53 protein-coding genes and 1 tRNA gene (1 of these 54 running past the window's edge) are annotated in these 51,701 nt (G+C 69.1%); 42 read left to right on the top strand and 12 right to left on the bottom strand.

The window, feature by feature from the left end; all coding sequences use genetic code 11:
- Positions 1-359 precede the first annotated feature (359 nt).
- The 6 genes from HNR73_RS26095 (at position 360) to paaE (ending at position 4,306) form a co-directional block, all read left to right on the top strand.
- A complete protein-coding gene (locus HNR73_RS26095) occupies positions 360-590 on the top strand; it encodes a hypothetical protein (RefSeq protein WP_184790265.1) in 231 nt (76 codons plus the stop codon).
- A gap of 129 nt (positions 591-719) precedes the next feature.
- Positions 720-1,745 (top strand): 1,2-phenylacetyl-CoA epoxidase subunit PaaA, encoded by a 1,026-nt coding sequence (gene paaA / locus HNR73_RS26090; protein WP_184790264.1) that lies wholly within the window; start codon positions 720-722, stop codon positions 1,743-1,745.
- Complete coding sequence (gene paaB, locus HNR73_RS26085) at positions 1,742-2,023, top strand: 1,2-phenylacetyl-CoA epoxidase subunit PaaB (RefSeq protein ID WP_184790263.1); 282 nt, start codon at positions 1,742-1,744, stop codon at positions 2,021-2,023. The genes paaA and paaB overlap by 4 nt, the downstream gene beginning before the upstream one ends.
- On the top strand, positions 2,020-2,727 hold the full coding sequence (gene paaC / locus HNR73_RS26080; RefSeq protein WP_184790262.1) for a 1,2-phenylacetyl-CoA epoxidase subunit PaaC: 708 nt from the start codon (positions 2,020-2,022) through the stop codon (positions 2,725-2,727). The genes paaB and paaC overlap by 4 nt, the downstream gene beginning before the upstream one ends.
- Positions 2,724-3,188: a 1,2-phenylacetyl-CoA epoxidase subunit PaaD gene (paaD, locus tag HNR73_RS26075; protein ID WP_184790261.1), complete on the top strand. Its 465-nt coding sequence runs from the start codon at positions 2,724-2,726 to the stop codon at positions 3,186-3,188. Before paaC ends, paaD begins: the two co-directional genes overlap by 4 nt.
- The gene (gene paaE, locus HNR73_RS26070) at positions 3,188-4,306 is read left to right on the top strand and encodes a 1,2-phenylacetyl-CoA epoxidase subunit PaaE (RefSeq protein ID WP_184790260.1); all 1,119 of its coding nucleotides are present in this window, start codon (positions 3,188-3,190) and stop codon (positions 4,304-4,306) included. Before paaD ends, paaE begins: the two co-directional genes overlap by 1 nt.
- Here paaE and HNR73_RS26065 read toward each other — a convergent pair.
- The 4 genes from HNR73_RS26065 to HNR73_RS26050 are packed head-to-tail and all read right to left on the bottom strand — an operon-like array spanning position 4,294 to position 6,985.
- Complete coding sequence (locus HNR73_RS26065) at positions 4,294-5,277, bottom strand: hypothetical protein (protein WP_184790259.1); 984 nt, start codon at positions 5,275-5,277, stop codon at positions 4,294-4,296. The genes paaE and HNR73_RS26065 overlap by 13 nt on opposite strands.
- Entirely contained in the window at positions 5,274-6,188 is a 915-nt protein-coding gene (locus HNR73_RS26060) for a hypothetical protein (RefSeq protein WP_184790258.1), read from the bottom strand. Before HNR73_RS26060 ends, HNR73_RS26065 begins: the two co-directional genes overlap by 4 nt.
- Positions 6,185-6,532: a PadR family transcriptional regulator gene (locus HNR73_RS26055; protein WP_184790257.1), complete on the bottom strand. Its 348-nt coding sequence runs from the start codon at positions 6,530-6,532 to the stop codon at positions 6,185-6,187. Before HNR73_RS26055 ends, HNR73_RS26060 begins: the two co-directional genes overlap by 4 nt.
- A gap of 39 nt (positions 6,533-6,571) precedes the next feature.
- Positions 6,572-6,985 (bottom strand): winged helix-turn-helix transcriptional regulator, encoded by a 414-nt coding sequence (locus HNR73_RS26050; RefSeq protein ID WP_184790256.1) that lies wholly within the window; start codon positions 6,983-6,985, stop codon positions 6,572-6,574.
- Positions 6,986-7,066: 81 nt separating this feature from the next.
- Here HNR73_RS26050 and HNR73_RS26045 point away from each other — a divergent pair, with 81 nt between their 5' ends.
- On the top strand, positions 7,067-7,939 hold the full coding sequence (locus HNR73_RS26045) for an NmrA family NAD(P)-binding protein (RefSeq protein ID WP_184790255.1): 873 nt from the start codon (positions 7,067-7,069) through the stop codon (positions 7,937-7,939).
- A 50-nt stretch (positions 7,940-7,989) separates the two neighbouring features.
- Here HNR73_RS26045 and HNR73_RS26040 read toward each other — a convergent pair whose 3' ends face one another.
- Positions 7,990-8,661, bottom strand: a complete 672-nt coding sequence (locus tag HNR73_RS26040; RefSeq protein WP_184790254.1) for a peptidoglycan recognition protein family protein — start codon at positions 8,659-8,661, stop codon at positions 7,990-7,992.
- A gap of 100 nt (positions 8,662-8,761) precedes the next feature.
- Positions 8,762-11,164, bottom strand: a complete 2,403-nt coding sequence (locus HNR73_RS26035) for an NACHT domain-containing protein (protein WP_184790253.1) — start codon at positions 11,162-11,164, stop codon at positions 8,762-8,764.
- Between the two features lie 140 nt (positions 11,165-11,304).
- Here HNR73_RS26035 and HNR73_RS26030 point away from each other — a divergent pair, with 140 nt between their 5' ends.
- From HNR73_RS26030 to HNR73_RS25980, 11 genes are all read left to right on the top strand, one after another.
- A complete protein-coding gene (locus HNR73_RS26030) occupies positions 11,305-11,646 on the top strand; it encodes a holin (protein WP_184790252.1) in 342 nt (113 codons plus the stop codon).
- A gap of 564 nt (positions 11,647-12,210) precedes the next feature.
- Positions 12,211-12,283 (top strand) — tRNA-Trp (locus HNR73_RS26025).
- A gap of 52 nt (positions 12,284-12,335) precedes the next feature.
- A complete protein-coding gene (gene secE, locus HNR73_RS40890) occupies positions 12,336-12,728 on the top strand; it encodes a preprotein translocase subunit SecE (RefSeq protein WP_203686905.1) in 393 nt (130 codons plus the stop codon).
- A gap of 21 nt (positions 12,729-12,749) precedes the next feature.
- Positions 12,750-13,454 carry a transcription termination/antitermination protein NusG gene (gene nusG / locus HNR73_RS26015; protein ID WP_184790251.1) on the top strand — a complete coding sequence of 235 codons (705 nt, stop codon included), beginning with the start codon at positions 12,750-12,752 and terminating at the stop codon, positions 13,452-13,454.
- A gap of 110 nt (positions 13,455-13,564) precedes the next feature.
- Positions 13,565-13,996 (top strand): 50S ribosomal protein L11, encoded by a 432-nt coding sequence (gene rplK / locus HNR73_RS26010; RefSeq protein ID WP_184790250.1) that lies wholly within the window; start codon positions 13,565-13,567, stop codon positions 13,994-13,996.
- A gap of 70 nt (positions 13,997-14,066) precedes the next feature.
- Positions 14,067-14,771, top strand: coding sequence for a 50S ribosomal protein L1 (rplA, locus tag HNR73_RS26005; RefSeq protein ID WP_184790249.1), 705 nt, complete (start codon positions 14,067-14,069; stop codon positions 14,769-14,771).
- 122 nt (positions 14,772-14,893) lie between these two features.
- Complete coding sequence (locus HNR73_RS26000; protein WP_184790248.1) at positions 14,894-16,021, top strand: S8 family serine peptidase; 1,128 nt, start codon at positions 14,894-14,896, stop codon at positions 16,019-16,021.
- 229 nt (positions 16,022-16,250) lie between these two features.
- Positions 16,251-16,790 (top strand): 50S ribosomal protein L10, encoded by a 540-nt coding sequence (rplJ, locus tag HNR73_RS25995; RefSeq protein ID WP_184790247.1) that lies wholly within the window; start codon positions 16,251-16,253, stop codon positions 16,788-16,790.
- Between the two features lie 57 nt (positions 16,791-16,847).
- Positions 16,848-17,231: a 50S ribosomal protein L7/L12 gene (rplL, locus tag HNR73_RS25990; RefSeq protein WP_184790246.1), complete on the top strand. Its 384-nt coding sequence runs from the start codon at positions 16,848-16,850 to the stop codon at positions 17,229-17,231.
- Between the two features lie 104 nt (positions 17,232-17,335).
- Positions 17,336-18,076 (top strand): SDR family NAD(P)-dependent oxidoreductase, encoded by a 741-nt coding sequence (locus HNR73_RS25985; protein ID WP_184790245.1) that lies wholly within the window; start codon positions 17,336-17,338, stop codon positions 18,074-18,076.
- A 57-nt stretch (positions 18,077-18,133) separates the two neighbouring features.
- Positions 18,134-18,919, top strand: a complete 786-nt coding sequence (locus HNR73_RS25980) for a methyltransferase domain-containing protein (RefSeq protein ID WP_184790244.1) — start codon at positions 18,134-18,136, stop codon at positions 18,917-18,919.
- Between the two features lie 15 nt (positions 18,920-18,934).
- On the opposite strand, the gene helR is transcribed toward HNR73_RS25980, so the two are convergent.
- Positions 18,935-21,115 carry an RNA polymerase recycling motor ATPase HelR gene (gene helR, locus HNR73_RS25975; protein WP_184790243.1) on the bottom strand — a complete coding sequence of 727 codons (2,181 nt, stop codon included), beginning with the start codon at positions 21,113-21,115 and terminating at the stop codon, positions 18,935-18,937.
- Positions 21,102-21,242 (bottom strand): hypothetical protein, encoded by a 141-nt coding sequence (locus HNR73_RS25970; RefSeq protein WP_184790242.1) that lies wholly within the window; start codon positions 21,240-21,242, stop codon positions 21,102-21,104. The genes helR and HNR73_RS25970 overlap by 14 nt, the downstream gene beginning before the upstream one ends.
- Before the next feature lie 1,470 nt (positions 21,243-22,712).
- Here HNR73_RS25970 and HNR73_RS25965 point away from each other — a divergent pair.
- The 12 genes from HNR73_RS25965 (at position 22,713) to HNR73_RS25910 (ending at position 33,893) form a co-directional block, all read left to right on the top strand.
- Positions 22,713-23,555, top strand: coding sequence for an ABC transporter ATP-binding protein (locus HNR73_RS25965; protein ID WP_184790241.1), 843 nt, complete (start codon positions 22,713-22,715; stop codon positions 23,553-23,555).
- Positions 23,552-24,310, top strand: coding sequence for an MlaE family ABC transporter permease (locus HNR73_RS25960; protein ID WP_184790240.1), 759 nt, complete (start codon positions 23,552-23,554; stop codon positions 24,308-24,310). Before HNR73_RS25965 ends, HNR73_RS25960 begins: the two co-directional genes overlap by 4 nt.
- Positions 24,310-25,104: an MlaE family ABC transporter permease gene (locus HNR73_RS25955; protein ID WP_184790239.1), complete on the top strand. Its 795-nt coding sequence runs from the start codon at positions 24,310-24,312 to the stop codon at positions 25,102-25,104. The genes HNR73_RS25960 and HNR73_RS25955 overlap by 1 nt, the downstream gene beginning before the upstream one ends.
- A 5-nt stretch (positions 25,105-25,109) precedes the next feature.
- A complete protein-coding gene (locus HNR73_RS25950) occupies positions 25,110-26,465 on the top strand; it encodes an MCE family protein (RefSeq protein WP_184790238.1) in 1,356 nt (451 codons plus the stop codon).
- Positions 26,466-26,618: 153 nt separating this feature from the next.
- Positions 26,619-27,656: an MCE family protein gene (locus tag HNR73_RS25945; protein ID WP_184790237.1), complete on the top strand. Its 1,038-nt coding sequence runs from the start codon at positions 26,619-26,621 to the stop codon at positions 27,654-27,656.
- Positions 27,653-28,660, top strand: a complete 1,008-nt coding sequence (locus HNR73_RS25940) for an MCE family protein (protein ID WP_239122313.1) — start codon at positions 27,653-27,655, stop codon at positions 28,658-28,660. Before HNR73_RS25945 ends, HNR73_RS25940 begins: the two co-directional genes overlap by 4 nt.
- A gap of 2 nt (positions 28,661-28,662) precedes the next feature.
- On the top strand, positions 28,663-29,766 hold the full coding sequence (locus HNR73_RS25935; protein WP_184790236.1) for an MCE family protein: 1,104 nt from the start codon (positions 28,663-28,665) through the stop codon (positions 29,764-29,766).
- On the top strand, positions 29,766-30,872 hold the full coding sequence (locus HNR73_RS25930) for an MCE family protein (RefSeq protein ID WP_184790235.1): 1,107 nt from the start codon (positions 29,766-29,768) through the stop codon (positions 30,870-30,872). Before HNR73_RS25935 ends, HNR73_RS25930 begins: the two co-directional genes overlap by 1 nt.
- Entirely contained in the window at positions 30,869-32,149 is a 1,281-nt protein-coding gene (locus tag HNR73_RS25925; protein WP_184790234.1) for an MCE family protein, read from the top strand. The genes HNR73_RS25930 and HNR73_RS25925 overlap by 4 nt, the downstream gene beginning before the upstream one ends.
- A 15-nt stretch (positions 32,150-32,164) precedes the next feature.
- Entirely contained in the window at positions 32,165-32,692 is a 528-nt protein-coding gene (locus HNR73_RS25920; protein WP_184790233.1) for an Rv1363c family protein, read from the top strand.
- Positions 32,689-33,426, top strand: coding sequence for a hypothetical protein (locus tag HNR73_RS25915; RefSeq protein WP_184790232.1), 738 nt, complete (start codon positions 32,689-32,691; stop codon positions 33,424-33,426). Before HNR73_RS25920 ends, HNR73_RS25915 begins: the two co-directional genes overlap by 4 nt.
- A 44-nt stretch (positions 33,427-33,470) precedes the next feature.
- Positions 33,471-33,893, top strand: a complete 423-nt coding sequence (locus HNR73_RS25910) for a GNAT family N-acetyltransferase (RefSeq protein WP_184790231.1) — start codon at positions 33,471-33,473, stop codon at positions 33,891-33,893.
- Here the strand turns inward: HNR73_RS25910 and HNR73_RS25905 are convergent.
- Positions 33,887-34,534, bottom strand: coding sequence for an NAD(P)-dependent oxidoreductase (locus HNR73_RS25905; protein ID WP_184790230.1), 648 nt, complete (start codon positions 34,532-34,534; stop codon positions 33,887-33,889). The two genes, HNR73_RS25910 and HNR73_RS25905, sit on opposite strands and share 7 nt — an antisense overlap.
- Before the next feature lie 111 nt (positions 34,535-34,645).
- Here HNR73_RS25905 and HNR73_RS25900 point away from each other — a divergent pair, with 111 nt between their 5' ends.
- Entirely contained in the window at positions 34,646-34,846 is a 201-nt protein-coding gene (locus HNR73_RS25900; protein WP_184790229.1) for a CopG family transcriptional regulator, read from the top strand.
- Complete coding sequence (locus HNR73_RS25895) at positions 34,843-35,223, top strand: type II toxin-antitoxin system death-on-curing family toxin (RefSeq protein WP_239122314.1); 381 nt, start codon at positions 34,843-34,845, stop codon at positions 35,221-35,223. The genes HNR73_RS25900 and HNR73_RS25895 overlap by 4 nt, the downstream gene beginning before the upstream one ends.
- Before the next feature lie 48 nt (positions 35,224-35,271).
- Here HNR73_RS25895 and HNR73_RS25890 read toward each other — a convergent pair whose 3' ends face one another.
- Positions 35,272-36,087, bottom strand: a complete 816-nt coding sequence (locus HNR73_RS25890; protein WP_184790228.1) for a TM2 domain-containing protein — start codon at positions 36,085-36,087, stop codon at positions 35,272-35,274.
- Positions 36,088-36,777: 690 nt separating this feature from the next.
- Between HNR73_RS25890 and rpoB the strand changes: the two genes are divergently transcribed.
- A complete protein-coding gene (gene rpoB / locus HNR73_RS25885; protein ID WP_184790227.1) occupies positions 36,778-40,215 on the top strand; it encodes a DNA-directed RNA polymerase subunit beta in 3,438 nt (1,145 codons plus the stop codon).
- Between the two features lie 83 nt (positions 40,216-40,298).
- Positions 40,299-44,192, top strand: coding sequence for a DNA-directed RNA polymerase subunit beta' (locus HNR73_RS25880; RefSeq protein ID WP_184790226.1), 3,894 nt, complete (start codon positions 40,299-40,301; stop codon positions 44,190-44,192).
- A gap of 156 nt (positions 44,193-44,348) precedes the next feature.
- On the opposite strand, the gene HNR73_RS25875 is transcribed toward HNR73_RS25880, so the two are convergent.
- Positions 44,349-44,615 (bottom strand): LuxR C-terminal-related transcriptional regulator, encoded by a 267-nt coding sequence (locus HNR73_RS25875; RefSeq protein WP_184790225.1) that lies wholly within the window; start codon positions 44,613-44,615, stop codon positions 44,349-44,351.
- Positions 44,616-45,187: 572 nt separating this feature from the next.
- On the bottom strand, positions 45,188-45,433 hold the full coding sequence (locus HNR73_RS25870; protein WP_184790224.1) for a helix-turn-helix domain-containing protein: 246 nt from the start codon (positions 45,431-45,433) through the stop codon (positions 45,188-45,190).
- Positions 45,434-45,631: 198 nt separating this feature from the next.
- Here HNR73_RS25870 and HNR73_RS25865 point away from each other — a divergent pair, with 198 nt between their 5' ends.
- From HNR73_RS25865 to fusA, 8 genes are all read left to right on the top strand, one after another.
- Positions 45,632-45,943 carry a hypothetical protein gene (locus HNR73_RS25865; protein WP_184790223.1) on the top strand — a complete coding sequence of 104 codons (312 nt, stop codon included), beginning with the start codon at positions 45,632-45,634 and terminating at the stop codon, positions 45,941-45,943.
- Between the two features lie 227 nt (positions 45,944-46,170).
- Entirely contained in the window at positions 46,171-47,034 is an 864-nt protein-coding gene (locus tag HNR73_RS25860) for a hypothetical protein (RefSeq protein WP_184790222.1), read from the top strand.
- The gene (locus HNR73_RS25855; RefSeq protein WP_184790221.1) at positions 47,031-47,504 is read left to right on the top strand and encodes a hypothetical protein; all 474 of its coding nucleotides are present in this window, start codon (positions 47,031-47,033) and stop codon (positions 47,502-47,504) included. Before HNR73_RS25860 ends, HNR73_RS25855 begins: the two co-directional genes overlap by 4 nt.
- A 108-nt stretch (positions 47,505-47,612) precedes the next feature.
- Complete coding sequence (locus HNR73_RS25850; RefSeq protein WP_184790220.1) at positions 47,613-47,978, top strand: hypothetical protein; 366 nt, start codon at positions 47,613-47,615, stop codon at positions 47,976-47,978.
- A 4-nt stretch (positions 47,979-47,982) separates the two neighbouring features.
- Positions 47,983-48,792 carry a DUF4190 domain-containing protein gene (locus HNR73_RS25845; protein WP_184790219.1) on the top strand — a complete coding sequence of 270 codons (810 nt, stop codon included), beginning with the start codon at positions 47,983-47,985 and terminating at the stop codon, positions 48,790-48,792.
- A gap of 477 nt (positions 48,793-49,269) precedes the next feature.
- Positions 49,270-49,644, top strand: coding sequence for a 30S ribosomal protein S12 (rpsL, locus tag HNR73_RS25840; protein ID WP_184790218.1), 375 nt, complete (start codon positions 49,270-49,272; stop codon positions 49,642-49,644).
- A gap of 2 nt (positions 49,645-49,646) precedes the next feature.
- Positions 49,647-50,117 carry a 30S ribosomal protein S7 gene (rpsG, locus tag HNR73_RS25835; protein WP_184790217.1) on the top strand — a complete coding sequence of 157 codons (471 nt, stop codon included), beginning with the start codon at positions 49,647-49,649 and terminating at the stop codon, positions 50,115-50,117.
- Positions 50,118-50,271: 154 nt separating this feature from the next.
- Positions 50,272-51,701, top strand: partial view of an elongation factor G gene (fusA, locus tag HNR73_RS25830; RefSeq protein WP_184790216.1) — the 5' portion only. It continues 670 nt past the right edge of the window; only the first 1,430 of its 2,100 coding nucleotides appear in the window; its start codon is at positions 50,272-50,274; its stop codon lies beyond the right edge, outside the window.

Here is a 51,701-nt window from a genome sequence, read left to right as displayed (position 1 = left end):
CGGGGCGGTTGTCGTTGGTGCGGCTGGCGGGGGACTCGGCACCGCGGCGGGGCGGCGCCCGATCCGTGCGGGGCGGTTGTCGTTGGTGCGGCTGGCGGGGGACTCGGCACCGCGGCGGGGCGGCGCCCGATCCGTGCGGGGCGGTTGTCGTTGGTGCGGCTGGCCGGGGACCCGGCACCGCGGTGGGGCCGAGCCCGATCCCATGCCTTTCAGGCGGTTTCGTTCGCCGCCGCCAGACCAGCACGGTCACGATCCGGTAAAGCTCGCGGGACATACGCATCCCTTTGCCCGCAAACAGCGTCTTCCTTGATGAACGGCTCGAACCAGCCGGTTCGGCCCGCATAGTCCAAGGAGTGCGCATGCGGCGTGTCCCGCTCAAGCCCGCGCTGACGGCCGTTCTCGCCGTCGTGGTCTTCCTCGCCACCGAGGTTCCGGCGCACGCGGCGGGAAGTTCCGTACCGTTCCTGGCGGTGTTGCGGTCGCCGTCGACGGGTTTGAACGTGGTGATCGCCGCCGTCGTCGGCCTGGTCGCCGGGGGGCTGACCTTCTACCTGCGCACCCGCGGCCGCCGCGGTGAGGACCGCGACTGACTTTGCACGCGAACCCCTTGCGGGACCCGGCGCATCCCACCTGCGCCGGGTCCCGTGCTTTTCGCGCGTGCCCGACGCCACTTGTGACACCTACTTGCCCAATGTGCGCGAGCCTGTAAGACTTGAGCCGTGTACGGCAACGACATCCCCGAACAGCCCGGGACCGCCGGCCTCCTCGACGAGGTCGCGGCCGCCGAACGCGACCTCGCCGGACGTGACCACGACGCCTCGGCCGACCCCACCGCCTACTTCGACGCCGTCATCGCCGCCGACGGCAAGATCGAACCCCGCGACGAGATGCCCGAGGCCTACCGCAAGGGCCTGATCCGGCAGATCGCGCAGCACGCGCACTCCGAGATCATCGGCATGCAGCCCGAAGGCAACTGGATCAGCCGCGCCCCGAGCCTCAAGCGCAAGGCGATCCTGCTGGCGAAGGTCCAGGACGAGGCCGGGCACGGCCTGTACCTGTACGCCGCCGCCGAGACCCTCGGCATCGACCGTGCCGAGCTGTACCGCCTCCTGCTCGCCGGGAAGCAGAAGTACAGCTCGATCTTCAACTACCCGACGCTGACCTGGGCCGACGTCGGCGCCGTCGGCTGGCTCGTGGACGGCGCGGCGATCGTCAACCAGGTCCCGCTGTGCCGGTGCTCCTACGGGCCCTACGCGCGCGCGATGATCCGGATCTGCAAGGAGGAGTCCTTCCACCAGCGGCAGGGCTACGAGATCCTCTACACCCTCGCCACGGGCACCCCCGAGCAGAAGGCGATGGCGCAGGACGCCGTCGACCGCTGGTGGTATCCCTCGCTGGCGATGTTCGGGCCGCCCGACACCGACTCGACGCACTCCGCGCAGTCGATGGCCTGGAAGATCAAGCGCTTCAGCAACGACGATCTGCGGCAGAAGTTCGTCGACATGACCGTCCAGCAGGCCGGTGTGCTCGGCCTGGTGCTGCCCGATCCCGGCCTGTCGTGGAACGAGGAGCGCGGGCACTGGGACTACACCCAGCCCGACTACGACGAGTTGTTCACCGTCATCAAGGGCGACGGCCCGTGCAACCGCGAGCGGATGGCGCACCGGCAGGCCGCCTGGGACGACGGGGCCTGGGTACGGGAAGCGGCCATGGCGTACGCCGAGAAGAAGAAGGTGACCACGTGACCGCCGTCCCCCTGTGGGAGGTCTTCGTCCGCCCCCGGCGCGGCCTGTCGCACCAGCACGTGGGCTCGCTCCACGCCCCCGACGCGACCATGGCCCTGCGCAACGCCCGCGACCTCTACACCCGCCGCGAGGAAGGCGTCTCCATCTGGGTCGTGCCGGCCGCGTCGATCACCGCGTCGAGCCCCGAGGAGCGCGACGCCTTCTTCGACCCCGCCGCCGACAAGATCTACCGCCACCCGACCTTCTACGAGGTCCCCGAAGGAGCCGAGCACATATGACAGGCGTGGACGACGTGCTCGCCCTCGGCGACGACGCACTCATCGCCGCGCAGCGGCTGGCGGAGTGGACCACCAACGCGCCCGAACTCGAAGAGGACATCGCGCTGGCCAACATCGCCCTCGACCTGCTCGGCCAGGCGCGTCTCCTGCTCACCTACGCCGGTGAGCTCGAAGGCGAAGGCCGCACCGAGGACGACCTCGCCTACCTGCGCGGCGACCGCGAGTTCCGCAACGTCCAGCTCGTCGAGCTGCCGCGCGGCGACTTCGCCGACGCGCTCGTGCGGATGCTCTTCTTCGCCCTCTACCAGCGCGAGCTCTACGACGGGCTGGTCATCGGCGACGACGCGCGCCTCGCCGAGATCGCCGCCAAGGCGGCCAAAGAGGTCGCCTACCACGTCGACCACTCCACACTGTGGACACTCCGGCTCGGCGACGGCACCCCCGAGTCGCACCGCCGGGCCCAGGAGGCCGTCGACCGCCTCTGGCCGTACACGCACGAACTCTTCGAAGGCGACGTCCCCCGCGAAGGATGGCTCGCCGCCGTCGACGCCGTGCTCGCCGAGGCGACGCTGACGCGACCGTCCGATGAGGACTCCCGCTTCCGGCCCACCGGCGGCCGGAAAGGCGTCCACACCGAGCACCTGAGCTACCTGCTCGCCGAGATGCAGGTCCTCCACCGCGCCCACCCCGGAGCGTCGTGGTGACCACGGCCCTCGACGCCGCCGCCCGGGTCCCCGACCCCGAACTGCGCGTCGTCACCATCGCCGACCTCGGCATCCTGCGCGACGTCAGCGTCGGCGAGGACGGCACCGTCCACGTCACCATCACCCCGACCTACTCGGGATGCCCCGCCATGGACGCCATCCGCGCCGACATCGCCCGCGAGCTGACCGCCGAGGGCTACCCCGACGTCGAGATCCGCACGGTCCTGTCACCGCCGTGGACCACCGACTGGATCAGCGACGAGGGCCGCGCCAAACTCGCCGGCGCCGGAACCGCCCCGCCGCCCGCCCGCAGCCTCCCGCTGCTCGCGCGCACCCCCGTCTGCCCGCACTGCGGATCGGCCCGGGTCGAGGAGATCAGCCGCTTCGGTTCCACCGCCTGCAAATCCCTGTGGCGCTGCCGAGGCTGCGCCGAACCCTTCGACCACGTGAAGGTGCTGTGATGCCGGGTACGCCGAAGATCTCGCTGTCCACCCCGGTCAAGCGCCGCCCCGGTTTCCACCGGCTGCCGGTCGCCGAGGTCCAGCGGCTCACCGACGAGGCCGTGCGCGTCACCTTCGCCGTCCCCCCGAAACTGCGCGCCGCCTTCGCCTTCAAGCCCGGCCAGCACCTCACCCTCAAACTCCCCGGCACCGACGCCGATGTCCGCCGCTCCTACTCCATCTGCTCCACACCGTCCACATTGGCCGGTGAAGGGCTCCTGCGCATCGGCGTCAAGGGAATCCCCGGCGGACTCTTCTCCGGCTACGCCAACACCGAACTCCGCGCCGACCACACCGTCGAGGTGCTGCCCCCGCTCGGGCACTTCACCACCGACCTCGACCCCGCCCGCACCCGCGCCTACGGCGCCGTCATCGCCGGATCCGGCATCACCCCGGTACTGTCCCTCGTCGCCACCACCCTGGAGACCGAACCCGACAGCACCTTCCTGGTCATGTTCGGCAACCAGAGCGCCCGCACGGTCATGTTCGCCGACGCGCTCGCCGACCTCAAAGACCGCTTCCCGCAACGGCTCCAGCTCGTGCACGTGCTGTCGCGGGAGCCGCAGAGCGCCGAGCTGCTGTCGGGCCGCATGGACGCCGATCGGCTTCCCCGGCTGCTGGACGCCTTCGCGCCCGGTCAGCGCGTCGACGAGTGGTTCCTGTGCGGCCCTTACGGTCTGGTGACCGGCGCGCAGAAGGTCCTGGCCGAGCGCGGCTACACCGACGAGATGGTCCACCACGAGCTCTTCTTCGCCGAGGAGATCCCCGAGCCGACCGTCGCCGACACCGAGCGGCCCGAGGGCAGCACCGAGGTCACCGTCGTGCTTGACGGCCGTGCCTCGACGTTCACGATGCGCCGCGACGAGCGGGTGCTCGACGCGGCGCTGAAGGTCCGCCCCGAGTTGCCCTTCGCCTGCAAGGGCGGCGTGTGCGCCACCTGCCAGGCGAAGGTGCTCAACGGCGAGGTCACGCTCGCGCGCAACTATGCCCTCACCGAGGCGGACCTGAAGTCGGGCTACGTCCTGACCTGCCAGGCGAGCCCGACGACCGACGGACTGACGGTGGACTACGACGCCTGAGGGTCGTGGGTCCGGCTCCTCATACGCAGAACCAGGCGCACCAGGGCGACGAGCGCCGCGAAGACGCCGACGCCCAGCAGGAAGCCGCCGAACACCACGTCCCTGCCGTGGAAGCCGTCGAACACCAGGTACGAGCCGTGGATGCCGCCGAATCCGAGGTATCCGGTGACCTCGTTGTAGGTCAGCGCCCACACCGCCGGGCCGAGCAGGATGAAGGCCCAGGCCCCCTCCGCCCGCCGCAGCAGTCCGGAGATCACGAGCGCGACCAAGGCGGCCGCGGCGACGGCGACTCCGGTGTTGCGCAGCCATTCGAACTGGTAGAGGACTTCGGTGTACAGGAGCGGTTCTTCCGGCACCGTCCCCAGTGCGATCACGGCTCCGGCCACTGTGGACAGCGGAGGCAGCACCCGCCCGATCGTGCCGCCGCGCACGTACAGCAGCGCAGTGCCGCCGGTGACGACCATCGCGAGCAGGATGAAGGGTTCGAGCGGCACCCTCTCCAGGGTGGGCTCGATCAGACTCAGCGCACCTGTCGCGAGCTGCGCGAACAGTCCGGCTCGGCGGATCCACGGCCCCTGCAGGATCGGCGCGGCCAGCGCGATCGCCATCCATGCCAGCCAGGGCACGGCCGCGGGCGTCTGGAACGGGCCCCAGTCGCCGAAGCCGATGCCTTCCCAGGGGAGCCCCGCCTTGGTCTCGATCCCGAAGAACAGCAGCGCCGAGAGCATCCCGACTCCGCTCAGCCCCACGACCCCGGCGATCCGGGCGCCGCCTGCGAAGCCCGGCGGCACCGTGCGCGTCCACTCTCGTAGCGCGCCACCGGCCACGTCGAGACCGTCCCTCATGGACGGACGCGTCCGTTCCGGTGGCGCGAGGTCGAGGTAGGTCGCGACCATCTCCTCTTCGCGCAGGTCCCGCCAGGATCGCGGGTAGAGGCGCAGCAGGTGCCGGTAACGGGTTTCGAGGTTCACGACCGCCTCCCCGCCCGCTTGTTCTGCGCGAGCACGGCGAAGGCGAGGACGGCCGCGGTGATCGCGCCGACCAGCAGCAGCGCGGACAGGACCTCGGTGAGCTGGAAGGTGGTGAAGTCGGTCCCGAGCATCAGTGCGGGCAGGACGTGGGTGAGCAGGGCGATCGGCCCGGCGAGCACCGCCAGCGCCCACCATCCTTCGGTTCGGTGCAGGAAGGAGAGCACCACGGCGGTGGCGAGCACCGTGGAGGCCAGGGCGCAGCCGAGCATCTGGGGCGTGTTCTCCGGTGGTACCGCCGACTGCCCGACCGCCGTCACGAGCGCGGCGGCCGGTGCGGCCAGGCGCACGGCGAGTCGTCGGCCGTCGCCGAGGACGAGCGTCAGCCCACCGAGCGCCAGGACCGGTGCCAGATCGCCCATCAAGACGTCGAACCAGGCGGTGTACCCGGTGCCGAGGACCAGGAGGACCGTGAAGGTCAGCGCGGCCGCGGTGAGCCTTCGGCGCCACCGGGCGCGCAAGACGGTCGCGCCGACCGCCACGGCGATCCAGGTGATCCAGGTGGCCTCGTCGAGGAACCCGAGAGGGCCGGGTTCCGCGGGCGCGAGTCCCGTTGTCTCGACGGCCGGCTGGAGCAGCCAGAGCGCCGCCAGGATCGCCACGGCGATCAGGGAGAGTTCGGCGGCGAGCCGGGTTCCCCCGCGCAGTCCCGATTCCCCGGCCAGCCGCAGGCGCGTGCGGAGGGCGCCGCGCGCCACATCGAGACGGTCCGATATGGACGGACGGCTCGCCCCGGGCGGGGTGCCGTCGAGGTAGGTGGCGGTCATCTCGTCTTCGCGGGACCGGCGCCAGTGGCGGGGGTAGAGGCGCAGTAAACCCCGGTAGCGGCGTTCGAGGGCGGTCTCCGGACTCATGCCTCGCCCCCCGCCGGGCGCGCGAACCCCAGGCGGCCCAGGCGACTGCTCGCCGCCTCGACGTTGCGGCGCAGGCGCTCGGTCTCGGCCTGGAGGACGCCGGCGCCCTCGTCGGTGAGGCGGTAGTAGCGGCGCAGGCGGCCGTCGACGACCTCTTCACGCTCGACGGCGATCAGCGCGTCCTCGGTGAGCCGGTCGAGCGCGCCGTAGAGGGTGCCCGGGCGCAGGGTGACGCGGCCGTCGGACAGGTCCGAGACCTCGGTGATGAGGCCGTATCCGTGCAGCGGCCCGGACGCGAGCGCGGTGAGGATCAGGAACGTGGGTTCCCGCAGCGGTGTGCTCATCGCGTCAATGTATCGGACGCAATGATATTCCGCTAGCCGTTATATACCGTCGTTCTGAGCGTCCCAGTCGGCACGGGCCGTCGCGATGGCGTCCTTGTGCTCGCGCGACCAGTCCGACAGCGCGAACACCGCCCCGGCGAGGCTCCGGCCGATCACCGTCAGGTCGTAGTCGACCTGCGGCGGGATCGTCGGGTACTGCGTGCGCGAGATCAGGCCGTCGCGGGTCAGCCGCCGGGTCGTGACGGTCAGCATCCGCTGCGAGATGCCCGGGATCGCGCGCTGCAACTCCCGGAAACGGCGGGTGCCCTTCGACAGCTCGACGACGACGAGGACGGTCCACTTGTCGCCGAGGCGATCGAGGACGTCACGGATCCCGCAGTCGTCTTCGCCACAGGGCCCGAGGTGGGCGGCCGGTGTGGCCTCGTGGGTTACCTCGGTGTGCGCGACTGACATGGAAGTGCCTCCTTACGCCCGGGACGGCGGCCTTCCATCCTGGACCACGAACCCCCCGGACACAACGAAAGGCCGACCGCGATGATCCTGGTCACCGGCGCCTCCGGCGCCCTCGGACGACTCGTCACCGAACACCTCGCGGAGGTGCCCGGTCTCACGGTGGTCGCCGGTACCCGCGACCCGGGCGCCTGGAACGGCCCACAGGTCGAGGTCCGCGCCGTCGACTTCGACGACCCCGCCACCCTCCCCGGCGCCTTCGGCGGCGTCACGACCCTCGTGTTCATCTCCGCCGGCTTCGCCGAGGACGACGTCGTCTACGCCCGCCACAAGGCCGTCGTCGACGCCGCCACGGCCGCCGGCGTCCGCAACGTCGTCTACACCAGCCTCACCGGCACCGCCGACCGGCTCAGCATCGCCGTCGCCCACCGCTACACCGAACGCGTCCTCGCCGAGGCCCCCGTCGCGACCACGATCCTGCGCAACGGCCTCTACGCCGAACTCGTCGCCGGAATGCTCGCCGCCCCCGCCCTGGCGACCGGACGCCTTCCCGGACCGATCCGCGACGGCCGCGTCCCCGCCGTCGTCCGCGCCGACCTCGCCGAGGCCGCCGCCAACGTCGCCGCCGACATCGAACGCGGCTCGACCGTCCACAACGGACGCGTCTACGAACTCGAAGGCCCCGAGGAACTCGGCCTCGACGACATCACCGCCCTGCTCGCCGAAGCCGGCCGGCCCGGCGTCGAAGACGGCGGATCCCTCGCCGACCTGCGCGAGGCGGGCGCCGCCGCCCCCGGATACCAGACGGGACACACCGTGTCCATCTTCGCCGTGGTCGCGGGCGGCCTCATCACCCGCGGCGACAGCGACCTGCCCGAACTGCTCGGCCGCAAGCCCACCCCCGTCCGCGAACACGTCGGCCAGGTCCTCGCCCACCTCGCCTCCGCCGCCGGGTAGCGGAAAGCCGGTGTGTCCACATGGGACACACCGGCTCTTCTGTCGTGTCGCTACTTCACGTGCAGCCGGTGCGCGACCTCCTCGCGCAGCCACGGGAGCTTGTCGTGGATCCCGCCCGGGCACAGCGTCGCGTTGAAGTCCATGTGCCCGTAGATCTCGCTCGGCGCGATCTCGTACTGGTAGCAGATGTAGGCGCAGAAGCGGATGAGGCTCTTCCACTGCTTGTGCGTCGGCAACTCGCCCAGGTGGTAGGAACCGTCGTTCTCGATCCCGATCGACTGCGTGTTCTGCCCGACCGTGTGCGCGCTCTGGACCATCGTCGTGCCGCCGAGCAGCGCGTCGAGGCTGCCCCGGCGGCCCTCGGTGAGGAAACCGCCCCGGCTGTTGGTGAAGTGCTGGCCCGAGTCGTTCCAGCCGTTCTTGTCCATGTGCAGGTTCTGGATACTGCGCGAGTTCGCGAAGGCGTAGTCGAGCGAGAAGTCCGTGGTGTTCGGGTAGGCCGTGTGGTGGACGATGATCTTGTTCGGGCGGTTCTGCAGGATCGTCGGCGGATCCACCGGCTGACGCGCACCCCACTCCTCGCAGGAGTAGATGCGCGGCTTCTTCGGCTTCGGCTTCGCGCTCGCGGCGGTCGCGGTCAGCGGAATGATCGCCGCCGCGGCCGCCAGACCGGCGGCCCCGGTCAGCAGCGTACGACGGGCGAGGTTGTGACGGTCGGACATGGAATCTCCAAGGCCAGGCGTGGTGTAGGGCGAGGGACATCCTGGCATTGGGCTACGCGCGTGGGAAGGGCCGCGAAGATTTTCTTCGCCGACGAGTGGATCAATCCCTGGCGAGGACGAGGATCTCGTTGGGGGTGATCGTGCCGTTGGCGCGAAGTTCGTGGACGGCGAGGGTGCGCAGGGCGAAACCGAGAAGGGACAGCAGCGACTTCGGCCCCCCATCCATCCGCTCAAAGCACTCGACCACCACGACACGCGCCCGCCGCGAGGCCAGCGCCCGATAGCGCCTCGGCGCCGAGACCAGCAGCCGGGTGTTCGCCGCCAGCTCGTCCAGCGGGGCCCGCACGACCTCGGGCCACTCACCGCACGCCGGATCGGCCAGGTGCTCCAGGATCGCGCCGAGCCCGAACGCCACCGGGCCTTCCTCGTACACCCTCCGCGGCGCACGACGCCCGATGTCCGCGGTCACCAGCGACGCCACCTGCTCGCCCGAGATCTCGAACGGGTCCACCACGCCCGGCGGACACCACAGTCCCACACTCTCGGGAAGCTGCACCCACACGCAATGCGGTCCGAACTCGGGTGCGCGCCGGTCCTCGATCTCGGCCGGGGTGGGAAGGCGGTACAGGATCTCACCGGCGACCCACGACGCGGCGAGACTCGCCGCCACACCGAACGGCACCTCGGTCGCCACGGCCAGCGCGCGGGGGCGAAAGAAGGTGGAGTAGGTCTGCTCCCAGGAGATCGGCGCCGTCAAGGCCGCACCCGTGGACAGGCGCGTGGTCTCCTGCAGCCACCGATCCAGACGCCGTGCCCGGAAAACGGTGTCCACCCGGCGATCGGCGTCGGCGAGCAGGGCGGTGACCGCCTCCGCGTCGGCCTCACGGCCCAGGTCGACGGCGTCCAACGCCAGCGCCACGGCGTCCGAGACATTGGCCTCCACGCAACGCCGCAACAGAGCGGTGACGTCCGAACCCGAGGCCCACAAACGGATCGTCTCCGACCACCACGGGTCGGCGACCAGATCGAGCAGGAAGTCGCTCGCGCCTCGGGCCTTGATGTCGGCGGCGGCCAGATACTCCTGCAAAGTCAGATGCGCGAAGGCGAGGGTCCCTTCCTGCGGCTCAACCAGCAGGCCACTGCGCACGGCTTCACGAAGGAATGCCCCCGCGGCCTCCACCGGCCTCATCCGCAGCAGCGCCTCCCGGACGACGGCGTGCGCGTCCTCCACCGGGATGTCGCGCAGCCTGCGCTCCATCATGCGGCAGGCCAGGACCCGCGCCACGTGCTCCTTCTGCTCGCCGCTCAGCTCGGTCTTGGGGCTCGCCAGCCCCTTCGCCTCCCGGCGCCGGTGCAGCAGCACCGCGCACATCTCCTCGTACAACCGCGCGCGAGTACCCGGCAGCGCTCCCCGGTACCGGTGCACCAGCGCGATCATCGTCAGCAGCAGGGGATTGGCCGAGAACTCCGCGAGGGCGGGATGGTCGGCGAGACGCGACAGCAGATCGTCGGCGGCCTGGCGGGCCCGGGCCGAGGTCGCCGGGCCGTCCTCACCGGTGCCGCGACGCTCGACCGCTTCGTACCAGGCCCGCAGGAAGCGCGCGACCTGTGCGTCGGTGAACGGCTGCACCTCGACGCGATCGGCCTTGGCGAGGGGGTTCTCGTCATACCCGTACGACCGTGACGTGATCACGAAACGATTGCCGGGGTAGGCACCGATCTGCCTTCGCAGCCACTCGACGACCATCCGCCGCTGATCCTCGCCGGCGACCTCGTCGAGACCGTCGAGCATCACCAGACAGTCGCGCGCGTGGAGCCTCGCCGCCAGCCACTCCGGAGGCGTCCGGGACGACGCGGCGAGGGCGGCGAGACTCACCTCGGGATCGGCGACGATCACCTGAGCGTGCTGCCGGATCTCCAGCAGAATAGGGAGTCTGCCGCGTTTCTGTGTGCTCATGGAAAGCGTCTGATGACGCAACAGAGTCGTCTTTCCCGACCCCGGCCCGCCGATCACCGCGACCACACCGGACTCGCTCTTCTCGATCACTTCCAGCAGACTCCGCCGCCTGATCTTCGCCGCTCCGAAATCGACCGCGGATTTGGGCACCAGCGCCACATCCACGTAGACGTCCCCGAGTTTCAGGGTGAACTCGCCCTGCGTCGCGACCCCCAGAACCTCCAGGTGCCGTACGTGCTCGTGCAGGCTCTCCAGGTACCGCTTGCGGTGCCGTCGCAGTCGGCGATCGATCCGGTCCGAGGACGCCGGTGCCCACTTCAGGAACAGGTTCTGCACCACCAGGAGCACGAAGGCCAGCGGCACCGTGATCCCGAGCGCCACCACGGCGGTGAGCCAGGGCGCGAGACCGAACTGGGTCGCGAGGGTGGTTCCGAGGACTCCGCCGAGGCCCACCAATCCGAGCCCGACGAGTTGCCCGCCCGATTTCCCCGGACCCGAACCCCCGTGTACCGCCATCCCCCAAGTAAACCCGAAACCGACGATCACGAATCGACCGTCCCCTTTGGGCGATCACCCCCGCCTTCTCGTTATCCCGCAAGGGAAAGCGCACAATTGAATCAGTCGCCAAGATTGCCCCGTGGCCGGTCGGGCCCGGCCGGTCTCACGAGGCTCGAAGGGGGAGCCCAATGTGGACTTGGACGTTCTGGAAGCAGGCGCTCGAACGCGCCATCAAAACCGCCGCGCAGGTCGGCGCGGCCCTCCTCGGTGTCGCCGGACTCGGGATTCTCGACGTCGACTGGAAGTCGATCGGCAGCGTCGTCGCGCTGGCGATCGTCGCGTCGTTCCTGACCAGCATCGCCACCAGTGAGGTCGGCCAGGCCAACTCGCCGAGCGCCGTCGCGGTCAACCCGGCCGCGCCGGCGCCCGCGCCGACCGTCGTGCTCCCGACTCCGGCGCCCGTGGCGCCGGCCGTCGTCGCCGACGACGCGGACGGTGATGCGGTGCCGGCTCCGGCACCCGCGGAGTAGACACCTCGCGACGGCCCGGACCGGCAGGTTCGGGCCGTCGTTCGCGGGGCCGTTTCGGCTGGGATCCGCGCGGCCGGTTTCGCCCGCTTATGTGTACCCAGTGTGGTGACGGGTTACTTGTGGGTAGAAGGTCCGGGCGCGGATGCGCGCGCTGGTCGGCGGCGGGTAGGCTTCATGTGTTTCCGCAACGGGCACGCGGAGACACATGGCCACGGCGTCAGTGACCGGCATGGGCATGCCGTGTCTAGTCGTGGCGGCCTCGCCGGAGGTTGCAAGGGCAATGCAGTTACATCTCCGGCGAGGCCCTTTTTCATGGCCGCGGGCGCTACGGCCGGATGAATTATGGGTGACTACTTCCTTCGGCTTCGTTCGGCGCCGTGCCATTGCCGCCCGCCCCCGTCGACGCCTCCCGGTGAGCCGCCTCACTCCACCGGCGTCCCCCGCGTTTGCCTCCCCCGACCCCGACCCGTACACTGGGCCGTCGGAGAAGCCCGCCTGCTCTACTGGCGTGCGCCCAAAGGGTGCATTCAACGGTTGATGCGGTAGGTTTCACCGGTAACACCTAGGGGTGTGGCGCAATTGGTAGCGCAGCGGTCTCCAAAACCGCAGGTTGCAGGTTCGAGTCCTGTCGCCCCTGCTGCCGAAGGCACACCGGCATCGCCGGACGACTGCGAGCTTAAGGACGCGACGTGGCCGACAAAGATCGCCGGGGTGACGACGAGGCTGACAAGACCGAGGCCGTCGAGGGCTCGGGCAAGAAGGACGCAGGTTCGGCCGAGAAGAAGGACGCGAAGAGCTCCTCCTCCAAGGCCGACAGCGCGGCGAAGACCGACAAGAAAGCCGAGCCGACCAAGAAGGCCGGCGAGGGTGAGGGCGGTCACGGACGCGGGCCGATGCGCTTCGTCCGCGAGGTCATCGAGCAGCTGCGCAAGGTCATCCGGCCGAGCCGCAAGGAGCTCCTTACCTACACGGCCGTCGTGCTCGTTTTCGTCAGCGTGATGATCGCCTTGATCTCCGGCCTCGACCTCGGTTTCACCAAGCTGATCTCGCTGACCTTCGGTAGCAGCGACACTGGTCAATAAACCGTAGAAGAGAGAGCAAGAGTGCCTGAGAACAACGAGACCGAAGAGGTCCTGACCGAGGTCGACGCCACGGTCGAGACCGAGGAGGTCGACGAGACTCCCGACGCCGCCGATGAGGAAACTCACGACGCGGTCGAGGAGCTCCGGCAGGCGCTGCGCTTCGCTCCCGGCGACTGGTACGTCGTGCACTCCTACGCGGGTTACGAGAACAAGGTCAAGACCAACCTGGAGAGCCGCATCACCTCCCTCGACATGGAGGAGGAGATCTTCCAGGTCGAGGTCCCGACGCAGCAGGTCGTCGAGATCAAGAACGGCAAGCGCTCCCACGTGCAGGCCAAGGTCTTCCCCGGCTACATCCTCGTCCGCATGGACCTCACGCCGGAGTCCTACTCCTGCGTGCGCAACACGCCCGGCGTCACCGGCTTCGTCGGCGCCACCGACCGTGTCGACCGTCCGACCCCCTTGACCCTCGAAGAGGTCCTCAAGTGGCTCGCGCCGACCGTCGACGAGGGCAAGTCCGAGGGCGGTTCTTCGCGTTCGACCGAGATCAAGGTCCTCGACTTCGAGGTCGGCGACTCCGTCACGGTCACCGACGGTGCCTTCGCCTCGCTGCCGGCCACGATCAACGAGATCAACATCGACCAGCAGAAGCTGAAGGTGCTCGTCTCGATCTTCGGGCGGGAAACCCCCGTCGAGCTGAACTTCAACCAGGTCAGCAAGATCTAGCCGAGCTAGGCTTCACAGTCGTCCCCCGGCACCTGCCGGGGGTTCAACCGAAAAACCCATCACGGGGCATGGCAGCGAGCGCTGTCGGAGTGGCCCGGTAAGGAAGAGCAATGCCTCCCAAGAAGAAGCTCGTCACGACGTTCAAGCTGGAACTGACCGCCGGTCAGGCCACCCCGGCCCCGCCGGTCGGCCCCGCGCTCGGTCAGCACGGCGTGAACATCATGGAGTTCTGCAAGGCGTACAACGCCGCGACCGAGGCCTCCCGTGGCGAGATCGTCCCGGCCGAGATCAGCGTCTACGAGGACCGCTCGTTTACGTTCATCCTGAAGACCCCGCCCGCCGCGAAGCTCCTGCTCAAGGCCGCCGGTGTCGACAAGGGTTCGGGCGAGCCGCACCGCCTCAAGGTCGGCACCGTGACCAAGGCGCAGGTCCGTGAGATCTCCGAGCGCAAGCTCCCCGACCTCAACGCCGTGGACCTCGACATGGCCGACCGCATCATCGCCGGCACCGCCCGGTCGATGGGTCTGACCGTCGTCGACTAGTAAGACCCGTTCCAAGTGGCAGGGCCGCATGCTGGCCCGCGACCACACCATCCGTCAAGGAGGATGTCCCATGCAGCATGGCAAGAACTTCCGCAAGGCCGCGGAGCAGATCGACAAGAACAAGCTCTACTCCCCGCTTGAGGCGACCACCCTCGCCAAGGACACGAGCGTCACGAAGTTCGACGCGACCGTCGAGGTCTCGATGCGTCTCGGCGTCGACCCTCGCAAGGCCGACCAGATGGTGCGCGGCACCGTCAGCCTCCCCCACGGGACCGGCAAGGTCGTCCGCGTGATCGTCTTCGCGACCGGTGAGAAGGCCGAGGCCGCGGTGGCCGCCGGTGCCGACGAGGTCGGCAGCGACGAGCTCATCAAGCGCATCCAGGACGGCTGGCTCGAATTCGACGCCGCCATCGCCACCCCGGACCAGATGGCCAAGGTCGGGCGCATCGCCCGCATCCTCGGCCCGCGCGGCCTCATGCCGAACCCGAAGACCGGCACGGTCACCGTCGACGTCGCCAAGGCCGTCGCGGAGATCAAGGGCGGAAAGATCGCCTTCCGCGTCGACAAGCACTCGAACCTGCACCTGATCATCGGCAAGACCAGCTTCACCGCCGAGCAGCTCGCGGAGAACTACGCCGCCGCCGCCGACGAGGTCAACCGCCTCAAGCCGTCCTCGGCCAAGGGCAAGTACCTGAAGAAGGTCACCGTCTCCACCACCATGGGGCCGGGCATCCCGGTGGACCCGAGCAAGGTCCGCGAGGCCGTCGACGCCTAGTCGCCACGCTTCAGCACATGGCCGCGCTCCCATCGGGAGCGCGGCCATGTGTCGTTTGGCGCTGGCTCTCGCGTGCTACACAATGGGCGCGACCCTTTGCAACCGGCTCTTCGAGGTTTCCCATGCGCGGCAGCTTGGCCCGCGTCGCGTCGACGGCGGCGGCGGTGCTCCTGGTGCTGCCCGCGGCCCCGGCGCAGGGCCGTGAGGAAACCGTCGACTGGTACCTGGGCGCGATGAGCGCCGAGCGGGCGCAGCGGCTGGCCAAGGGCGACGGCGTGACGATCGCGGTGATCGACACCGGGGTCGACGGCACCCATCCCGACCTGGCCGGACGTGTGCTGCCGGGCGCGACGGTCGACCACGCGGGCGTCGTCGACGAGAACCTTCCCGGTGACGTGGACCTCTCCGGTCACGGTACGGCCATGGCGGGCCTGATCGCGGGGCTCGGCATCGGCGACGGGGCTCCGCTGGGGGTGGCGCCGCTGTCGCGGATCCTGCCGGTGCGGGTCACCCGCGCCGACGACGGGACCCTCGATCCCGAGCACGTGTACGCGGGCGTGCGCTGGGCCATCGCGCAGGGCGCGAAGGTGGTGAGCCTCTCGCTGTCGGGGAAACCGACCGGCGAAGCGCCCTGGAAGAGCGAACTCATCGAGCACGCCATCGCCGAGGACGTCGTCCTGGTCGCCGCCGCGGGAAACCGCAGCGACGTGGAGGTGCGGGTCGGTGAGCCGGCCTCGATCCCGGGCGTGGTCGCGGTGTCCGGGCTGGGGCGGGACGGGTCGGTGTGGCCCGGCTCGGTGACCGGCGGGCCGGTCGTGCTCAGCGCGCCCGCCGAGGACCTCCCGCACCTGACCGTCGACGGCGGCTGCGAACGCGGGTCGGGGACCTCGGGCGCGGCGGCGCTCGTCGCGGGCGTCGCGGGGCTGATCCGGTCGCGCTATCCCGACGCCTCGGCCGCCGACGTGGTCAACCGCCTCATCCGCACCGCCCACGACGGCGGCAGCCCCGGCCGCGACCCGGGTTTCGGTTTCGGGTCCGTCGACGCCTACGACGCGCTGACCGCGACCGTCGCGCCGACCGACCGTTACCCCCTCGACGTGCCCGAGCAGCTGGTCGTCGAACCGGCGCCGCCCTCGGCCGACGGGATCGGCACGGGCTGGTGGCTCCTCGGCGGAGGCTCCCTGCTGGGGACCGGCACCGTGGCGTGGGTCGCCTTCCGGAGGCGGGCGAGGACCCCCGCCAGCAGGTAGAACTCCCCGTGTTACAGTTGCTCGTTCCACGTAACCCGAAGACCGCCGGTCGTCGGCCTCGATTCGTCGAGAGTCGGCCCAAGGAGTCGCGAGCGATCGCGAACGGCCCGCGCAGGGAGACACGAGTGCCAGGCCGGTTTCGGCCCTTGCCCCGTGCGCCTCTGCGCCGGGGTTTTTCGCATTCTCCACTCACCGCACGGTCCTCCCGATCGTCTCCGAGAGGAGGAACATGACGGACAAACCAGTTCGCGAAGACAAGGCGACCGCGGTCGCCGAGATCACCGAGCAGCTGAAGAGCTCGTCCGCCGCGGTGGTCACCGAGTACCGCGGTCTGACGGTCTCGCAGATCACCGCTCTGCGCCGCTCGCTGGGCGAGGGCTCGTCGTACCGGGTCGCCAAGAACACCCTGGCCAAGCGTGCCGCCGAAGAGGCGGGCATGACCGGCCTCGACGATCTGTTCAGCGGCCCGACCGCCCTGGCGTTCACGACCGGTGACCCGGTCGAGACCGCCAAGGGGCTCAAGAACTTCGCCAAGGACCACCCGGCCCTGATCATCAAGGGCGGGTTCATGGACGGCAAGGCCCTCAACGCGGCCGAGGTCATGAAGATCGCCGACCTCGAATCCCGTGAGGTGCTGCTGGCCAAGCTCGCCGGCGCCATGAAGGGCAACCTCACCAAGGCTGCCGGGCTCTTCCAGGCCCCGCTGTCGCAGGCGGCCCGCGTGGTCGCGGCTCTCCGCGACAAGCACGAGGCGCGCGAGAACGGCTAGTTCTCCAACCGCTCCAAGAACCGCACAAGACGTTAGAAGAACCGAAAGGAAGCCGCAATGGCGAAGCTGAGCACCGAGGAACTCCTCGACGCTTTCAAGGAAATGACCCTTCTTGAGCTCTCCGAGTTCGTGAAGCAGTTCGAGGACACCTTCGAGGTCACCGCTGCCGCTCCGGTCGCCGTGGCCGTCGCCGGCGGCGGCGCCGGTGGCGCCGAGGAAGCCGTTGTGCAGGACGAGTTCGACGTCGTCCTTGAGTCGGCCGGCGAGAAGAAGATCGCGGTCATCAAGGAGGTGCGCGCGCTCACGAGCCTGGGCCTCAAGGAGGCCAAGGAGCTCGTCGAGGCCGCCCCCAAGGCCGTCATCGAGAAGGTCAACAAGGAGACCGCCGACAAGGCCAAGGAGCAGCTCGAAGGCGCCGGCGCGACCGTCTCCCTCAAGTAGTTCCCGTCTCCTCGTAGACGCCTGAAAGGGCGGCGCACCGACGGTGCGCCGCCCTTTCGCGTACCCGGATACAGTCGGGCGAAGTCGATCAACGAGGAGCCACCATGCCCACCGCCATCGTCACCGGAGCCGCGCGCGGGATCGGCGCCGCCGTCGCCGCCCGCCTCGTCCGCGAAGGGCACGCCGTCGCGCTGCTCGACCGCGACGCCGTCGCGCTCGCCGAGACCGCCGGGAACCTCGGCGCCGAAGGCGGGAAGGTCGTCGCCGTTCCGACCGACGTCACCGATGAGGCCGCGGTGACCGCCGCCGTCGAGCTGACCGCCGAGAAGCTCGGGGCGCCGACGATCCTGGTCAACAACGCCGGATACGCCCGCGACGGTGAGATCGGCGACCTGAGCAACGACGACTGGGACGAGGTCTTCGCCGTGCACATGCGCGCGACCTTCCTGACCTCGCGGCTCGTGCAGCGGTACATGGTCGAGGCCGGGTGGGGACGCGTCGTCAACATCTCGTCGATCTCGGCGCTCGGGCACGCCGGCCGCGTGAACTACTCCGCGGCGAAGGCCGGGATCATCGGTTTCACCAAGGCGCTCGCCAATGAGCTGGGCCCGAAGGGCGTGACCGCGAACGTCGTCGCGCCGGGTTTCGTCGTGAGCGCGATGACGGCGAAGACCGCGCGGCGGCTGGGCCGCGACTTCGAGGAGCACCAGCGCATCGCGGCGGAGTCGATCCCGGTCCGGCGGGTCGGGGAGCCCGAGGACATCGCCAACGCGGTGGCGTTCTTCACCGGCGAGGCGGCGGGCTTCGTGACGGGCCAGGTCCTGTACGTCTCCGGCGGAGCCTGACGCCCATAGGGTGAGACGGCCGTCCCGCGATATGGTCACGCGGTCTAGGGTGCCGGAATGACCTACACACACGGACACCATGCCGCGGTACTGCGTTCCCACCAGTGGCGCACGGCCGAGAACTCCTGCGCCTACCTGTTGCCGCACCTCAAGCCGGGCATGACGCTGCTCGACGTCGGCTGTGGCCCGGGGACGATCACCGCCGACCTGGCGCGCCTCGTCGCGCCCGGCGCGGTGACCGGCATCGACTCCGTCGGCGTGCTCGACAGCGCCGCCGAGGCGGTCTCGGGCTTGCCGAACGTGGAGCTGGCCACCGGTGACGTGATGGCGCTGGACTATCCCGACGACACCTTCGACGTCGTCCACGCCCACCAGGTGCTCCAGCATCTGGCCGACCCGGTGGGCGCTCTGCGGGAGATGCGCCGGGTGGTCAAACCGGGCGGGATCGTGGCCGCGCGCGATGCCGACTACGAGGCCTTCACCTGGTACCCGGCCTCACCGGTCCTCGACGAGTGGCTGGACGTGCAGCGGGCCGTGCACCGCTCGAACGGCAGCGAACCCGACGCCGGCCGGCGCCTGCTGTCATGGGCGCGGGAGGCGGGTTTCCCCGAGGTCACCGGCGGCGGTTCGGTCTGGTGTTACGCCGACGAGGAGTCGCGCGCCTGGTGGGGCGGCATGTGGGCGGAGCGGATCGTGGACTCCTCGGTCGCGCGGCACGCCGTCGAACAGGGCCGCGCCACCGAAGAGGACCTGCGACGCATGTCGGCGGCCTGGCTCGCATGGAGCCGGGCCGCCGACGGGTGGTTCGTGGTCGTGCACGGTGAGGTGCTGGCGCGGGGGTGACCGCCCTCGCACCCGTCAGTCGCCGGTGAGGATGACCAGCTCCTGCGTCGCGCGCGTCATCGCGACATAGCGGTCGACGGCTCCTTCGACGCCTTCGCCGAAGGAGCCGGGGTCGACGAGGACGACCAGGTCGAACTCCAGGCCCTTCGACAGGCTCGGCGTGAGCGAGCGGACCCGGTCGGTCGCGGTGAAGTCCGGGTCGCCGATGACGCAGGCGACGCCCTCGCCCTCGGTGTGCTCGGCCAGCCAGGCCTCGACGATGTCGCCCAGTTCCGACACCGACCCGTGCCGGACGGGGACGCCGCCGCTGCGGATCGAGGTCGGGACGTTGGCGTCGGGGATCGCGGCCCGGATGACCGGCTCGGCCTCGGCCATGACCTCCTCGGGCGTCCGGTAGTTGATCGTCAGCGAGGCCATGGTGACCTGGTCGAGGCCGATGCGCGCGAGCCGCTCCCGCCACGACTCGGTGAAACCGCGCCTGGTCTGGGCGCGGTCGCCGACGATCGTGAAACTCCGCGAGGGACAGCGCGACAGCAGCATCTGCCACTCGGCGTCGGTGAGCTCCTGCGCCTCGTCGACGACGACGTGCGCGAAGGTGCCCGACAGGGGGTCGGTCTCGCCGGTGACGACGCCGTCCTCGTCGACGATGACGCTCTGGGCGTCCTCGTCGCGCAGCATCGTCACCAGGCCGATGCCGTCGACCTGGTCGCCGCCGGCGTCGCGAGCGGCGGTGATCAGGTCGTCGACGACGGCGTTGCGGCGCTCGCGCTCGGCGGCGACGGTGGCCTCGTTGCGGCGTTTGCGCTCCCAGGCCTCGGCGTCGCCGAGGCGCTGCCGGGCGGCGTCGAGGAGCGGCAGGTCGGACACCGTCCAGGCCTTCGGATCCGCACGCTGGAGCTTCGCGACCTCCTCGCGGTCGAGCCAGGGCGCGCACATCCGCAGGTAGGCCGGCACCGTCCACAGGTCGCCGACGACGTCGGCGGCGTCGAGCATCGGCCACGCCCGGTTGAGGGCACTGTTGAGCGCCCGGTTCTGGCGCAGTGACCCGCGCAGCTGCTCGTCGGCGACGTCCTCGTCGTGTTTGGCGGCGAGGATCTCGACGAGCTCTTCGAGGATCTGCTCGCGGGCCTCGTTGTGCGGGGTGCCCGGCTCGACGGCGGAGAACGCCGACTTCCAGTCGCGGGCGGTGAGCCGCACGTCGGCCCAGTGCGTCTCGATGACGATGCCCTTCGCGGGCGGGTCCTCGTAGAACGTGACGGCCTTCTCGATGCCCTTGACCAGGTCCGCCGAGGACTTCAGCCGTGCCACCTCCGGATCCGGCTCGACCGCGGCCGTCGCGCCCTCCCACACCAGGTCGCGCAGCGTGCAGGTCTGCACGCCCTCCTCGCCGAGGCTCGGCAGGACGTCGGCGACATAGTTCAGGTAGGGCTGGTGCGGACCGACGAACAGCACGCCGCCACGCCCATGGCCGAGGCGCGGATCGGCGTAGATCAGGTACGCCGAGCGGTGCAGCGCCACGACCGTCTTGCCCGTACCGGGACCGCCGTCGACGACGAGCGCGCCACTCGAACCCGCGCGGATGATCGCGTCCTGGTCGGCCTGGATCGTGCCCAGGACGTCGCGCATCTGCGCCGAACGGTTCTGGCCGAGACTCGCGATGAACGCCGACTGGTCGTCAAGGGCGGCGGCGTGCCCGGCGAACTCGTCGGCGGTGAAGACCTCGTCCCAGTAGTCGGTGATCCGCCCGCCCGTCCACCGGTAGCGACGCCGGCTCGACAGGCCCATCGGGTTGCCGTGCGTCGCGCCGAAGAAGGGCTCGGCCGCCGGCGAACGCCAGTCGAGCAGCAGGCGACGCCCGTCCTCGTCGGTGAGGGGCAGACGGCCGACGTAGACCGGTTCACCGTCCTCGCCGACGATGCGTCCCAGACACAGGTCGAGACCGAAGCGCCGCAACGCGCGCAACCGGCCCGTCAGCCGGTGGACCTCGAAGTCGCGGTCCATGGCGGCCTGACCCGTGCCGCCCTTCTGCTTACGGGTGACGTCGAGCCGCGCCGACAGGTCGGCGATCGTCCGCTCCAGACAGGCCGCGATGTCGGCGAGATGCCGCTCGTCCTCGGCGATCAACGCCGGATCGGCCTTGGCGGCGAGACGTTCGGGAAGATCGAATGCGGTGGACGTCACGTCAGAAGCTCCCATCGAGCAGCGGTTTCGCGGCGACCGAGGCGCCGTCGGTACGGATCTTGCCTGCGATTTCAGTGGCCCGTGCTCCGATCTGCGGGGACAAGACGCTCGCGAGCGTCCAGGGCGGGGGTGTGGCTCTCATGCGTGAGGGGTGCGGCGGCGGGCCACCGTTTGTTCGAGACGGCTTGGGTGGTGGTCGTCTTGTTCGAGACGGCGTGGTTGACGGTCGTCGCCGAGCGGCGGTGGACTCCGCGCGTCTGGGGTGTGTGGCGTTTGGGGGGTGGGGGCGGGGTTGACCTTGACGGCGACATCGACGTCGACGTCGATGGGTGCGGTGGCACGCTGAAGGAGGCCTGACGGGTGGAGCGGGTCCTGTCGGTCAGGAGCGGGTGTGCCGGAGGACCGTGGGGGGTGACGGGCTCGTGGGGGCGGTGGGTGGTGGGTGGTGTGCGCAAGGAGTCCTCGGTGGGTTGGTGCTGGGTAGAGGGCGATTCTGCACCATGGGGGTGGGGGAGTGAGGGGGGCGGGTGTGGGGGTGTGAGGGGGGTGCTGTATATAGATTGGTAGTGGCGGGGGAGTTCGGTGGGGGCTCTGGGGTCTGGGTTCGCGACCGCGCTGGAGTTGGGTTGGTAACCGCTTCGGGGCTGCGTTGCACCTGCCGCGTGTGTGTTGCCTGCGCTCGTGGCCGTAGCCGTCGCCGTCGCCTTCGTCTCTTACCTGCGCTCGCGGTGGGGGTGGCCGTTCACCGTTGCCCACCCGCTCCACCGTTACCCACCCGCTCCACCGAGAGTCCAACGCTCCGTCGAGAGCCCACGCTCCGTCGAGAGCCCACGCTCCGTCGAGAGCCCACGCTCCGCCGAGAGTCCACGCTCCGCCGAGAGTCCACGCTCCGCCGAGAGTCCCACGCTCCCCAGTTCCGGGTGCGTTGCCGGGGCTCTGCCCCGGACCCCGCAAGGGGCTTCGCCCCCTTGCCCCCCGGCCTCGCTCGGGAGACTGGGGGTGCCTTGGCGGTCTTTGGTCGGGTGGCCGGGGCGCGGGCTGAGGTTGTTTGGCACAACCTGTCTCCGTCTTTTTCGGCCGGTCAAGGGGACACGAAGAACCTGGGGCAGTCAAGGGAAAGAGCGCCCTTGACAGCCCCAGAACCTTCGTGTTGCACCAATCCCTGGCCGAAGCGACGGAGACAGAGGTTAGTGGTGGTGGGGGGTGTGTCGCGCTGCGCGCGACCTTGGAGGCCTGTCCCGAAGGTCGCGGTCGTGTGGTGGGTACTGCTTTGCGGCGAGCGTGGGAACACACCGTGAGGTCAACACCACCTGCGCTGTGGTCTCGCCGGTCGTTGAGGAGTGGCGCTTCCGGTCGTGCCGCGCACTTGGGGGCGCCGCCGCAGCGGTCCGCACCCGCTCTGGCTCCTTACTCACCGTTACCTTCTGTCCGTCGGGTTCTTGGGTTCACTCCTCGTAAATCATCCCAAATTTGTGCAATACCACGCTCTTTCACAGTTGTTACTGACCCGTTATGTAGTCAGCCGTTCCGTCTCCGTCCTCACCGTCGTTAACCTCACACAGCCGGGCGCGCCCCCTCAACCCCTCGCCGCGCTTGGCGGGGAGGACGCGCTGTGGGCGTTGCCGTCGAGATCGAAGGGCTCACCAAATCCTTCGGGAAGCAGACCGTCTGGTCGGACGTGACCTTCGATCTGCCGCCCGGGGAGATCTCTGTCCTGCTCGGGCCTTCGGGCACGGGGAAGTCCGTCTTCTTGAAGACCCTCGTCGGGCTTTTCAAGCCTGACCGGGGTTCGATTCGGATCGACGGGCAGGAGGTCACGACCCTGCATGAGCGGGAGCTCTACGCGGTGCGTCGTCGGCTGGGGGTTCTCTTTCAGGACGGCGCGCTCTTCGGGTCGATGAACCTGTACGACAACATCGCCTTTCCCTTGCGTGAGCACACGCGCAAGACGGAGGCGGAGATCCGGGGCATCGTCGAGGATCGTCTCGAACTCGTCGGCATGACCGGTGACGGGGACAAGTTCCCCGCCGAGATCTCCGGGGGCATGCGCAAGCGGGCGGGTCTTGCCCGTGCCCTTGTGCTCGACCCCGAGTTGATCCTGTGCGACGAGCCGGACTCCGGTCTCGACCCCGTGCGCACGGCCCTGCTCGGCGAGCTCATCTCGGAGCTGAACGCGGCGACCGGCGCGACGTTCCTGATCGTCACGCACGACATCAACACGGCTCGTACGATCCCCGACCACATCGGCATGCTCTATCTGCGTCGGCTCGTCGCGTTCGCGCCTCGGGCGGAGATGCTGGCTTCGGACGAGCCCGTCCTGCGGCAGTTCCTGAACGCTTCGCGGGAGGGGCCGATCGGCATGACGGAGGAGAAGGACGCTCTGGAGGTCGCGCGGGAGCGTGAGCGCGAGTTGGCCGTCGACGACTACCGGGGCGACCATCGGGAGGGGCCGTGAGGCCGTTTCGCGCCACGGGCGAGTTCGTCGCCTTCTGCCTCGACACACTGCGTTCTCTGTTCCGGCGTCCCTTTCAGTTCGCCGAGACGATCCAGCAGGCGTGGTTCCTGGTGAGCGTCTCGATTCTGCCTACGGCGCTGGTGGCGATCCCTTTCGGTGCCGTGGTGGCGTTGCAGTTGGGTTCGCTGACCAAGCAGCTGGGCGCGCAGTCCTTCTCGGGTGCGGCGAGCATCATCGCGGTGGTGCGTGAGGCGGGACCGATCGTCACCGCCCTGCTGATCGCGGGCGCTGGTGGCGCGGCGATGTGCGCGGACCTGGGCGCGCGCAAGATCCGTGAGGAGCTCGACGCGATGCGCGTCCTGGGCATCGACCCGATCCAGCGCCTGGTGGTGCCTCGGGTGCTGGCCAGCGCGGTCGTCGCGGTCCTCCTGAACGGTGTCGTCTCGGCGGTGGGCATCGCCGGCGGCTACGTCTTCACGGTCATGCTCCAGGACGGGACTCCGGGCGCCTATCTGGCGAGTTTCGCCGCGCTGGGGCAGGTCGCCGACCTCGTCTCCGCGGAGTTGCGGGCCCTCGTCTTCGGGATCCTCGCCGCCCTCGTCGGCTGCTATCTGGGGATGACGGCCAAAGGTGGCCCGAAGGGCGTGGGTCAGGCGGTCAACACCTCGGTGGTGGTCAGTTTCATGCTGCTGTTCGCGGTGAACTTCGTGATGGTCGCGATCTACTTCCAGGTCGTTCCGCAGAAGGGATCGTGATGACCGTCCTCGACCTGCTGGGCAGGCAGCTCCTCTTCTACCTCCGGGCGGGCGCGGCGACCCCTCGGACGCTCAAGCGCTACAAGCGCGAGGTCATGCGGATCCTCGCCGAGATCAGCTTCGGGACGGGCGGGCTGGCGCTGGTCGGCGGCACCGTCGGCGTCGTGGTCTTCCTGACCTTCTTCACCGGCACCGAGGTGGGTCTGCAGGGCTACCAGGCCCTCGACCAGATCGGGTCGAGCGCGTTCACGGGCTTCATCTCGGCCTACTTCAACACCCGTGAGATCGCGCCGCTCGTCGCGGGCATCGCGTTGTCGGCGACGGTCGGCTGTGGCTTCACCGCGCAGCTGGGCGCGATGCGGATCAACGAGGAGATCGACGCGCTTGAGGTCATGGGCCTGCCGTCGATGCCTTACCTGGTCACCACGCGCATGATCGCGGGCCTGCTCGCGACGGTGCCGCTGTACGTGATCGCGCTGCTGTCGTCGTATTTCGCGACCCGCTTCATCGCCGTCTGGTACTTCGATCAGCCCGCGGGGACCTACGACAACTACTTCAATCTCTTCCTGGTCCCCAGCGATCTGCTGTGGTCTTTCGGGAAGGTCTTGTTCTTCGCCGTTGTGGTCATTCTCGTGCACTGCTTTTATGGGTATCACGCCGAAGGCGGCCCGGCCGGCGTCGGCGTGGCCACCGGCCGCGCCGTGCGGACCTCGCTGGTCTCGATCAACGTGGTCAACCTGTTCCTCGGCCTCGCCGTGTGGGGCGCGACCACGACCGTGCGGATTGTGGGGTAGCCGGCATGAGCCTGCGAGTGAAGGAGCGGCTGACCGGGCTGGCGTTCATCGTCATCCTGCTGGCGTTGCTCGGCGTGTGCGTCGCGGCGTACATGAAGGTCTTCACGCCCGTCACCTGGATCTCCCTCGAAACCGACCACACCGGCCTCCAGTTCAACGAAGGCGCCGACGTCAAACTGCACGGCGTCCTCGTCGGCGAGGTCCGGACCATCGCCAGCCAGGGCGACGGCGCCAGGCTCAAGCTCGCGCTCGACCCGGCCATGGCCCGCCAGATTCCCGGCGACGTGTCGGCACGCCTGCTGCCCAAGACCCTCTTCGGTGAGAAGTACGTCGAGCTCGTGCCACCGGCGGCCGCGTCGGGCACGATCGCGCCCGGCACGGTCATCACCCAGGACCGCACCTCGACGGGCGTCGAACTGGAGTCGGTGCTGAACAACGCGCTCCCGCTGCTGCGGGCGCTGCCGCCCGACAAGCTGTCGGCGACCCTGTCGGCGATGGCCACGGCCCTCGAAGGGCGCGGCGAACAGCTCGGCGAGACGATCGTGAACCTCGGCGACTACGTCCGCGAACTCAACGAGGAGATGCCGACGATCGAGGCCGACCTCGAACTCCTCGCCGAGGTCCTCGACAACTATCACGGGGCCCTGCCCGACCTGATGGGCGTGCTGCGGAACCTCACGGTCACCGCGAACACGATCACCGACCAGGAGTCGCAGCTCAAAGCCTTCCTGACCACGACCGCGGACTTCGCCGACGACACCCGCGTCTTCCTCGACCGCTATCAGGGCCGCCTCATCCAGTTCGGTGAGGTCACCCGCCCGGTCCTCGACCTCCTGGCCGCCTACGCGCCCGAGTACCCGTGCCTGTTCGCCGGCCTGGTTGAGATCAAGCCCGCCATCGAGGACACCTTCGCCACCGGCCGCCTGCACATCACCCTGGAGATCGTGGCCAACAACGGCAAGTACGAACCCGGCCGCGACGAACCCGAATGGCTCGACCGGCGCGGACCCGACTGCCGCGGCCTGCCGAACCCGAACGTCCCCGGCGCCGAACACCCCATCGACAACGGCTACGACTACGACGGCAGCCGCGTCAACCTCCCCATCGAACTGCCGGGCCTCACCGACGCCGAGTCGACCGTCACGCCCCCCGCCGGCCTGCCGCTCATCGAGCCGCCCGGCGAGGAGAACCCCGCCGTCTTCGACCCGACCATGGGCTACGCCGGCACCGCGGAGGAGCAGGCCGTCATCGACCCGCTCGTCGCGGCCTTCACCGGCCAGAACGTCACCGACCTATCCGACCTCGCCACCCTCCTGTGGGGGCCGCTGCTGCGCGGCACGACGGTCAACGCGACCAGTTAGGAGACCCCACGTGACCGGCGGATGACCACGTGAACCCTGTTGTTACCGACTCGTAACTTCGCAACCCGTGACTCGGGCCACCCGGATGTCGTTGAATCACGCATAGCCGGGCGTGTCCCCCTCAACCCCCTCACACACCCGGCGGGAGGAGCCGTGCGAAGCAACCCCACCGGTCGCGCCGCCGTCAAGTTCGGCGTGTTCGCCGTGGCCACCCTGCTCGCCCTGGCGTTGCTCACCGAATCCCTCGGTGGCTTCGACCTGCCGGGCGGCGTCTCCTACCGTGCCCAGTTCAGCGACGTGACCGGCGTCCTCGCCGGCGACGACGTCCGCATCGCCGGCGTGAAGGTCGGCGAGGTCACCGAGGTGACCCTGAAGCAGGACGAGTCGGCCACCTACGCCGAGGTCGCCTTCAACCTCGACTCCGCCTCCCGCCGCCTCCCGAACTCGGTCGAGGCGACGATCCGCTACCGCAACCTCGTCGGCCAGCGCTACATCTCCCTCGCCGAAGCCCCCGGCGACGCCACCGCCCTCCAGCCCGGCGCGACGATCCCCCTCGCCCAGACCAACCCGGCCCTCGACCTGACCGCCCTGTTCAACGGCTTCCGGCCGCTGTTCACGGCGCTCAACCCCGAAGAGGTCAACAAGGTCTCCTACGAGATCGTCCAGGTACTCCAGGGCGAAGGCGGCACCCTGTCGAGCCTCCTGACGCACACCGGCTCCCTCACCTCGACCCTCGCCGACCGCGACGAGGTCATCGGCCGCGTCATCACCAACCTCAACACCGTCCTGGCCACCGTCGCCGAACGCGACGACGAACTCTCCACCGCCATCGGGCGGCTCCAGGAATTCGTCAGCGGCATGGCCGACGACCGCGAGATCCTCGGCGAGTCGATCGTGTCCCTCGGCAGCCTCGCCGACTCCACTCAGGGCCTGCTGTCCGACGCGCGGCCCGCCCTCAAGGCCGACATCGGCGCCCTCGGCGAGCTCGCCGCGAACCTCACCGACAACGCCGACGCCCTCGAAACGGCCTTCGCGCGCCTCCCCGACACCTACGCCAACCTCACCAAGACCGGCTCGCACGGGTCGTGGTTCAACTTCTACCTGTGCAACGCCGACGGTCAGGTCACGCTCCCGCTGGTCGGACCGGTCAACCCGGCCACGCTCAACTCGCCGAAGGCGAGGTGCCAGTGAAGAAGTCGTTCAGTGAACGCGACCCGGTCCCGATGGGCATCGCGGCGATCGTCGTGCTGGCCCTCGCCGTCACGGCGGCGTTCAGCATCAACCAGATCACCGGCTTCCTCGGCGGGAGCACCTACTCGGCGCAGTTCCGCGACGCCGCCCAGCTCAACCCGGGCACCGAGGTGCGCGTCGCGGGCGTGAAGGTCGGCGAGGTCACCGACGTCGAACTCAGCGGCCTCGGCACACCCGAACCGCACGTGCGCGTCGACTTCCGCATCGACGGCGACGTCCGGCTCGGCACCGAGACCGGCGCGACCGTCCAGCTCAAGACCCTCCTCGGGCAGCGCTACGTCGCCCTCGCCCCGGCCGGGGGCGGCGACATGGAACCCGGCGACACGATCCCCCTCGCGCGCACCGCGACCCCCCTCGACGTCGTCGACGCCGTCAACGGCCTCGCCGACACCTTCGGCGAGATCGACACCGAGGCCCTCGCGCGGGCCATGTCGACACTGACCGACACCCTCGAAGAGACCCCGGAGGGCTTCAACGCCTCCATCGACGGCCTGTCGCGCCTGTCGGAGACCATCGCCTCCCGCGACGCCGAGCTGCGCGAACTCCTCGCGCACGCCGCGACGGTCACCACCGCCCTCGCCGAACGCGACGACGAGTTCGTCAAACTCGTCGAAGACGGCAACCGCCTCCTCGAAGAGGTCCGCAACCGCAAGGACGCCATCCACGAACTCCTCGTCGCCACCGGCGCGCTGTCGGAGGAGCTGGAAGGACTGGTCACCGACAACAAGGCCCAGCTCAAGCCCGCCCTCGACAATCTCCACTCGGTGACTCAGCTGCTGCTCGACAACCGCGAGAACCTGGAGGCGACCTTGACGAACATGGGACCCTTCGTGACCGCGTTCTCCAACGTCCTCGGCAACGGCCGCTGGTTCGACTCCTACATCGACGGCCTCCTCCAGCCCTACGGGGTCGGCGAGCCGCCGGCGAAGAAGGAGGAGAAGTAGCCATGCGCGCCGTGCTCCGCAAACCCGTCGTGATCTTCGCGGCGATCGCCGTCCTGCTCCTCGCCGGGTTCTTCGCCTGGCAGCGCCTCACCGCCGCCTCCACCGGCATCACCGTCTACCTCGACCGGGCCGTCGGCGTGTTCCCGGGCTCCGAGGTGCGCATCCTCGGCGTGAAGGTCGGCGAGGTCCACACGGTCGAACCCGAAGGCTCCCGCGTCCGCGTCGAACTGTCCTGGGACGCCGACTACCCCGTCCCCGCCGGCGCCAGCGCCATCGTCGTCCCGCCGAGCCTCGTCGCCGACCGCTATATCCAGCTCGCCCCCGCCTACACCGGTGGCGAGAAGATGACCGACGGCGCCGAACTCCCGCCCGAGCGCACCATCGTTCCCCTCGAACTCGACGAGGTCTACGCCGCGCTCAACAAGTTCGCCGACGCCCTCGGCCCCAACGGCGCAGGCTCCGACGGAGAGCTCGCCGAACTCCTCGAAGCCGCCCGGAAGAACCTCGAAGGCAACGGTGCGCCCCTCGGCGAAAGCCTCGACAACCTCGCCAAGGCCCTCTCCACCGTCTCCGACGGCCGCGGCGACCTCTTCGCCACCATCGACAACCTCGCCACCTTCACCACCGCCCTCGCCCAAAGCGACGGGCAGGTGCGCCTGTTCAACGAACAACTCGCCGACGTCGCCGGGCAACTCTCGGAGGAACGCGACGAACTCGGCGACGCCCTCCAGAAACTCGCCGGGGCCCTCGTCGTCGTCACCGGCTTCATCGAGGACAACAAGGAAACCCTGGTCACCAATGTCGACGCGCTCGCCGAACTGACCGGAGTCCTCGCCCGCCAGCAGGACGCGCTGATCACCGCCCTCGACTACGCGCCGGTGGCCCTCTCGGACCTCCAGCTGGCCTACAACAGCTCCTCGGGCACCCTCGACACCCGCGACAACGTCCTCGGCGCCAACGACCCCGCCGGGTTCGTCTGCAACCTCATCGCCGGTCTCCTCCCCGTCGAGGACATCCCCATCGAGTGCCTCAACCTCGCCGAGGCCCTCGCCGCCGCGGGCCTCGAACTACCGCCCGACCTCGCGAAACTCGCCGGGGGCAACTGATGCGGAAACTCGCGCGACTCCTCCTCCCGGCCCTTCTTCCGGCCCTCCTCACCGCGTCGGCCTGCTCCTCCCTGCCCCTCCCCGGCGGTGAGGGAATGGGCGGCTACGCCGTGAAGATCGAGTTCGCCGACGTCCTCGACCTCGTCGAGAACTCCGCGGTGAAGGTCAACGACGTCACCGTCGGCACCGTCGAGGACATCGCCGTCGACGGCTGGACCGCCGAGGTCACCGTCCGCGTCAACGACGACGTCCAACTGCCCGCCAACAGCACCGCCGCGCTGCGCCAGACCAGCCTCCTCGGCGAGAAGTTCGTCGCCATCAGCCCGCCCATCGACGTCGCCCCCGAAGGCGCCCTCACCGACGGCGCCACCATCCCCATCGACCGCACCCGGCGCTCCGCCGAGGTCGAAGAGGTCCTCGGCGCGCTCGCCCTCACCCTCGGCGGGGGAGGCCTCGAACAGCTCCGCACCATCAACACCGAGCTGATCAACGCCCTCGAAGGCCGCGAGACCGACATCCGCGACACCCTCGGCGAGCTCGACGCCTTCGTCACCTCCCTCGACGCCCAGCGGGAACAGATCGTGACCGCGATCGACGCCCTCGACGCCCTCGCCCTCGACCTGGCGAAACAGACCGACGACATCGGGGCCGCGCTCGACGCGCTCGGCCCGGGCGCGGAGGTCCTCGCCGAGCAGCAGGGGAACCTGTCGGCGGCCCTGGAGGCGCTGAAGAAACTCGGGGACGTCGGCACGCACGTCGTCGAGGCCAGCCGCGACGACACGCTCGCCTCGATCGAGTCGCTCCAGCCGATCCTCGAACAGCTCGTCGCCGCCGGCGACGACTTCCCGCAGGGTCTCGAACTGGCACTGTCCTACCCGTTCCCGCACAACGTGTCGGGCGCGATCCAGGGCGACTTCGTCAACCTGCACATCACCCTCGACCTCGACCTCGGCGACGTCCTCGGGAACCTCTTCGGCGGCAAGGCCCCCGACGCGGGCCCCGAAGACGACGAGGGCCCACCCGCCGACGAGGAGCCCGGACCGGGCGAGGCGAACCCGCTGACCGGCGGCCTCGCCGAACTGCTCCTGGGAGGACTGGCCGGATGATCACTCGGCGCGCACGCGTCCAGATCGCGCTCTTCGTCGTCCTGTCCCTGGCCGGCGCGCTGTTCGTGGGCTTCAAGTACCTCGGTATCGGCGACGGCTCGTACCAGGTCTACGTCGACATGGCCGATACCGGCGGCGCCTACGAGCACGGCTCGGTGACCTACCGGGGCGTGCAGATCGGCCGCGTCGGGGAGATCAACCTCCGCCCGGGCGGCGCCCGCGTCCAGCTCGACATCGACCGCGGTGTCCAGGTCCCGCGCGACCTGAAGGTCGTCGTCGCCAACCGCTCCGCCGTCGGCGAGCAGTACGTGGACCTGCGCCCCGCCTCCGACGCCGCGCCCTACCTGGAGCCCGGCGAGACGATCGGCTCCGACAAGGTCACCGTCCCCCTCGCCGTCGAGAGCCTGCTGACCAACCTCGACGCGCTCGTCGCGACGGTTGACCCCGAAGACCTCGGCGTCGTCATAGACGAACTCGGCCAGGCCTTCGAAGGCAACGGCGAGGCCCTCGCCACGATCCTCGACGCCACCGACGCCCTCCTCACCGACGCCGCCGCCTACCTCCCGGAGACCCTGACACTGCTCAAGGACGGCCGGACCGTCCTCGACACCCAGGCCGACTCCGCGCAGGCCATCGCGCGATGGGCCAAGGGCCTGCGCGAGTTCACCGAGACCCTGAAGAAGTCCGACGGCGACCTGCGCACCATCCTCGCCGCAGCACCCGAGACGACCACCCAGGTCAGCGACCTCATCCGCGACCTCGACCCGCAACTCGGCGTGCTCCTGGGCAACATGATCAGCGTCAACGGCGTCGCCGTCCGCCGCCTCCCCGGCATCGAGAGCCTCCTGATCTCCTACCCCTCGGTGGTGTCCGGGTCGTTCACCGTGACCCCCGGCGACGGGACCGCCCACTTCGGGCTCGTCCTCAACTTCGACAACCCACCGCCCTGCATCTACAACAAGGGCGCCGGGCCCGTCACCTGCACCGGCGGCGAACTCGGCGACGGCTCGGCCGTCCGCGGCTGGCAGAACGCCCCCGGCCCGACCGGCGGACCGATCTACCCGGCCCCGCTCCCCGGCGAACCCGAACCCGACCCGGCCGCCGAGCCCGCGCCCACGAGCCTTCCCGGCACGACCATCGCCGGATACGACCCCGCGACCGGACTCGTCGTCGACAACCTCGGCCTGCCGATCGCGTTCGGCGGCACCGGCGGGCAGTACGCGCTCGCCGGCGATCAATCCTGGCGCCAGCTTCTGCTGGCCGGCCTCGCGGCTTAAGGAGGCCTGCACCACATGGAGAAGAAGAGCGTTTTCGAACGCCGCCCGCTCTGGATCGGGCTGAACATCGTCCTGCTGCTCATCGTCCTCGCGGCCCTCGGCCTCGGGGGGTACTCGGGGTGGAAGTTCGCCGCCGCCGAGCAGAACGACGGCGTCCAGGCCGACGCCCTCGCCGCCGCGCGCCAGCACGTCGACGGATTCATGACCACCTCATCGGGCAGCGTCGACGCCGACCTCGACCGCATCGAGGCCGCCGCCACCGGCGAGTTCAAGGAACAGTGGATCAAGAACGAGGCCGCGCTCCGCGAGTCGATCGTGGCCAACCAGGCCACCTCGAACGGGGAGATCCTCAGCGCCGCGGTCGTCGACGACAGCCCGGACTACCCGACCGACCACGACTCCGTCGGGGTCATCGTCGCCGCCGACGCGACCGTCACCAACGTCAACGCCCCCGAAGGGCGTCTCGTCCACTACCGGGTCATCGTCGGGATGACCCTGGTCGACGGGAAGTGGCTGATCGGGAAGCTGGGGTTCGTGGAATGAGCGGCAAATACGTCCCGCGCTCGCTGCGCGAGAAGAACAGGAAGCCCCGCCCGTCGGGCGCCGCGACCGGTTCGGCCGACTCGTCCGGCTCGGCGAAGAAGCCCGGCGAAGCCACCGACGGCTCGGTGAAGACCGCGCCGAAACCCTCCCCGCGCCCCCGCCCGACGCCGGGCACACGACCCGCACCCCGCACGCGCGGAGCGGTCCGCCCCCTCCGGCGCCACCGGAGCGTCGCACAACTGCGGCGCCTGGCGCTGCGACTGTCGGCGACGGCCGTGCTGATCATGCTCATCGCCGGAGCCACCTTCTACTTCCTCCAGCGCGCCGACGGCCTCGACAAGGCCGCCGCCGAAGCCGAGGCCGACGCACGCGTCGCCGTCCAGGCGATCGTCGCCTACGACTACCGCAGCTTCGACTCCTCCAAGGCCAACGGCATGGCCCACGTCACCGGAGCCTTCGCCGAGGACTACGGCAAACAGATGGACGGGCTGCGCGACCAGGTCATCAAGGAGAAGGCCGTCGTCGTCGCACCCGTCAGCGGCTCCGGGATCGTGTCGGTGGAGACCGACGGGCTGTTCTCCTTCACCCCGAAGTCCGTGGACGTGCTGCTGTTCGTCAACCAGATCCGCCGTAACGACAACATCAACGGCGAGAAGGTCGACACCAACCGCATCGTCCTGCACATGGTGCAAGACGGCGGGGAGTGGAAGGCCGCGAGCGTCACGGCGTACTGAGCGCGTGGGTTTTCGCCGAAGCGTCGCGGGGTTAGCGTCGTCGCGTGGAACTGACCGTCACCGACGCCCCCGCCCCCGCCGACACCGCGCTGATCTCCGACGCGCTCGACCGCTACAACATCGACGCCACCGGCATCGACGACCGTCGGCCCCTCGCCGTCCTCGCCCGCGACCCCCGCACCGGTGACGTCGTCGGCGGACTCACCGGGCGCACCTCGCTCGGGCTGTTCTTCGTCGACCTCTTCCACCTGCCGCCCGACCTGCGCGGCGGCGGACTCGGCGGCCGGATCCTCCGCCTCGCCGAAGACGAGGCGCGCGCCCGCGGCTGCCGCTCGGCCGTGCTCTACACGATCACCTTCCAGGCACCGGGCTTCTACCGGAAGCACGGGTGGACCGACCTCGGCGAAGTCCCCTGCGAACCGCCGGGGACCAGCCGCGTGTTCATGACCAAAGACCTGCGTCAATAGGCGACCGTGATGCGTTCGCGCACGTGGTCGCCGCTCTCCAGCGCGTCGACCAGCGCCACCGCGTAGTCCTCCGCGCTGATGTGGCTGCGGCCCTTCGCGTCGGTCAACAGGCGATTCGCGCCGACCCGGAACTCGCCCGTGCGCTCACCCGGCGCGATCGAGGCGGCGGGGGAGACGTAGGTCCAGTCCAGGTCGGTGATCTCGCGGAACACGTCCAGGACCTCGCCCTGAGCGGCCGCCTCACCCTTGTAGGCGTCGGGGAAGTCGGCCGTGTCCGACAGGCGCATACCGCCGCCGACCTCCAGACTCCCCGCGCCGCCCACCCAGACGAGACGCCGGGTGCCCGACTCACGCGTCCCGTCGATGATCGCGCTCGCCACCGCCAGGAACGGGCCCGTCGGCGGCGACCCGTCCCGTGGCGGCGCCACGGCCGCGACGACCACGTCGACGCCCTCCGCGAGTTCCGCCACGGCCTTCGGGTCGTTCGCGTCGGCGGAGACGCGCGAAAGGCGCGGACTCGGCGGGACACCGTCGGCCCGGCCGCTGCGAGTGACGGCGACGACGTCATGGCCACGCCGCAGTGCTTCGGTGGCGACGCGGCTGCCGACCATGCCGCCGGCGCCGATGAGGAGGATGCGCATGGGGACACCGTAAAGACGAGCAACCCGCCACGTACCGAGATTAGTCAATACGCGACAATTCCGCGCATGACAATTTCGATGGTACCGAAGTGGTACCGTTATGGTATGGCTATGAACCTGCGGCTCCCCGAAGACATCGACGCTCGTGCCAAGGCTCTCGCCGAGCGCGAACACCGAAGCCTGCACAGCCTTGTGGTGAACGCCGTGGACGAGTACATCCGTCGGCATGGCGTCGACCGTGCCGTCGAAGACATCGCGCGTGCGGGTGCGGCGCGTTACGCTGATGCGCTTGACCGGCTCGGTAAATCGTGACCCTGATCTATCTCACGGCTGAACACCTATCCACCATTGCCGAAGCCGCGATCGAAGGCCGGGTCCTCTTGCGGGATCCCGGCCTTTTGGCTTCGGCGGCGGAGCGTCCACGAACAGTGCTCTTCGGGGAGGAGCAGTACCCGAACCTGCTGGAGAAGGCTGCGGCGCTTATGCACTCCATCGCGCGTTTCCATCCACTGGTCGATGGCAACAAGCGTTTGGCCTGGCTCGCGACGTACACGTTCCTCGAACTCAACGGCGTGCGGGTGACGGCGACGAACGACGAGGCCTACGACCTGACCATCGCGGTCGCCTCGGGCGAACTGCGCGAGGTCGGTGACATCGCGGCCGCGCTGGCGGGGCTGGTCGAGGTGTGACAGGCCCCGACGGGGCCGCGCCCTCACTCCGCGCGGCCCCGGCTCGGGTTAGGCCGTCAGACTCCACTTGCCGTCGGCCATGACGGTGACGATCGACGGTCCGGCTTTCGCCGCGACCGTGCCCTCGTACTTCCCGATCTCGTTGATCGCGAGGTTCGGGAAGCCGCCGAGCGGATACTGCGTGACGATGAAGTTCGCCTGACCCGAGTGCTCGGCGTCCCACGTCGCCGCGTCTCCGTCGTAGCGGTACACGGCGTCGCCGCCGCCTTTCGCCGGGGACGGGAGGGCCTTGGCGGCCGATAGCGGGGCGATCGTGATCGTCCAGTCGCCGTCGGCCTTGACCTCGAAGGTCGCGGGTTCGCCGAGGGCGCTCAGGCCGAAGGCCGTGCTGCCCTTGTAGTTGCCGATGGTGTTGACGAGCAGGTCACCGGTCGGTTCGTTGTCCTTGTCGAGTCCGCTGATGATGAAGTTCGCCGAACCGTCGTGGCGGGCGGTCACGATTCCGGCGCGTGCGCCGGCGGGCAGCTTGAGGACGGTGTCGCCGCTGCCGGACTTCTCGACGGCCTCGAAGGTGCCGTACTCGTCGTCGTAGGGGTCGGTCTCGGGCTCGGCCGCCGTGTCGTCGGCGGGGGCCTCGTCCTTGGGCTCCTCGCCCGGCGCGTTGTTCGCCGAGTTCGGCGATGCGTCGTCGCCGCCGGAGTTGAGCGCGGCGACGCCACCGCCGCACACGCACAGCAGGAGCACGACGGCGCCGACGATGAACCACCACCGGCGATACACGGGACTCTTGCGCGGCGGCACGACCGGCGCGGGCCCGGGCGGAGGGGCGAAGGGCGGAGGGGGCGGGGGGACGGCGTTGTCCACGATCACTCCTGAAGGAAAGTGGATGAATAGGCATGAATGGGGTGCGTAAAGCGCGGCTGGAAGCCGTCGGTTCGGGCTGAATGGCGCACGTCACCGAGTTCACGGGGCGTGACTGCCGGGCTACGGGCCGCCCGGTCAGGTCAACTTACGCACGAGCTGCGGCGCCGCCAAGGCCGATAGGGCAACCGCGGGGGTAGCCGGGGCGGGCTGGGGGTCTTCACTTCCGCCGCGGGCTTCGCGTCCCCTTCGTCCCCGCCGGGCCTCTTTGCGTATCGCGATCACCTGTTCGAAAGCGCTAGTCCTGGCTCCACCTCAGTAAACTCCCCGCCGCCTCTCCCATTCGTCATCACTCCAGTCACGCCCGCCACTTCCTTCACCGTGACGGCTTCGTGACCAAATCCGGCCGTCCCCTTGACGACGTGACCTCCGTCAAGGCAAGCTATGCGCAGACAACGCCACTCACGCGTGGCCATACTGGTTCCAAGAGGCGTCCGGCCGGGGGTTCTAGAGGGCGCCTGGACAGTCGTCTGTGCTTCGGCTACACTGCTAGTTTGCGCTGCCCTCTCACTCTTGAACCCGTGGGTAACTGCCCTTTAATCGGCTAAATGTCCGGTTATGGGAGTTTGACACGGGCCGCGTGGGGTGCGCGCTAAACGGCCGTTGCAACACAGGTCCTCGGAAGGACGCATCTTGGCAGCTTCCCGCCCTGCGAAGACCAATCTCACTACGAGCGCACTCGCTCCTCGTCGGATTTCATTCGGCAGGATCAAAGAGACCCTTGAGGTACCCAACCTCCTCGCCATCCAAAACGAGTCCTTCGACTGGCTCGTCGGCAATGAGGCTTGGCGTTCCAGGGTCTCCGACGAGACCTCGCCTAAGTGCGGTCTTGACGAGATCCTCGAAGAAATCAGTCCCATTGAGGACTTTTCGGGCACGATGTCCCTCTCCTTCTCGAATCCGCGCTTCGACGAGGTGAAAGCCTCCACCGAGGAGTGCAAGGAGAAGGACCTCACCTATTGCGCCCCGCTGTTCGTCACCGCGGAGTTCATCAACCACAACACCGGTGAGATCAAGAGCCAGACGGTGTTCATGGGTGACTTCCCGATGATGACCCCGAAGGGGACGTTCATCATCAACGGCACCGAGCGTGTCGTCGTCTCCCAGCTCGTCCGCTCTCCCGGCGTGTACTTCGACAAGCAGCCGGACAAGACCAGCGACCGCGACCTCTCCCTCGTCAAGGTCATCCCCGGCCGTGGCGCGTGGCTGGAGTTCGACGTCGACAAGCGCGAGACCGTCGGTGTCCGCATCGACCGGAAGCGGCGTCAGGCCGTCACGGTCCTGCTGAAGGCCATCGGCTGGAGCGGCGAGCAGATCCGCGAGCGCTTCGGCTGGTCCGAGATCATGATGGCCACGCTGGAGAAGGACCACGTCGCGGGCACCGATGAGGCGTTGCTCGATATATACCGCAAGCTTCGTCCGGGCGAGCCGCCGACCAAGGACAACGCGCAGGCGCTGCTGGAGAACCTGTTCTTCAACCCGAAGCGCTACGACATGGCCAAGGTCGGCCGGTACAAGCTGAACAAGAAGTTCCACGCCGACAACCCGGTCCAGACGAACACCCTCACCGAAGAGGACCTCGTCGCCACCATCGAGTACCTCGTCCGCCTGCACAACGGCGAAGAGGGCTACGAGGCCGACGACATCGACCACTTCGGCAACCGCCGCCTGCGCACCGTCGGCGAGCTCATCCAGAACCAGGTCCGTGTCGGCCTGTCCCGGATGGAGCGCGTCGTCCGCGAGCGCATGACGACGCAGGACGTCGAGGCCATCACGCCGCAGACCCTGATCAACATCCGTCCCGTCGTGGCGGCGATCAAGGAGTTCTTCGGCACCTCGCAGCTGTCGCAGTTCATGGACCAGGTCAACCCGCTCGCGGGCATGACCCACCGTCGTCGGCTGTCCGCGCTGGGCCCGGGTGGTCTTTCGCGCGACCGCGCCGGCATGGAGGTCCGTGACGTCCACCCGTCGCACTACGGCCGGATGTGCCCGATCGAGACGCCGGAAGGCCCGAACATCGGCCTGATCGGCGCCCTGTCGAGCTTCGCGCGGGTCAACCCGTTCGGCTTCATCGAGACGCCGTACCGCAAGGTCGTCGACGGCAAGGTCACCGACCAGATCGACTACCTGACGGCCGACGAAGAGGACCGTTACATCAAGGCGCAGGCGAACACGCCGCTGCGCAGCGACGGTTCCTTCGCCGAGGACCGCGTCCTCGTCCGCCGTAAGGGCGGTGAGGCCGACCTCGCGCCGGCCAGCTCCGTCGACTACATGGACGTCTCGCCGCGGCAGATGACCTCGGTCGCGACCGCGATGATCCCGTTCCTGGAGCACGACGACGCCAACCGTGCCCTCATGGGCGCGAACATGCAGCGCCAGGCGGTGCCGCTGATCCGTCCGAAGTCCCCGGTCGTCGGTACGGGCATGGAGTACCGTGCCGCGGTCGACGCCGGTGACGTCGTCGTCGCCGAAGAGGCCGGTGTCGTCGAGGACCTGTGCGCCGACTACGTGACCGTGCACCAGGACGACGGCCACCGTCGTACCTACCTGCTGCACAAGTTCCGCCGGTCGAACGCGGGCACCTGCGTCAACCAGATCCCCGTGGTCAACGAGGGCGACCGCGTCGAGCGCGGTCAGGTCCTGGCCGATGGTCCGTCCACCGAAAAGGGTGAGATGGCGCTCGGCAAGAACCTCCTCGTGGCGTTCATGTCGTGGGAGGGCCACAACTACGAGGACGCGATCATCCTGTCGCAGCGCCTCGTGCAGGAGGACGAGCTCACCTCGGTGCACATCGAGGAGCACGAGGTCGACGCCCGCGACACCAAGCTGGGTCCGGAGGAGATCACCCGGGACATCCCGAACGTCTCCGAGGAGATGCTGGCCGACCTCGACGAGCGCGGGATCATCCGCATCGGCGCCGAGGTCCGCGACGGCGACATCCTCGTCGGTAAGGTCACGCCCAAGGGCGAGACCGAGCTGACCCCGGAGGAGCGGCTGCTCCGCGCGATCTTCGGTGAGAAGGCGCGCGAGGTCCGCGACACCTCGCTGAAGGTTCCGCACGGTGAGACCGGCACGGTCATCGGTGTCCGCACGTTCTCGCGCGACGACGGCGACGAGCTGTCCCCGGGCGTGAACGAGCTGGTGCGCGTGTACGTCGCCCAGAAGCGGAAGATCTCCGACGGTGACAAGCTCGCCGGCCGGCACGGCAACAAGGGCGTCATCTCGAAGATCGTCCCGCAGGAGGACATGCCGTTCCTTGAGGACGGCACCCCCGTGGACGTCGTGCTGAACCCGCTGGGTGTCCCCGGCCGTATGAACATCGGCCAGGTTCTTGAGGTCCACCTCGGGTGGATCGCCAAGCGCGGCTGGAAGATCGAGGGCGACGACGCCGACTGGAAGAAGGCGCTGCACGCGATCGGTGCCAGTGAGGCGCCGGCCGACAGCAACGTCGGTACCCCGGTCTTCGACGGTGTCAAGGAAGACGAGATCGTCGGGCTGCTGGAGAACACCCTCCCCAACCGCGACGGCGAGCGCATGGTCGGCGGTAACGGCAAGGCGCGGCTGTACGACGGCCGTTCCGGTGAGCCGATCCCGGACGCCATCGCGGTGGGCTACATGTACATCCTGAAGCTCAACCACCTCGTCGACGACAAGATCCACGCGCGTTCGACCGGTCCGTACTCGATGATCACGCAGCAGCCGCTGGGTGGTAAGGCGCAGTTCGGCGGCCAGCGTTTCGGTGAGATGGAGTGCTGGGCGATGCAGGCGTACGGCGCCGCTTACGCCCTGCAGGAGCTCCTGACCATCAAGTCCGACGACGTCGTCGGCCGCGTGAAGGTCTACGAGGCCGTGGTGAAGGGGGAGAACATCCCCGAGCCCGGTGTTCCGGAGTCGTTCAAGGTGCTCCTGAAGGAGCTGCAGTCGCTGTGCCTGAACGTCGAGGTGCTCTCCAGCGACGGCGTGGCGCTCGAAATGCGCGACACCGACGACGAGATCTTCCGCGCGGCGGAGGAGCTCGGTATCGACCTGTCCCGGCACGAGCCGAGCAGCGTCGACCTCGAAGGCGCTTAAGCCAGATCGACGGGGCCGGGTGTGACAGCCCGGCCCCACAAATCCCAGAGAACCAGATCTAGCAACAAGGGGATTGAAACCTAGTGCTCGACGTGAACTTCTTCGATGAGCTTCGGATCGGTCTGGCCACAGCAGAGGACATCCGTCAGTGGTCGCACGGCGAGGTCAAGAAGCCGGAGACGATCAACTACCGCACGCTCAAGCCGGAAAAGGACGGGCTCTTCTGCGAGAAGATCTTCGGCCCGACCCGCGACTGGGAGTGCTACTGCGGCAAGTACAAGCGCGTCCGCTTCAAGGGCATCATCTGTGAGCGCTGCGGCGTCGAGGTGACCCGCGCGAAGGTGCGCCGTGAGCGGATGGGCCACATCGAGCTGGCCGCCGCCGTCACCCACATCTGGTACTTCAAGGGCGTCCCGTCGCGGTTGGGCTACTTGCTCGACATCGCGCCGAAGGACCTTGAGAAGATCATCTACTTCGCCGCGTACGTGATCACCTCGGTCGACGCCGAGGCCCGCACGCGCGACATGTCGACGGTCGAGAACGAGATCGCCGCCGAGAAGCGCCAGCTGGAGAACCTGCGCGACTCCGAGCTGGAGAAGCGCGCCTCGAAGCTGGAGGCCGACCTGGCCGAGCTTGAGGCCGAGGGCGCCCGCTCGGACGTCCGCCGCAAGGTCAAGGAGGGCGGCGAGCGCGAGATGCGCCAGCTGCGCGACAAGGCCCAGCGGGAGATCGACCGCCTCGAAGAGGTGATGGACACCTTCCGCAAGCTGGACTCGAAGCAGCTGATCGGTGACGAGCTCCTCTACCGCGAGCTCTACGACCGCTTCGGCGACTACTTCAAGGGCGGCATGGGTGCGGAGGCCATCAAGGAGCTCCTCGCCAACCTCGACCTGAACGACGAGTCGGAGTCCCTGCGCGAGACGATCCGCTCCGGCAAGGGCCAGAAGAAGGTCCGTGCCCTCAAGCGGCTCAAGGTCGTCGCGGCCTTCTCGACCACCGGCAACTCGCCGATGGGCATGGTCCTCGACTGCGTTCCGGTGATCCCGCCGGAGCTGCGCCCGATGGTGCAGCTCGACGGTGGCCGTTTCGCGACCTCCGACCTCAACGACCTGTACCGCCGGGTCATCAACCGGAACAACCGTCTCAAGAGGCTGATCGACCTCGGCGCGCCCGAGATCATCGTCAACAACGAGAAGCGGATGCTCCAGGAGTCCGTGGACGCGCTGTTCGACAACGGCCGTCGTGGACGCCCGGTGACCGGTCCCGGTAACCGTCCCCTGAAGTCCCTCAGCGACATGCTGAAGGGCAAGCAGGGTCGTTTCCGGCAGAACCTGCTCGGCAAGCGCGTCGACTACTCGGGCCGTTCGGTCATCGTCGTCGGCCCGCGCCTGAAGCTGCACCAGTGCGGCCTGCCGAAGCAGATGGCCCTCGAACTGTTCAAGCCGTTCGTGATGAAGCGCCTGGTGGACTTGAACCACGCGCAGAACATCAAGTCGGCCAAGCGCATGGTCGAGCGCGCGCGCCCGGTCGTGTGGGACGTCCTCGAAGAGGTCATCACCGAGCACCCGGTCATGCTGAACCGTGCGCCCACGCTGCACCGTCTCGGCATCCAGGCCTTCGAGCCGCAGCTGGTCGAGGGCAAGGCGATCCAGATCCACCCGCTGGTCTGCACCGCCTTCAACGCCGACTTCGACGGTGACCAGATGGCGGTGCACGTGCCGCTGTCGGCCGAGGCGCAGGCCGAGGCCCGGATCCTGATGCTGTCGAGCAACAACATCCTCAAGCCGTCCGACGGCCGTCCGGTGACCATGCCCACCCAGGACATGATCATCGGTCTGTACCACCTGACCCACGGCCGCGACGACGTGATCGGCAACGGGCGTTCGTTCAGCTCGCTCGCCGAGGCGATCATGGCCCTGGACGCGGGTGTGCTGAACCTGGCGTCGCCGATCAAGATCCTGCTCGACGGGGTCTACGCGGTCGACAACGGTCCGGGCGTGCCGGCCTTCGAAGGCCCCGAGGGCTGGGAGCCGGGCACGCCGCTCGTGCTCGACACCACCCTCGGCCGGGTCCTGTTCAACGAGACCCTGCCGGTCGACTACCGCTTCGTGAACTACGAGGTCCGCAAGGGCCAGCTGTCGGACATCGTCAACGACCTCGCCGAGCGGTACCCCAAGGTGCAGCTGGCGGCGTCGCTGGACGCGCTCAAGGAGGCCGGTTTCCACTGGGCCACCTGGTCGGGCGTGACCATCGGCATCGAGGACGTCGTCCCGCCGGCGCGCAAGCCGGAGATCCTGGAGCGTTACGAGAAGGACGCCGAGCGGATCGAGAAGCAGTACCAGCGTGGTCTGATGACCGCCGAGGAGCGTCGCGGCGAGCTGATCGAGATCTGGACGAAGGCGACCAACGAGATCGCCAAGGAGCTCGACCACTCGCTTCCGCAGGAGAACCCCCTGTGGAAGATGATCAACTCCGGCGCCCGAGGCAACATGCTTCAGCTGCGTCAGATCGCCGCGATCCGTGGCCTGGTGGCCAACCCGAAGGGCGAGATCATCCCGCGTCCGATCAAGTCCTCGCTGCGCGAGGGCCTGTCGGTCCTGGAGTACTTCATCTCGACCCACGGTTCCCGTAAGGGCCTCGCCGACACCGCTCTGCGTACCGCCGACTCGGGTTACCTGACCCGGCGACTGGTGGACGTGTCGCAGGACGTCATCGTCCGCGAGGAGGACTGCGGTACCGAGCGGGCGATCCGCCTCCCGATCGCCGAGAAGCACGAAGACGGCTCGATCATCAAGCACGAGCACGCCGAGACCGCGGTCTACGCGCGCACCATCGCCGAGGACGTCTCCGACGCCAAGGGGAAGGTCATCGTCGCGGAGGGCACCGACCTGTCGGCGCCGATGATCGACGAGCTCGTCGCCAACGGCGTCATCGAGGTCCGGGTCCGCTCGGTCCTCACCTGCGAGTCCGCGATCGGTGTCTGCGGTGCCTGCTACGGCCGCTCGATGCCGACCGGTCAGCGCGTCGACATCGGCGAGGCGGTCGGCATCATCGCCGCCCAGTCGATCGGTGAGCCCGGTACCCAGCTGACGATGCGCACCTTCCACACCGGTGGTGTGGCGGGTGACGACATCACGCAGGGTCTGCCGCGTGTGCAGGAGATCTTCGAGGCGCGTGTCCCGAAGGGCAAGACCTCCATCGCGGAGGTCGCCGGACGGATCCGCATCGAGGACAGCGACAAGTCGCGCAAGATCATCATCGTCCCGGACGACGGCGGCGAAGAGGTCGTGTACGACAAGGTCTCGCGTCGTGTGCGCATGAACGTCCACGAGGGCGGTCACGTCAACGTCGGTGAGAAGCTGCACGTCGGCACCGTCGACCCGCACGAGCTGCTGCGCATCCTCGGCCCGCGTCAGGTGCAGATGCACCTCGTGGACGAGGTGCAGAAGGTCTACCGCTCGCAGGGCGTGATGATCCACGACAAGCACATCGAGATCATCGTGCGGCAGATGCTCAAGCGCGTCACCGTCATCGACTCCGGCGCGACCGAGTTCCTGCCGGGCTCGCTGACCGACCGCGCGCGTTTCGAGACCGAGAACCGCCGCATCGTCTCCGAGGGCCAGGAGCCGGCCTCCGGCCGTCCGGTGCTCATGGGGATCACCAAGGCGTCGCTCGCGACCGACTCGTGGCTGTCGGCGGCCTCCTTCCAGGAGACCACCCGCGTGCTCACCGAGGCCGCGATGAACGCCAAGGGCGACAACCTCGTCGGCCTCAAGGAGAACGTCATCATCGGTAAGCTCATCCCGGCCGGTACGGGCATCGCCAAGTACCGCAACGTTCGGGTCGAGCCGACCGAGGAGGCCAAGGCGCGCGTCTACTCGATGTCCGGGTACGACGAGCCCAGCGGCTTCGGCTTCGGTCCCGGTGGCGGGGCCGCGGTTCCGCTCGACGACTTCGACATCGGCGGGACGTTCTAGGACCACCGCCATCGCGGCGGGTTCGCGTGAGTGGATCCGCTGCGACGGGCGGGACGTTCTAGGACGACCCCGACGACCCCGACGACCCCGACGACCCCGACGATCCTCAGGGCGCCTTCTCCTTCGGGAGGGGCGCCCTGAGGCGTATCCGTGCTCCTACAGCCAGCCGCGCAGCGCGGCCTCGGCGCCGAGGGCGAAGCGGGAGGCCGCGCCGACCAGCGCCATCAGCGCGGCGACCTCCCGCTGTACCGTGCGCTGGCCGATGTAGAGCCGGCGCGCGATCTGCGTGTCGGACGCCCCCTCGGCCAGCATGCCGACGATGAGCGTCTGCCTCTCGTTGAGCCGCACCCCTTCCCTGAAGCTCTGCCGCTCACCGGGTTCCTGCCCGCGTGCGACCGTGGCCGCCGCAGTGACACCCCACATCCTTCTCACCCCGTATCCCGCGATCCACCGATCCCATCATGGCTGCCGGATCGGTAATTGCGCCCCACCGTGGCGGATAATCCCATGGTCACGAGCCCGGCACAACACCGAATACAGCCTGGGTGCGGCCGAAAACAGTCAACTACCCGTCACCATCGAAGTATTTGAATGTAAGCACCGGTGCTTTCTGGCGGCTATGCGCCAGCTCCCGCGGAAGCGTTCCCGGCGGGCCGGGGCGTGCGCCTAGCGTGGTCGTCGCGGGACGCGAAGGCCGCCGCGAGGGGGCAGCGCGGTCGGCGGCTCGCGAGGTCAGGGGCTCGCGGCGGCGGGGAGGGGCGCCGCGGGCCTCCTGGCGTGCCCCGCCCGGCCCGGAAGCCGCGAGGCGGCCGGATTCTTACCCGCGCGGCGGCCGCGCCGATCGCGCCCGTGCCTCTCGACGCCGGCTCCGGCCATTGTTCCCCGGCGAATGAAATGGCCCCGTACGACAATTCGCACGAGGCCCTTCGTTCGTTCAATGCTTTAGTCCGGCAATTCTTTAATTGTTCGAATAGGCCCCTTGCTTATGACCTCGGTCACAGTGTGCGGCCGCTCGCCGCCCCCGTGGGCGAATGCAGCCAGCCGAGGCGGGAGGCGGCCGCGCCCAGACTGAAGCGCGTCCGGGTCCCCGACATCTCCATGAGGCGGCCGATTTCCCGCTCAACCGTGCGTATCCCCAGGTAGAGCTGCTCGGCTATCTGTTGGTCGGTGTGTCCTTGCGACAGCAGGAGCAAGATCCGCAGCTGCCTCAGGTTGGGCCGCTGACCTGCCCTTTCCACCATCCGAAAACCCCCTCGGTCTCCTTGCTCGTCATGGGGAGGATGACACAAAGAAGAAACCGTGGCAATGGCGGGAATCCGTCAGCTTGAGGTACGGCCTTGAATTGATCGCGGTCGTTACGTAGCTTGGAACGTATCCAGAGAACGGCCGCGGCGGTGCGACGCCGCGACCGTCGTTCCCCTACTCACAAGGAGCGCCTAATGGGGAAACTGCGTGCGATTCTACCGTCCAAACCAGGGCTGAAGGCCCTTGCGGTCGGGCTCATCGCCGTCGCGTCGATCGGGGTCGCCGGCCCGGCGATCGCCAACTCCGGCGACTACAGCGTCAACGGCGCCAGGATCTGGCGTGGCCTGGGCACCGGCGGTCCGCTGGGCCTGGGGTACATCGGCCAGGGCGCCGACGTGTACTGCTGGAACGGTGAGTGGAACTACCACCGCAACCGCACCACGGGCGTCACGGGCTACTCGCACGACTCGGTGATCTGGTGGGACGGCGGCATCCCGCACTGCTAGAACACCACGCGGGTGCGCGCCCGGCGCTATGGGCGCGCACCCGTTTTCACCGCCCACAGATCCCCGTTTAGCACTGATCACCGAAACCGACGCGAAAGGCACGCCCGCCCCCGCGATCCGCGCATTCCCACTGCGCGATCACGGCGACTCGCGAGGGCGGGAAATGTACGCCACGGAGACCTTTCCGCGAGCGAAATAAATCGTCTTGCGCCACGAGGATGACAATCATGCGACTCCGTCTCGAACGCCCGGCGAATTCCCTGATCGCACTGGTCCTTCTGCTGGCCGGCTGCGCTTCCGAACCCGCCGCCGAACCATTGCCGCGCCCGTCACTGTCCCCGGGCGGCGAAATCCCCGCCGACACCGCCGGGGCCCTGCCCCTGGCGGCCTACCGGCACGACCTCGACGGCGAGCGCCTCGTCGCCGAGGCCCGCGACGTCCTGGCCGCCGCGTGCATGACCCGCCTCGGTCATCCCGGCTGGCGGCCCGGCCCGCCGCCGGAGCCGAGGCCCTGGGAGTCGGGCATGTCGATCGGCCTGCTCGACGCCGGCCACGCCGCCGCCCACGGCTACCGCGCACCGCCCGACCGCCGCGCGGCCGAGTCGCGGCGGATGCCCGAGGGGGAACGTGTCGCCTACCTCGGCGCCTACCCGGGTGAGCCGGCACCCGACGGCGTCCCCGACGGCGGGTGCGCCGCCGAAGCCGACCGCGCCTTCGGGCCGCCTCCGGACCTGGGCGTCGTGGCCGAGCTGGGCGCGGCCGCCGAGGAAGCCGTCGCGTCGGACCCGAGGGCCGTCGATGCCCTTGGCGCGTGGAGCGCCTGCATGGCGACGCGGGGCTGGGAGTACGCCGGCCCGGGGGAGGCGCGGTTCCAGTACTGGCCACGGACGGTGACGAAAGTCGAGAAGACCCTGGCGAGCGCGGACGTGGCGTGCAAGAACGAGACCGGGCTGGCGGGAGTCTGGTTCGGGCTGCTCAACGGGTACCAGGCCGCACTGGCCGCACGGGAGCAGACGCGGCTCGCCGTCGTCGAAACCGCCCTCGCCGCGGAGCTTCAACGCGCACGCGCGATCGTGGGGGAGCGGACATGAGGCCCGCGATCCTCGTGATCGCGGCCCTGCTCGCGCTCACCGCCTGCGCGTCTTCCGCCGCGCCACCCGCCACCGCGCCCACCCCACCGGCCGACGTCGCCACCGCCGAAGCCGCCTACTGGACGGCCTGGTCCGAGGCCCAGGCCACCGCCGACGGCGAAGCGCTCGACACCGTCGCCGCCGACCCGCTCCTGACGAGCCTGCGGCAGGCGATGCGCGAGAAGGCCGCACGCGACGAGGTGACCGTCGGCCCGGTCACCCGGACCCCCGCCGGAGCCGAACAGCGCGGGACGGGCTGGGCCGTGGCCTCGTGCGTCGACTTCGACGCCCAGCGCGACACGCACACCGACGGGACGGCCGCCACCGGCCCACCGCCCGACCGGCCGACGACGCTCGTCACCGTCGTACTGCGTCCCCGCGAAGGCGGCTGGCGAGCCGTCGGGCTGTACTTCGGCGGAGAGTGCGGGTGAGCGCAAGGCGGTGAGCCGAGCCCTCGCCGTGCCCCGGTACAACCCCCGCCCTCACCCCAGTCCTCCCATCCCTTCAACCCGGTCGCCGCCGCCGGGCATGATGGGGGAGTGCAGCCGCAGCTTCCGTCCGCCGAGATCCGCGACCCCCGCGATCCCGACCCGGTGCCGTCCACCAAGGCGGTGACCGCGTTGGCGCTCGCCGTCGTCGCGGTGATCACGGCGCCGTTCATCGGCGGTGTCATCCCCGCCGTGCTGGCGCTTCGGCTGGCGGGGCAGGCCGAGGCCGAGATCGTCGCCTCCCAGGGCTTCCTGACCGGCAGCGCCCGGGTCAGGCGAGGCCGGTGGCTGGCGCAGCTGGCACTGCTCATCGCCGTGGCCGCGGTCCTCCTCGGGCTCCTGCTGTGGCTCGTCAGCCGGATCGGGGTGGCCGGCGGCGGCCCCGCCGGGAACGACTTCCCCTCCGATGTGGACTGATGCGGTGACCGACTCCCCCGACCGGCGTGACGAGCAGCCGCCGCAGCCGAGCTCCTACCCCTTCGCCGCGCCCGAGGAGCGCCCCGAGGCCCAGGCCGCCCGGCGCTCCTTCGAACCGGGCTCGCCGGAGTGGCTCGCGGCCAAACGCGCCCGTGAAGAGGACTTCGACGCCCTCGCCGAGCCCCGCACCGACGGCTTCGTACCCGAAACGGCCCCGGTCACCGCGGTCCCCGGCCCCGAGATCTTCGGCGGCCCGCCCCCGCCGGCCCGCCCGCGGCAGGACCCGCTGCTACCGCCGGTGCCCCCGGTCAAGCAGCCCATGGGCGCCCCGACGCCGGTCCCGCCGCGCATCGGCCGCCCGACCATGCCCTACGGCTACACCGGCCGGATAGCGCCCGGCTCCGCCGGAGGCGGCTACCAGCTGATGCTGCCCCAGATCAAGCCGATCCACTCCGGCCCGGCGATCGGCGGGGTGCTCGCCGGTTCGGCCGGCATCCTCGCGGCCATCGCCGTCGGGTGCGTCGGGATCATGTTCGACACCGTCTTCGGCGTCGCCTTCACCGTCCTCGCCGTCTTCCTGTGCGGTGCCTCACTGGCGCTGGCAGTCGTCGGCATGCGGCAGGTGAAGGCCTCCGGCGGCGAGTACACCGGCAGGGGCACGGCCATCACGGGAATGGTCCTCGGTGGCGTGGGGTTCCTGCTGACGGTGATGATGATCCTGGCCGTGGCGGCCTTCTCCGACGAACCGGGGCAGTCCGACAACCCGCCGATCGGCCCGTCCCCGACGTCGAGTGAGTCCCCACGCGGCCGGTGACCGCGACGCGACCCCTGGTGGATGCCCGGGGCCGCCGGGCGCTATGCTGTTCTGCGGTGTGCTCTCGTGTTGGTGCGAAGGCGGCATCACGACAAGGAGAAACACAACAGCTACACAGCAGGGGTGAAACGAGCGGTCACCCGAGCGCCGAGGTGAGCCTGAGCACTCCTCATGACGTTCGCGAGTCCGCTTTGACCCGCCGACCATATGGTGGGTACGCTTCCCCCTTGTGCCCGGGCCCTGTGCCCGGGTTCGCGCGCGTGCACCACCTCGGGTGAGGCACGGCGTAACCCCAAGACTTCGAGTGCGAAGAACGGCTTGAGGTGCGCGAAGGCGACACGCCCGAGCGCGGGGGGCGGACAAGCACCGACAAGCCGGTGCGAGCCCGCACAAGACAGGCGAGATCGAAACAACCAGGAGTAGACGGCTCGGCTCCGGCAGGATGCCATGAGGAGCCAAAGGGAGAAGAGAAACCCGGTGCCAACGATCCAGCAGCTGGTCCGTAAGGGCCGCAAGGCCAAAGCGAGTAAGAGCAAGACCCCGGCGCTCAAGGGCTGCCCCCAGCGTCGTGGCGTGTGCACGCGTGTGTACACGACCACCCCCAAGAAGCCGAACTCGGCGCTCCGCAAGGTCGCCCGCGTGCGCCTCATGAGCGGCTTCGAGGTCACCGCCTACATCCCCGGTGTGGGGCACAACCTGCAGGAGCACTCGATCGTGCTCGTGCGCGGCGGCCGTGTGAAGGACCTTCCCGGCGTCCGCTACAAGATCGTCCGCGGATCGCTCGACACCCAGGGTGTTCGTGACCGCAAGCAGGCCCGCAGCCGCTACGGCGCGAAGAAGGAGAAGAGCTAACAATGCCTCGTAAAGGCCCGGCTCCGCGCCGTCCGCTCGCCGCCGACCCCGTGTACCACTCGGTCCTGGTCACTCAGCTGATCAACAAGGTCCTGGTGCGCGGTAAGCGTCAGCTCGCCGAGCGCATCGTCTACAACGCCCTTGAGGGCACCCGCGCCAAGAGCGAGACCGACCCGGTCGTCACGCTCAAGCGCGCCCTCGACAACGTCAAGCCCGCCCTTGAGGTCCGCAGCCGCCGTGTCGGTGGCGCGACCTACCAGGTGCCGGTCGACGTCCGTCCGTCTCGTGCGACCACGCTCGGGCTTCGCTGGCTGGTTGTCTTCAGCCGCGCCCGTCGTGAGAAGACGATGACCGAGCGCCTCATGAACGAGCTGCTCGACGCCAGCAACGGCCTCGGTGCCGCTGTCAAGCGTCGCGAAGACACCCACAAGATGGCCGAGTCCAACAAGGCCTTCGCGCACTACCGCTGGTAAACGAGTCGCCGCTCGCGTACGCGAGCGGCATACTCGTGTCGTCCTCGGCGCATACCGAGGGCCCACGCCAACGGCGAGCGCGATCAGAGATTTGACCGAGCCGTTGGTAGTGGGCGGCCAGTGAGTTACACGACTAGAGAATCAGGACAAGACAGTGGCTAAGGCCGACAGCGCCCTGGCGAAGCTCCGCAACATCGGCATCATGGCGCACATCGATGCCGGTAAGACGACGACGACTGAGCGGATCCTGTTCTACACCGGCATCACGTACAAGATCGGCGAGGTGCACGACGGCGCCGCGACGATGGACTGGATGGAGCAGGAGCAGGAGCGTGGTATCACCATCACCTCCGCCGCCATCACCTGCCATTGGAAAGACCACACCATCCAGATCATCGACACGCCCGGCCACGTCGACTTCACGGTCGAGGTCGAGCGGTCGCTGCGCGTCCTCGACAGCGCGATCGCCGTGTACGACGGTGTCGCCGGTGTCGAACCGCAGACCGAGAACGTCTGGCGTCAGGCGGACAAGTACAACGTCCCGCGGATGTGCTTCGTCAACAAGCTCGACCGCACCGGTGCGAACTTCTTCCGCTGCGTGGACATGATGGTGGAGCGCCTCGGCGCCAACCCCCTCGTCCTCCAGCTGCCGATCGGCAACGAGGCGGACTTCATCGGAGTCGTCGACCTGGTCGAGATGCGCGCCCTCGTGTGGCGCGGCGAGACCCAGATCGGTGAGGACTACGAGATCGAGCCGATCCCGGCCGAGCTCGCCGACCAGGCCGCCGAGTACCGCGAGAAGCTCCTTGAGGGCCTCGCGGACCTCGACGACGAGATCGCCGAGAAGTTCCTCGAAGGTGAGGAGCTGTCGACCGCCGAGATCAAGGCCGCGATCCGCAAGGCCACGATCGCCGGCAAGGCGAACCCGGTCCTGACCGGTACCGCGTTCAAGAACAAGGGCGTTCAGCCCCTGCTCGACGCGGTCATCGACTACCTCCCCGCGCCCATCGACGTCCCGGCGATCACCGGTACGAAGATGGACGGCGAGACCCCCGACAAGCGCGAGTCGGACGTCACCGAGCCCTTCTCCGGCCTGGCCTTCAAGGTCCAGACGGACAAGCACCTGGGCAAGCTGACGTACGTGCGCGTCTACTCGGGCCGGGTCGAGCCGGGCACCCAGGTCATCAACTCGACCAAGGACCGCAAGGAGCGCGTCGGCAAGATCTACCAGATGCACGCGAACAAGCGCGAGGAGCGCACGTTCGCGCAGGCCGGTGACATCATCGCCGTCCAGGGTCTCAAGCAGACCACCACCGGTGACACGCTGTCCGACAGCGCGAACCCGGTGATCCTGGAGTCGATGACCTTCCCCGAGCCCGTCATCTCGGTGGCCATCGAGCCGAAGTCGAAGGCCGACCAGGACAAGCTGTCGACCGCGATCCAGCGGCTCGCCGAAGAGGACCCGACCTTCCGCGTCAAGACCGACGAGGAGACCGGCCAGACGGTCATCTCCGGTATGGGCGAGCTCCACCTGGACATCCTGGTGGACCGCATGCGCCGCGAGTTCAACGTCGAGGCCAACAT

The sequence above is a fragment of the Phytomonospora endophytica genome (assembly GCF_014202425.1).
GTDB lineage: Bacteria > Actinomycetota > Actinomycetes > Mycobacteriales > Micromonosporaceae > Phytomonospora > Phytomonospora endophytica.
Note: the sequence above shows the minus strand (reverse complement) of the source record. Positions and strands in the feature narration are given on the sequence as shown.

Coding starts and splice junctions, on each gene's coding strand:
- rplA (WP_184790249.1), top strand. CDS start 14,067: ATGCAGCATGGCAAGAACTTCCGCAAGGCCGCGGAGCAGATCGACAAG.
- HNR73_RS26030 (WP_184790252.1), top strand. CDS start 11,305: ATGTGGACTTGGACGTTCTGGAAGCAGGCGCTCGAACGCGCCATCAAA.
- HNR73_RS25875 (WP_184790225.1), bottom strand. CDS start 44,615: ATGTGGGGTGTCACTGCGGCGGCCACGGTCGCACGCGGGCAGGAACCC.
- HNR73_RS26040 (WP_184790254.1), bottom strand. CDS start 8,661: ATGTCCGACCGTCACAACCTCGCCCGTCGTACGCTGCTGACCGGGGCC.
- paaC (WP_184790262.1), top strand. CDS start 2,020: ATGACAGGCGTGGACGACGTGCTCGCCCTCGGCGACGACGCACTCATC.
- HNR73_RS25925 (WP_184790234.1), top strand. CDS start 30,869: ATGATCACTCGGCGCGCACGCGTCCAGATCGCGCTCTTCGTCGTCCTG.
- rplL (WP_184790246.1), top strand. CDS start 16,848: ATGGCGAAGCTGAGCACCGAGGAACTCCTCGACGCTTTCAAGGAAATG.
- HNR73_RS25860 (WP_184790222.1), top strand. CDS start 46,171: ATGCGACTCCGTCTCGAACGCCCGGCGAATTCCCTGATCGCACTGGTC.
- rplK (WP_184790250.1), top strand. CDS start 13,565: ATGCCTCCCAAGAAGAAGCTCGTCACGACGTTCAAGCTGGAACTGACC.
- HNR73_RS26060 (WP_184790258.1), bottom strand. CDS start 6,188: ATGAGTCCGGAGACCGCCCTCGAACGCCGCTACCGGGGTTTACTGCGC.
- HNR73_RS25930 (WP_184790235.1), top strand. CDS start 29,766: ATGCGGAAACTCGCGCGACTCCTCCTCCCGGCCCTTCTTCCGGCCCTC.
- HNR73_RS25950 (WP_184790238.1), top strand. CDS start 25,110: ATGAGCCTGCGAGTGAAGGAGCGGCTGACCGGGCTGGCGTTCATCGTC.
- HNR73_RS25970 (WP_184790242.1), bottom strand. CDS start 21,242: ATGAGAGCCACACCCCCGCCCTGGACGCTCGCGAGCGTCTTGTCCCCG.
- HNR73_RS26055 (WP_184790257.1), bottom strand. CDS start 6,532: ATGAGCACACCGCTGCGGGAACCCACGTTCCTGATCCTCACCGCGCTC.
- HNR73_RS26045 (WP_184790255.1), top strand. CDS start 7,067: ATGATCCTGGTCACCGGCGCCTCCGGCGCCCTCGGACGACTCGTCACC.
- rplJ (WP_184790247.1), top strand. CDS start 16,251: ATGACGGACAAACCAGTTCGCGAAGACAAGGCGACCGCGGTCGCCGAG.
- HNR73_RS25955 (WP_184790239.1), top strand. CDS start 24,310: ATGACCGTCCTCGACCTGCTGGGCAGGCAGCTCCTCTTCTACCTCCGG.
- helR (WP_184790243.1), bottom strand. CDS start 21,115: ATGGGAGCTTCTGACGTGACGTCCACCGCATTCGATCTTCCCGAACGT.
- HNR73_RS25985 (WP_184790245.1), top strand. CDS start 17,336: ATGCCCACCGCCATCGTCACCGGAGCCGCGCGCGGGATCGGCGCCGCC.
- rpsG (WP_184790217.1), top strand. CDS start 49,647: ATGCCTCGTAAAGGCCCGGCTCCGCGCCGTCCGCTCGCCGCCGACCCC.
- HNR73_RS25900 (WP_184790229.1), top strand. CDS start 34,646: ATGAACCTGCGGCTCCCCGAAGACATCGACGCTCGTGCCAAGGCTCTC.
- HNR73_RS25855 (WP_184790221.1), top strand. CDS start 47,031: ATGAGGCCCGCGATCCTCGTGATCGCGGCCCTGCTCGCGCTCACCGCC.
- HNR73_RS26000 (WP_184790248.1), top strand. CDS start 14,894: ATGCGCGGCAGCTTGGCCCGCGTCGCGTCGACGGCGGCGGCGGTGCTC.
- HNR73_RS25865 (WP_184790223.1), top strand. CDS start 45,632: ATGGGGAAACTGCGTGCGATTCTACCGTCCAAACCAGGGCTGAAGGCC.
- paaE (WP_184790260.1), top strand. CDS start 3,188: ATGCCGGGTACGCCGAAGATCTCGCTGTCCACCCCGGTCAAGCGCCGC.
- HNR73_RS25905 (WP_184790230.1), bottom strand. CDS start 34,534: ATGCGCATCCTCCTCATCGGCGCCGGCGGCATGGTCGGCAGCCGCGTC.
- HNR73_RS26095 (WP_184790265.1), top strand. CDS start 360: ATGCGGCGTGTCCCGCTCAAGCCCGCGCTGACGGCCGTTCTCGCCGTC.
- HNR73_RS25915 (WP_184790232.1), top strand. CDS start 32,689: ATGAGCGGCAAATACGTCCCGCGCTCGCTGCGCGAGAAGAACAGGAAG.
- HNR73_RS25920 (WP_184790233.1), top strand. CDS start 32,165: ATGGAGAAGAAGAGCGTTTTCGAACGCCGCCCGCTCTGGATCGGGCTG.
- HNR73_RS26050 (WP_184790256.1), bottom strand. CDS start 6,985: ATGTCAGTCGCGCACACCGAGGTAACCCACGAGGCCACACCGGCCGCC.
- HNR73_RS25980 (WP_184790244.1), top strand. CDS start 18,134: ATGACCTACACACACGGACACCATGCCGCGGTACTGCGTTCCCACCAG.
- HNR73_RS25935 (WP_184790236.1), top strand. CDS start 28,663: ATGCGCGCCGTGCTCCGCAAACCCGTCGTGATCTTCGCGGCGATCGCC.
- HNR73_RS25870 (WP_184790224.1), bottom strand. CDS start 45,433: ATGGTGGAAAGGGCAGGTCAGCGGCCCAACCTGAGGCAGCTGCGGATC.